Annotated in this window: 50 protein-coding genes (1 of these 50 only partly in view); 19 read left to right on the forward strand and 31 right to left on the reverse strand. The window is 54.0% G+C overall.

Features of this window, described 5'->3' with window-relative positions; translation table 11 throughout:
- Positions 1-212: 212 nt before the first annotated feature.
- Positions 213-1754 carry a sigma-54 interaction domain-containing protein gene (locus X474_RS23195; protein ID WP_197282243.1) on the reverse strand — a complete coding sequence of 514 codons (1542 nt, stop codon included), beginning with the start codon at positions 1752-1754 and terminating at the stop codon, positions 213-215.
- A 458-nt stretch (positions 1755-2212) separates the two neighbouring features.
- Between X474_RS23195 and X474_RS23200 the strand changes: the two genes are divergently transcribed.
- Entirely contained in the window at positions 2213-2665 is a 453-nt protein-coding gene (locus tag X474_RS23200) for a hypothetical protein (RefSeq protein ID WP_044352362.1), read from the forward strand.
- Positions 2666-2746: 81 nt separating this feature from the next.
- Here the strand turns inward: X474_RS23200 and X474_RS23205 are convergent, their stop codons facing one another.
- Genes X474_RS23205 through pspF form a run of 3 tightly spaced genes read right to left on the reverse strand, consistent with a single transcriptional unit; the run spans position 2747 to position 4993 of the window.
- Complete coding sequence (locus X474_RS23205) at positions 2747-3139, reverse strand: protease inhibitor I42 family protein (RefSeq protein ID WP_052515557.1); 393 nt, start codon at positions 3137-3139, stop codon at positions 2747-2749.
- Positions 3127-3921, reverse strand: a complete 795-nt coding sequence (locus X474_RS23210) for an HD domain-containing protein (protein WP_052515558.1) — start codon at positions 3919-3921, stop codon at positions 3127-3129. Before X474_RS23210 ends, X474_RS23205 begins: the two co-directional genes overlap by 13 nt.
- A 25-nt stretch (positions 3922-3946) precedes the next feature.
- A complete protein-coding gene (pspF, locus tag X474_RS23215) occupies positions 3947-4993 on the reverse strand; it encodes a phage shock protein operon transcriptional activator (protein ID WP_044352363.1) in 1047 nt (348 codons plus the stop codon).
- Between the two features lie 257 nt (positions 4994-5250).
- On the opposite strand from pspF, the gene pspA reads away from it, so the two are divergent.
- The 6 genes from pspA (at position 5251) to X474_RS23245 (ending at position 11134) form a co-directional block, all read left to right on the forward strand.
- Positions 5251-5931, forward strand: coding sequence for a phage shock protein PspA (pspA, locus tag X474_RS23220; protein ID WP_044352365.1), 681 nt, complete (start codon positions 5251-5253; stop codon positions 5929-5931).
- Between the two features lie 257 nt (positions 5932-6188).
- Positions 6189-6431, forward strand: coding sequence for a hypothetical protein (locus tag X474_RS23225; RefSeq protein WP_052515559.1), 243 nt, complete (start codon positions 6189-6191; stop codon positions 6429-6431).
- Positions 6428-6820: a PspC domain-containing protein gene (locus X474_RS23230; RefSeq protein ID WP_044352366.1), complete on the forward strand. Its 393-nt coding sequence runs from the start codon at positions 6428-6430 to the stop codon at positions 6818-6820. Before X474_RS23225 ends, X474_RS23230 begins: the two co-directional genes overlap by 4 nt.
- 224 nt (positions 6821-7044) lie before the next feature.
- Positions 7045-8865 carry a DNA helicase RecQ gene (recQ, locus tag X474_RS23235; protein ID WP_044352368.1) on the forward strand — a complete coding sequence of 607 codons (1821 nt, stop codon included), beginning with the start codon at positions 7045-7047 and terminating at the stop codon, positions 8863-8865.
- Between the two features lie 259 nt (positions 8866-9124).
- Positions 9125-10465, forward strand: a complete 1341-nt coding sequence (locus tag X474_RS23240) for a TrkH family potassium uptake protein (RefSeq protein ID WP_197282244.1) — start codon at positions 9125-9127, stop codon at positions 10463-10465.
- A gap of 12 nt (positions 10466-10477) precedes the next feature.
- A complete protein-coding gene (locus tag X474_RS23245) occupies positions 10478-11134 on the forward strand; it encodes a potassium channel family protein (RefSeq protein ID WP_044352369.1) in 657 nt (218 codons plus the stop codon).
- Between the two features lie 254 nt (positions 11135-11388).
- Here the strand turns inward: X474_RS23245 and X474_RS23250 are convergent, their stop codons facing one another.
- From X474_RS23250 to X474_RS23260, 3 genes are read right to left on the reverse strand one after another with little or no spacing between them, the layout of a single operon-like run.
- Positions 11389-11802 carry a ferredoxin family protein gene (locus X474_RS23250; RefSeq protein ID WP_044352371.1) on the reverse strand — a complete coding sequence of 138 codons (414 nt, stop codon included), beginning with the start codon at positions 11800-11802 and terminating at the stop codon, positions 11389-11391.
- Between the two features lie 45 nt (positions 11803-11847).
- Positions 11848-12129: a hypothetical protein gene (locus X474_RS23255; RefSeq protein WP_044352372.1), complete on the reverse strand. Its 282-nt coding sequence runs from the start codon at positions 12127-12129 to the stop codon at positions 11848-11850.
- Between the two features lie 9 nt (positions 12130-12138).
- Positions 12139-12489, reverse strand: a complete 351-nt coding sequence (locus tag X474_RS23260; protein ID WP_044352374.1) for a hypothetical protein — start codon at positions 12487-12489, stop codon at positions 12139-12141.
- A gap of 408 nt (positions 12490-12897) precedes the next feature.
- On the opposite strand from X474_RS23260, the gene X474_RS23265 reads away from it, so the two are divergent.
- Positions 12898-15012: a sigma-54-dependent Fis family transcriptional regulator gene (locus tag X474_RS23265; protein ID WP_197282245.1), complete on the forward strand. Its 2115-nt coding sequence runs from the start codon at positions 12898-12900 to the stop codon at positions 15010-15012.
- On the opposite strand, the gene X474_RS23270 is transcribed toward X474_RS23265, so the two are convergent.
- Positions 14998-15279 (reverse strand): hypothetical protein, encoded by a 282-nt coding sequence (locus X474_RS23270; RefSeq protein WP_044352375.1) that lies wholly within the window; start codon positions 15277-15279, stop codon positions 14998-15000. The two genes, X474_RS23265 and X474_RS23270, sit on opposite strands and share 15 nt — an antisense overlap.
- A 273-nt stretch (positions 15280-15552) precedes the next feature.
- On the opposite strand from X474_RS23270, the gene X474_RS23275 reads away from it, so the two are divergent.
- The 7 genes from X474_RS23275 to X474_RS23305 all read left to right on the forward strand — a co-directional run bounded on the left by X474_RS23275 (position 15553) and on the right by X474_RS23305 (position 23322).
- Positions 15553-16887, forward strand: a complete 1335-nt coding sequence (locus tag X474_RS23275) for a dihydrolipoamide acetyltransferase family protein (protein ID WP_044352377.1) — start codon at positions 15553-15555, stop codon at positions 16885-16887.
- An 18-nt stretch (positions 16888-16905) separates the two neighbouring features.
- Complete coding sequence (gene lpdA / locus X474_RS23280) at positions 16906-18276, forward strand: dihydrolipoyl dehydrogenase (RefSeq protein ID WP_044352378.1); 1371 nt, start codon at positions 16906-16908, stop codon at positions 18274-18276.
- 4 nt (positions 18277-18280) lie between these two features.
- On the forward strand, positions 18281-19816 hold the full coding sequence (gene lipA / locus X474_RS23285; protein ID WP_044352379.1) for a lipoyl synthase: 1536 nt from the start codon (positions 18281-18283) through the stop codon (positions 19814-19816).
- Between the two features lies 1 nt (position 19817).
- Positions 19818-20180, forward strand: coding sequence for a Lin0512 family protein (locus tag X474_RS23290; RefSeq protein WP_044352381.1), 363 nt, complete (start codon positions 19818-19820; stop codon positions 20178-20180).
- Between the two features lie 50 nt (positions 20181-20230).
- Positions 20231-21193, forward strand: coding sequence for a thiamine pyrophosphate-dependent dehydrogenase E1 component subunit alpha (locus X474_RS23295; RefSeq protein ID WP_044352383.1), 963 nt, complete (start codon positions 20231-20233; stop codon positions 21191-21193).
- 58 nt (positions 21194-21251) lie between these two features.
- Entirely contained in the window at positions 21252-22226 is a 975-nt protein-coding gene (locus tag X474_RS23300) for an alpha-ketoacid dehydrogenase subunit beta (protein ID WP_044352384.1), read from the forward strand.
- Positions 22227-22296: 70 nt separating this feature from the next.
- A complete protein-coding gene (locus tag X474_RS23305) occupies positions 22297-23322 on the forward strand; it encodes an ATP-NAD kinase family protein (protein ID WP_044352524.1) in 1026 nt (341 codons plus the stop codon).
- Between the two features lie 86 nt (positions 23323-23408).
- Here the strand turns inward: X474_RS23305 and X474_RS23310 are convergent, their stop codons facing one another.
- The 14 genes from X474_RS23310 to lexA form a co-directional block, all read right to left on the reverse strand.
- Entirely contained in the window at positions 23409-24449 is a 1041-nt protein-coding gene (locus X474_RS23310; RefSeq protein WP_082464600.1) for a methyltransferase, read from the reverse strand.
- 99 nt (positions 24450-24548) lie between these two features.
- Complete coding sequence (locus X474_RS23315; RefSeq protein ID WP_052515562.1) at positions 24549-25121, reverse strand: TetR/AcrR family transcriptional regulator; 573 nt, start codon at positions 25119-25121, stop codon at positions 24549-24551.
- Positions 25122-25335: 214 nt separating this feature from the next.
- Positions 25336-26598 (reverse strand): thiolase family protein, encoded by a 1263-nt coding sequence (locus X474_RS23320; protein ID WP_044352387.1) that lies wholly within the window; start codon positions 26596-26598, stop codon positions 25336-25338.
- Between the two features lie 19 nt (positions 26599-26617).
- Positions 26618-28102, reverse strand: a complete 1485-nt coding sequence (locus X474_RS23325) for a tripartite tricarboxylate transporter permease (protein WP_044352389.1) — start codon at positions 28100-28102, stop codon at positions 26618-26620.
- A gap of 30 nt (positions 28103-28132) precedes the next feature.
- Complete coding sequence (locus tag X474_RS23330; protein WP_052515563.1) at positions 28133-28594, reverse strand: tripartite tricarboxylate transporter TctB family protein; 462 nt, start codon at positions 28592-28594, stop codon at positions 28133-28135.
- Between the two features lie 61 nt (positions 28595-28655).
- The gene (locus X474_RS23335) at positions 28656-29627 is read right to left on the reverse strand and encodes a Bug family tripartite tricarboxylate transporter substrate binding protein (protein ID WP_044352390.1); all 972 of its coding nucleotides are present in this window, start codon (positions 29625-29627) and stop codon (positions 28656-28658) included.
- 315 nt (positions 29628-29942) lie between these two features.
- Positions 29943-30908, reverse strand: coding sequence for a 3-hydroxyacyl-CoA dehydrogenase family protein (locus tag X474_RS23345; RefSeq protein WP_044352393.1), 966 nt, complete (start codon positions 30906-30908; stop codon positions 29943-29945).
- 30 nt (positions 30909-30938) lie between these two features.
- Positions 30939-31799 (reverse strand): beta-keto acid cleavage family enzyme, encoded by an 861-nt coding sequence (locus X474_RS23350; protein ID WP_044352394.1) that lies wholly within the window; start codon positions 31797-31799, stop codon positions 30939-30941.
- Between the two features lie 111 nt (positions 31800-31910).
- Positions 31911-32927, reverse strand: a complete 1017-nt coding sequence (locus X474_RS23355; RefSeq protein WP_044352395.1) for a LacI family DNA-binding transcriptional regulator — start codon at positions 32925-32927, stop codon at positions 31911-31913.
- A gap of 165 nt (positions 32928-33092) precedes the next feature.
- Positions 33093-33971, reverse strand: coding sequence for an amino acid ABC transporter permease (locus X474_RS23360; RefSeq protein WP_197282246.1), 879 nt, complete (start codon positions 33969-33971; stop codon positions 33093-33095).
- Between the two features lie 162 nt (positions 33972-34133).
- On the reverse strand, positions 34134-34967 hold the full coding sequence (locus X474_RS23365) for a transporter substrate-binding domain-containing protein (RefSeq protein ID WP_044352398.1): 834 nt from the start codon (positions 34965-34967) through the stop codon (positions 34134-34136).
- 16 nt (positions 34968-34983) lie between these two features.
- Positions 34984-35736, reverse strand: coding sequence for an amino acid ABC transporter ATP-binding protein (locus tag X474_RS23370; RefSeq protein WP_044352399.1), 753 nt, complete (start codon positions 35734-35736; stop codon positions 34984-34986).
- A 21-nt stretch (positions 35737-35757) separates the two neighbouring features.
- Positions 35758-36558 (reverse strand): amino acid ABC transporter permease, encoded by an 801-nt coding sequence (locus X474_RS23375; RefSeq protein ID WP_044352401.1) that lies wholly within the window; start codon positions 36556-36558, stop codon positions 35758-35760.
- A gap of 922 nt (positions 36559-37480) precedes the next feature.
- Complete coding sequence (gene lexA / locus X474_RS23380; RefSeq protein ID WP_044352527.1) at positions 37481-38080, reverse strand: transcriptional repressor LexA; 600 nt, start codon at positions 38078-38080, stop codon at positions 37481-37483.
- 598 nt (positions 38081-38678) lie between these two features.
- On the opposite strand from lexA, the gene fdhF reads away from it, so the two are divergent.
- Complete coding sequence (gene fdhF, locus X474_RS23385; protein ID WP_044352529.1) at positions 38679-41447, forward strand: formate dehydrogenase subunit alpha; 2769 nt, start codon at positions 38679-38681, stop codon at positions 41445-41447.
- A 129-nt stretch (positions 41448-41576) separates the two neighbouring features.
- Here fdhF and X474_RS23390 read toward each other — a convergent pair whose 3' ends face one another.
- The 5 genes from X474_RS23390 to X474_RS26975 form a co-directional block, all read right to left on the reverse strand.
- On the reverse strand, positions 41577-43400 hold the full coding sequence (locus X474_RS23390; RefSeq protein WP_044352403.1) for an ASKHA domain-containing protein: 1824 nt from the start codon (positions 43398-43400) through the stop codon (positions 41577-41579).
- 13 nt (positions 43401-43413) lie between these two features.
- Positions 43414-44166 carry a DUF1638 domain-containing protein gene (locus X474_RS23395; RefSeq protein ID WP_197282247.1) on the reverse strand — a complete coding sequence of 251 codons (753 nt, stop codon included), beginning with the start codon at positions 44164-44166 and terminating at the stop codon, positions 43414-43416.
- Positions 44167-44286: 120 nt separating this feature from the next.
- On the reverse strand, positions 44287-45540 hold the full coding sequence (locus tag X474_RS23400) for a uroporphyrinogen decarboxylase family protein (RefSeq protein WP_044352406.1): 1254 nt from the start codon (positions 45538-45540) through the stop codon (positions 44287-44289).
- A gap of 55 nt (positions 45541-45595) precedes the next feature.
- On the reverse strand, positions 45596-46879 hold the full coding sequence (locus tag X474_RS23405) for an L-lactate MFS transporter (protein ID WP_044352407.1): 1284 nt from the start codon (positions 46877-46879) through the stop codon (positions 45596-45598).
- Between the two features lie 55 nt (positions 46880-46934).
- Positions 46935-48521 carry a dihydropteroate synthase gene (locus X474_RS26975; RefSeq protein WP_082464602.1) on the reverse strand — a complete coding sequence of 529 codons (1587 nt, stop codon included), beginning with the start codon at positions 48519-48521 and terminating at the stop codon, positions 46935-46937.
- Positions 48522-48811: 290 nt separating this feature from the next.
- Here X474_RS26975 and X474_RS23415 point away from each other — a divergent pair, with 290 nt between their 5' ends.
- Positions 48812-51928 carry a sigma 54-interacting transcriptional regulator gene (locus X474_RS23415; RefSeq protein ID WP_052515565.1) on the forward strand — a complete coding sequence of 1039 codons (3117 nt, stop codon included), beginning with the start codon at positions 48812-48814 and terminating at the stop codon, positions 51926-51928.
- A gap of 115 nt (positions 51929-52043) precedes the next feature.
- Here the strand turns inward: X474_RS23415 and X474_RS23420 are convergent, their stop codons facing one another.
- From X474_RS23420 to X474_RS23435, 4 genes are all read right to left on the reverse strand, one after another.
- Positions 52044-52808, reverse strand: coding sequence for an enoyl-CoA hydratase/isomerase family protein (locus X474_RS23420; protein ID WP_044352408.1), 765 nt, complete (start codon positions 52806-52808; stop codon positions 52044-52046).
- A gap of 90 nt (positions 52809-52898) precedes the next feature.
- A complete protein-coding gene (gene oah / locus X474_RS23425) occupies positions 52899-54038 on the reverse strand; it encodes a 6-oxocyclohex-1-ene-1-carbonyl-CoA hydratase (protein WP_044352410.1) in 1140 nt (379 codons plus the stop codon).
- Between the two features lie 81 nt (positions 54039-54119).
- Complete coding sequence (had, locus tag X474_RS23430) at positions 54120-55208, reverse strand: 6-hydroxycyclohex-1-ene-1-carbonyl-CoA dehydrogenase (protein WP_052515566.1); 1089 nt, start codon at positions 55206-55208, stop codon at positions 54120-54122.
- 65 nt (positions 55209-55273) lie between these two features.
- Positions 55274-56026, reverse strand: a complete 753-nt coding sequence (locus tag X474_RS23435; RefSeq protein WP_044352411.1) for a 3-oxoacyl-ACP reductase family protein — start codon at positions 56024-56026, stop codon at positions 55274-55276.
- Positions 56027-56332: 306 nt separating this feature from the next.
- On the opposite strand from X474_RS23435, the gene X474_RS23440 reads away from it, so the two are divergent.
- Positions 56333-57238, forward strand: a complete 906-nt coding sequence (locus X474_RS23440) for a nitroreductase family protein (RefSeq protein WP_044352413.1) — start codon at positions 56333-56335, stop codon at positions 57236-57238.
- Between the two features lie 316 nt (positions 57239-57554).
- Positions 57555-57671, forward strand: the 5' portion of a protein-coding gene (locus tag X474_RS23445; protein WP_044352414.1) for a LysE family translocator. 501 nt of this gene lie beyond the right edge of the window; 117 of the gene's 618 nt are visible here — the first part of the coding sequence; its start codon is at positions 57555-57557; its stop codon lies beyond the right edge, outside the window.

The raw sequence follows: 57671 nt of genomic DNA on the forward strand, positions 1-57671 counted from the left end.
GCCTGGCCGGATTGCGCCGAGCTGTATTACTGACCATATATCTTGAAAGCCGACCTGCCAAGCCCGAGCCGTTGTGAAAAAGACTTCCGTTACGGGCCGGGGATGATGCGTCAAAACTACATAGGTGAAAAGTTTCCGTAACTGCACCAAGTTAGCAAAAAAACATCTCGGAAAGTCGCGGCTGAAAAAAGAATATGCTTTTTTCTGTAATATTAACGCCTTATACCAAGTTTTTTCATGCGGGAGTCAAAGGTGGAGCGTTTTATCCCGGCGTCATGGGCGGACCGGGTGACGTTCCACTTGTTTTTTTCCAATAGAAAAGAGATATAAGCCCGATCCAGCTCTTCCCAGTTAAAATCCGCAAAGGAAAAAAGCGAAGGATCTTCCAAGCCCACCGGTTCTATGCTCTGGGCTTTCGGGGTCTCCTTTTCATGGCTCAGTCCGAAAATCGGGTTTTTTATATGTTCCGGCAGATCCCTGACATAGATGGTGTTCCCGGTAACCGCGGCCAGGATGTATTTGGCAAAGTTTTCCAGCTCCCTTACATTGCCCCTCCAGGGGTATTCAAGGAGTTTCTGCAGGGCGGTGCTGGAGATCAGCTTGGGGTTAAGCCCCATTTTATGGGCCTCTCGGTAAAGGAAATGCTCCAGCATAAGGGAAATGTCTTCGGTTCGCTCCCTTAAGGGTGGGACATGCAAGGGCAGCACATTCAGGCGATAAAAAAGGTCTTCCCTGAATTTCCCCTGCCCAATCGCTTCTTTAAGGTCCTTGTTGGTGGCGGCTATGAGGCGAACATCAACCTTGCGGCTGGTGGTGGCCCCCAGGGGCTTTACCTCCTGGTTTTGCAGCACCCTCAAGATCCTGGCCTGTAGATTCAGCGGCATATCGCCTATTTCATCCAGGAAAACCGTGCCCTGGTGGGCCGCCTCGAATAGTCCCACCTTGTTGCGGTCCGCCCCGGTAAAGGCCCCTTTTTTGTAGCCGAAAAGTTCACTCTCCAAAAGGGTGTCCGGAATGGCCGAGCAGTTCTGCACTAAAAAGGCCTTTTCCCGGCGGGCGCTTTGCCTGTGCAGTTCCGTGGCTATCAGGTCTTTTCCTGTACCGCTTTCACCGGTGATCAGAACCGGGAAATCCGTACTCGCATAGTTTTTCACCATGGAGATGACCTGCAGAAAGTTGTTGCTTTGGCCTATGATCTTATCCTGGGAGCGCAGGTCCTTGAGGGCTTGTCTGAGACGGATGTTTTCGTTCAGCTTGTCTGTAAAGGAAAGGGCGTTGGAAAGGGCTATGGCGCATATATCCACAATATGCTGTAAAAGGTGCAGGTATTCCCGGTCCAGCTTAAGCTTTTCCTCCTGTTCGGCCGTGTCCATCACTTCAACCGCGCCGTAAACGCTTCCATTGGTCAGGATAAGGGGAAAGCATAGGATACGGCTGCTTTTCCTGGTCATGGTGCTTTCTATTTCCCGGTGGTGCCGGGGGTCCTTGTGGGCCTCGGCCACGGTCATTTCGCCGTTTTCTATGACCCAGCCCACCACGCTGGGGCTGTCAAAAGGCAATACCACTCCCCTTACCTGGTGGCTTTCCTCTCCACTGGCCTCCAGGCAAAGATAACCTTCATCCGCCTTGACCCAGACGGAACCACGGTCCACGTTTTGTATGCCCAAAAGGAGCCCTAAAAAGTTTTTTTGCAGTTTTTCCGGGTCCAGGTCTTCAAAGATGGCCTTGTAAAAGTGTAAAGGCGGCATGCGCATCTAAGGTGCACTCCTCTTCTTTTTCAAACAAGCACAGTATTAAAAGGAATTTCGGGCCGGTCGTTTTTGCAAGGGAGCAGTCTTTTTTGTTCACTCCCTTTAGCCGCATCTCCCCCGATGAGTGAGTAACGATATATCATGAAAATGGGGAACTATGGTAGGCAATAACAACTGAAAAGCGAATAAATTCTTGAAAAATTCCAGCGGGGATAGGCAGAAATCATGAATTTCAAGTTAGTACATTGTATTACCTGTGGCAGTAAAAATAGTATCTGATCTCTTATTGTCAGTTTTTCCGGTGGGTCTTTTCAACAGGGTAAGAGTTTCCTCTCAGTCGGTTCCGGGGGAGATATTTTGCGGTAACCTGTTAAAAATAAATACTTATTTTAAAAGGGGTGCTTGGCTTCCTTTTTGCATTTAATCCCTGGTGAAGCAATTTTGTAAAAGGAGGCACTACCATGACTGTTGAAATGGTGAATGCCAAGACATTTTTGTCCGGTCTTTCTCCGGAGATCAAAAAAGAGGTTCAGCCCGGTTTTGACCAGCTCTTGCAGTCTGTTATGAAAACTCAGGATCTGACGTCCATTGAAGAGTCAGGCAACAACGAGTCCTTGAGTTCTGTGCTGGAACCCGTTCTGGGAACTTTGACCTCGCCGCTTCCTCTGGTGGGCCAAGTCGAACAAGAAGATGCAGAATTTTTGGCGGACACGGATTCCGAAGTTATGGAACAACTCTCTCTTCCCCTGGGGGCGCCCCTGGAAGGTGAGGGGGCTTTGGAAACAGAGCCCGAGGATCTTTTGAGCTTGTTTGAGGAGTTCAGGCAAAGCGGGGAGTTTGACCCGCAAAGGGTCATGGATTATTTGGGGGTCCGCTCTATTTTGACCTGGACCTCAAATAACGATATGGCCTGATCCACCTTTCCCGCATAGGTAGTGAGACCAGTCGGGCCAATACCTTTTAAAGGCCTTGGCCCAAAAACGGCTGAAGGCGGATCAGTCTATAACCACGGTGAAGCTTTTCCTGCGGGCCGGTTCCTGGTCTTTTTCCCAGGGCCTTTGATAGTGAAAGAGCAGATCGGCCTTGCCCGGCCCAAGGGCCTTGAAGGTCCAGACCGTATGGCCGCCTGCGCCCATAAGCTTTTGCTGGGATGGCTTTCTTTCAAAGCGGGAGCCCATCAATTTAAGCAGGTTGGGGTCCAGGGGGGAGACCAATTGCCAGCCATAGCCGGTTGTGGGGTTTGCCTTGAGGGAGATGGTGAATTCTTCTCCGGCCTTGACCTTGATCTGTGATTGATCCCCGTCAAATTGAAGGTTGGTCCCGGCGCAGCCCAAGGGGAGCATCAGCAGAAAAAGCGCCCCCCAGAAAAGTATTTTCAGGTTTCCCATGGCGTTTTTTCTCCTTGAGCCAAAAGGGCCAGGTCGCCTGTAATCTGTTCCCCCAGGCTCAAGAGATCCGGGGTCTGGGGCAACATACTAAATAGTACCCCTAAAAAACCTCTTTTGGCTACCAGCCGCCAGGTGGCCTGGAAATTCATGTCATAGATCCAGCCGCAGATAAAAAGCACGTAATCATTGGACCAGTGGGCCTGGCTTATATGAGGCCTTTTTCTTTGGCGCAGGAGTTCTATCACATGGGGTGAGTATTTTTGCGGGTCTGAGGGCAGGTTAAGATAGGGGATGCCGTGGTTGTTCTCGGCTTTCTTCAACATACCGATCACCACGGGCATGATATCCAGCTTGTCCGCGTCCCTCAACACCCGGGCCAGGTAATCCAGGTCAGGGGGCAGGCCCTGGGGCAACTCCGGCCGGTTGTGCATAAAAACCGCCCTTAAAACCAGGCGTCTGTTTTTGGGGGAAAGGCCTTTCAGCCTTTTGGTCTTACGCAGGGTTTTAAAGCTCAAAAGGGCATGGTTCACGCTTATGGCATCGCTCATGGTCTTATATCGGCTGTACTGGGGAAAACGCCCCAGGTCATGATAAAGCGCTGCCAGCTCGCACAGATAAGTAAGCTCTTTCCCCGGATGAGTGGTGCGGCAGATAAGCCTGGCCTGTTTCAGCACCCTAAGGGTGTGATCGATCTTCATTTGGATTCCCGGAATGTCTTTTTCATCAGCCCGGGTGAGGAATTTTTGACTGTAGGATTTGAACCACTCGATATGTTCGCGCATTATTGATACCGTTTTATGATCTTGATCAGGAAAACATCTTGCCCGGCCCCCCGTGTTTGCGCAGGCAACCTCTGAATTGATCATATGTCAGGCCCAGGAGTTTGGCCGCATCTTTTTGGTTAAATCCTGTTTTCTGTAGGGCTTTTTGCAGGAATTCTTTTTCTTTTTTTTGTAATTCTTCTTTCAAATCAACGGGTAGTGCCGGTTCCGGTTTCGGGTCCGGCGCGCTTTCAGTCCTTGGTTTTTTTCTTGGTTCCTTTGGACTCTCCAGCCCTTTCAGGCCTGCAAAAGGATCAAAAACAAGTGTCTCAATGACATCGCCCGCGCTGCGGTAGACAGCCCGTTCCACCACGTTTTTAAGTTCGCGTACATTGCCCGGCCAGGGATATTCCATAAGCGCTTCCTGGGCCTTCAGGCTGAACTCCGGCACCTGTGGCCAGTCCATGGCATGGCTCATGCGCACGGCAAAATGCCGGGCCAGTAAAAGGATGTCTTCCGCCCTTTGCCGTAAGGGCGGCACCACCAGCACCTCAAAGCTCAGCCTGTCGAGAAGGTCCTCTTTAAAATTTCCGTTCAGGGCCTTTTGCTTGAGGTTTTGATTGGTGGCTCCGATTATGCGGGCGTCCACAGTCACCGGCCTGGATCCGCCGACCCTTTCAAAAACCCCGTACTCCACGGCCCTCAGGATTTTTGCCTGGGCTGTAAGTGGGGTGTTTCCAATTTCATCCAGAAAAAGGGTGCCCTGGTCTGCGGCTTCAAAACGTCCCACCCTTTTGCTTTGGGCTCCGGTAAAGGCTCCTGCTTCGTGCCCAAAGAGCTCGGATTCTATCAGGCTGGGTGAAAGCGCGGCGCAGTTTAAGGTCACCAGGGGACCCTGCCAGCGGGAGGAGAGGAAATGGAGCCTGGTGGCGGCAAGCTCCTTGCCGGTCCCCCTCTCCCCCAGGATCAGCACCGGACGGTCAACCTTGGCTGCCCGGGAAAGATCCTGCATAAATTCCAGAAAGGCGTCGCTTTGCCCCAGGGGCTCCTGGGGCTGGATCGGGGATGTATGATCGGTTGAGTTTCGCTTCATTGGTAAAAAATACCATATTTTAGTTAAAATAACCAAAAAAGAGTTAATTTGGCCCTTGAGAATTCAGATGCAAGCAAAGAATATTTCAGGCTAACTCTTTGAAAAGATGGTGAAATTACATTTCAAGCAAAATTGGCCCGGCTTTTGCTTTGCTCAAGGGAAAAATCACCGCCCCTGTCTGGGGCCCAAGACAAGGGCGGTGCCTTCAAACGGAAACAAATGAACGCCTGTGATGAACCGGAAAGAGAGGCATAGAGATGGGAATTTTTTCCAGGATGCGTGACATCATCAGTTCCAATATAAACGCCATGCTGGATCGGGCCGAGGACCCGGAGAAGCTTATTCGTCTTATGATTCAGGAGATGGAAGACACCCTGGTTGAGATCAAGGCATCTTGCGCAGGGGCCATGGCCGCGGCCAAAAAGGTGGAGCGCGAACTGGATGCGGTGCGCACCAAGTCTGATATGTGGGGAGACAAGGCCGCTTTTGCCGTGGAAAAGGGCAGGGATGACCTGGCCCGTGACGCCTTGCGGGAAAAGAAACGCTATGATGGCCGTATTGATTTTCTGGAAGAAGAGCTGAGACAATGCCATAGTGTAGTAGACAGGTACCAGTCCGATATTCTGCAGCTTGAGGAAAAGCTGGCCTCGGTGCGCGAGAAACAGCGTGTGTTGGTGCAGAGGCACATCCACGCCAAGAATCAGAAGCGCGCCCAGACCGATATGCGCCGGGCGGACTCCTCGGATGTTCTCATCCGTTTTTCCCAGTTTGAGAACCGGGTGGAGCGCATGGAGGCCGAGGCGGAGCTGGTGAACCTGGGCCACAAGCCTGCTGACCTGGACGATGAATTCAGCCGTCTGGAGCAGGACGACGATATTGAAAGAGAGCTTATGGAGCTCAAGACCCGCCGCGGCTCGGACAAGGAAACCGCTGTTTGAGTGGACCGCGCAGGCTTTTGGGGGAAAGTTGTTGTAGATGGTTACCCCTTTTAGAGCCAGGTAAGGGACTTTTGGGGTAATTTATTACAGCGGTATTTGATTTCAGGTTTTTCAGGCGGGGCCCCATTACCGGGATTCTTGAAGGAGTTTAAGGCAAAGGGCCTTGCCCCGCCCCGGGAGCCTTTTACACGCAGGCCCGGCGGATGAGACGGGAATCCTGTAACCCTTGATCAGGACAATCCGACTAAGGAGTTGAAGTGGGACATTTCATGGTAGGCATGCTGGGTTTTTTCTTTTTGGTTCTCTTGCTCCTGGCGGGTTTGGCCCTGGGGATAGTGAAGATAGTGCGCGGAAATACAGAAGGCAAACAAGACGGCATGCTGGATGAGGAAGCTAAAATCATCCAGGAACTTCACCAGGAACTGGGCCGCATGGAACAGAGGATTGAGGCCCTGGAGACCATCCTCTTGGATGAGCAGGGGAGAAAAGAAAGAAAATGAGCTTGTTCGACCGCATTAACATAAAAAGAAGATCAGGGCTTTACCGTTCCCGCAACGGCCTGTTTCTTGGGGTCTGCCGGGGCTTGGCCGAATACTATGATTTTTCTGTGGGCTGGGTCAGATTTTTCACCCTGGTGGCCTTTATCTTCACCGGGCTGTGGCCGGTGGGCATCCTCTATGTGGTCATGGCCCTGGTCATGAAGGCCGAACCGGTGATCAGGCCCATGGATGATACTGAGGAGGAGTTTTACAACTCCTACGCAGGCTCCAGGCGCATGGCTGCCACACGATTGAAAAAGACCCATTCCGGCCTGGAAAGACGCCTGCGTAGGCTGGAAGACGCAGTCACCTCCAGAGACTTTGACTGGGAGCGCAAAGTTCGCAGTTAATCAATTATATAACCCCTCGTTAAAGCAACCTTGACCTCTTGTGGTCTAATTCCTCCCAAAGCCACCGCCTCCCGCCCACACCGGGAGGCGGTGGCTTACTGTTTTTTAAGCCTCGGCCTCTAAAACCAATCCTGGCCCGGAGCCCTCCCGCTTGGTAAATTTTTGCTTGTGTTACCAGCAGATTTTGTTTTTCCATTAGATGGATGCCAGGAGAAGAACCCCATATGGGCCCGCTTGATTCCCGCCTGCCGGAAGAAGTTTTGCAGAATGTCTTTGGTTTCGAGTCCTTCAGGGGACAACAGGCGGAGATTATTGATCATGTGCTGAAGGGAGGCGATGCCCTGGTCTTGATGCCCACCGGTGGGGGCAAATCCCTTTGCTATCAGGTGCCCGCCCTGTGCAGGCCCGGCGTGGGGGTGGTGATTTCGCCATTGATTGCCTTAATGGCCGACCAGGTTCAGGCCCTCAACCAATATGGCGTAAAGGCCGCGGCCTTGAACTCCAGCCTTGAGCGGGATGAAGCCCGGGAGGTCGTACAGGCCATGGCTCAAGGGGAGCTGGATCTGGTTTATCTTTCCCCGGAACGCCTTTCAAGTCAGGGATTTTTGGATTTTTTGGGAACCTGCCCTCTGGCGCTTTTTGCCATTGACGAGGCTCATTGCGTATCCCAATGGGGGCATGACTTCAGGCCCGAGTATCAGAAACTCAATATATTAAGCAGGATGTTTCCTCAGGTTCCGCGTCTGGCTTTAACGGCCACGGCAGACGAACCCACCCGGCTGGATATGGTGCAGGGGCTTGAGTTGATGGAGCCCAGGCTCTTTATCTCCGGATTTGACCGGCCCAATATTCAGTATTCGGTAAAGGCCAAACTTAACCAGCGCAAGCAGCTGGCCGATTTTCTGGCCGGGCGCTCTCCCCGGGATTCGGGCATTGTCTATTGTATCTCCAGGGACAAGGTGGAGCGTACGGCCGAATGGCTGAATCAACTGGGATATAAGGCGCTTCCTTATCACGCGGGCTTGGATAAAGAAGTAAGACGGGCCAACCAGGACAGGTTTTTCAAGGAAGAGGGGATCATCATAACCGCCACAATCGCCTTTGGCATGGGCATAGACAAGCCGGATGTGCGTTTTGTGGCTCATCTGGATCTGCCCAAGAGCCTGGAGGCCTATTACCAGGAGACCGGCCGGGCGGGTAGGGACGGCCTGCCTTCCGAGGCCTGGATGGTTTATGGCCTGGAAGATGTGGTTAAGCAGAAGATGTTCATTGAGAACTCAAACGCCGCTGAAAAGCAAAAGCGCATAGAAAGGCAGAAGCTGGATGCGCTTTTAGGCTTCTGCGAGACTGTGCGTTGCCGCAGGCAGGTGCTCTTGGAGTATTTTGGCGACACCTGCGAGCCTTGCGGCAATTGCGACACCTGCCGGGAGCCGGTGGAGAGTTTTGACGGCACCGAGGCGGCCCAAAAGGCCTTGTCCTGCGTATACCGCACGGGTCAGAGGTTTGGGGCCAACCATGTGGTTGATGTGCTCTTGGGCAGCGACAACCAAAGGGTGCGGGATCTGGGGCACAACAACCTCAGCACCTGGGGCATTGGCAAGGAGCATTCAAGAAACGGCTGGCGTTCCATTTTGCGCCAGCTTACTTCCCTGGGACTTTTGAGCGTGGATGTGGCTGGCCACGGCGGCCTGCGCCTGGGCCCTGAATCCAGGGCTGTGTTAAGGGGCGAAAAAGAGATACGGTTAAGGAAAGAGGTTTTGACGCCTCGAAAATCCCCCAGCAGCGGGGGAAGCCGGGCCAAGGCCTTGTTTGATGATCCATCCGACGAGGAGCTCTTCAGTTCCCTGCGCAGCCTGCGCATGGAACTGGCCAAGGAACAGGGCGTGCCGCCCTATATTATTTTTCATGACTCCACCCTGGTTGAGATCACTCGGGAAAAGCCACGGAATAAAAAGGAATTATCCTTGCTTTCCGGGGTGGGACAGACCAAATTGAAAAGATACGGCAGGGCCTTTTTGCAGGCAGTCAAGGAAAGCCTTTCGTGATAAGGGCTTGCAAAATATACTGTTTGGGGCATATATAGCCTTTTGTTTCAGATGAGGTTGATAGAACTTGGGTTCCATCAACCGGTCCGAATTCCTGGGTTGCCAAATCCTCGAAATTCGGTGGGCCGTTATTCGGCGCTCCCCAAATATCGGTTTCCGGAGTGAGTTCGCGGCCTGTGTTCAGGCTGTTTGTCAACAGCCTGATTCCTTTAAACGAGGTTTGCCTTTGGAAATTTTAAAACGTTTTATGGGCCGCTTCATGACCCCCTTCAGAATGCTGGCCTCTTCTTTTGGCCTGCTGATTATTCTGGGCAGTCTGGGCCTTTATCTGCCTGTGATGCAGGGTGAACAGCCGATTTCCTTTTTGGATTGTCTTTTCACCGCCACCAGCGCGGTCTGTGTGACCGGGCTGATCACAGTCGACACCGCCACTGCCTGGTCACCCTGGGGCCAGGCCCTGATTCTTCTGCTTATCCAGATAGGTGGTCTGGGCATCATGACCTATGGGGTGGCGCTTTTGTACCTCTCCGGTCAGAAACCCAGCCCCAAGACCCACAGGACCCTGTCCAAGGCCTTTGGCAGCGTGCCGGGCCAACAGGTCCACTCCCTGGCCAAGGATGTGGTTATCTACACCCTCTGCCTGGAGTTTTTGGGAACCCTCCTGCTTTGGGTGAGGTTTGGCCAGGATTACGCCTGGCCCAAGGCCCTGGCCCTGGCCGGGTTCCATTGTGTCAGCGCCTTTTGCAACGCCGGTTTTTCCCTGTTCTCGAACAGTCTGGTGGATTATGCCCATGATCCCCTGGTTAACTCGGTGATTTTATTTTTAATTGTCGCCGGGGGAATCGGTTTTTTGGTTATGCGGGAGCTGGTGACAAGGTGGCGTACGCGAAAGAGCGTGCGTCCCAAGCGCCTTTCCCTTAACACCAGGCTGGTGCTGTTCAGCTCCCTGGGGCTCTTTGTGCTGGGGGCTCTGGTGCTGGCTCTTTTCGAGTTTATGGCCAATGGAGGAGAGGCCTGGCAAGAGGGAATCTGGCCGGTTGTCTTCACCTCCCTCACCCCACGTACAGCCGGATTCAACACCATTGAGATGAGTGACTTGAGTAATGCCTCGATTTTAGTTGTAATGTTTTTGATGCTTATCGGCGCATCACCCGGCTCCTGCGGAGGCGGGGTCAAGACCACCACCTTTGCCGTTTTGGTTTTACTGGTTAAAAATCGGGTGCAGGGCAAGAATTGGGCGGGCATGTGCGGTCGCGCGGTCAGTGATTCCCAGTTGGCCAATGCCCTTGCCCTGGTGATGTGTTCTTTGGTGGTGGTCTTTGTGGGCAGTTTGATTCTGGTGAGCCTGGAGCTTAATCAAAGCCCCCTGGCCGAGGCCAGGGGTGAGACCCTGGTATTGGCCTTTGAGGCGGTGAGCGCCTTTGGCACGGTGGGGCTCAGCCTGGGGGCCACCGGCCACCTCAACTGGGCCGGCAAGCTGGTGGTGATCGCGCTTATGTTCATAGGCCGTATTGGGCCCCTCACCTTTGTCTATTCCCTTTCCAAGAGGGTGGCGGTCAGGTCCTTTAGTTTGGCCGAAGAACGCATAATGATCGGTTGACAAGGAGTTGTCATGAATATCGCAGTTATTGGCCTGGGGACTTTTGGCCGCAGCCTGGTTTTGAGCCTGCATAAGGCGGGTCACAACCTGAATGTGGTGGATCTTGATCAGTCCGCCGTGTCGCAGGTAAAGGATTATTGCGATCAGGCCGTGGTCGGGGACGTCACCCAAAAGGAACTCTTGGAAGAGATGGGCATGGGGCTGATGGACGCCGTGGTGGTGGCCTTGGGCCACGACATGGGGGCCAGTGTGATGTCCACCCTTCTGGTCAAGGAAATGGGAGCCAAGACCGTGGTCTGCAAGGCGGTCACCCCGGAGCACGAACGCATTTTAAGGCGGGTGGGGGCGGATTCCGTGGTTTTTCCCGAAAGGGAGGCTGCCGACCGCCTGGCCATGAGCCTTTCCAACCCGGATCTTATGGATTACCTGCCGATCTCAGATGATTTTTCCGTAGTGGAGCTGGCTCCGCCTTCCTGGATGCTGAACAAGACCCTGGTTGAGCTGGATTTAAGGCGCAGGTTCAATATCAACGTGGTGGCCGTGCGGGAGATAATCCCCAAGCGCATCCACCTTGTGGTCTCGCCCGATTATGTGGTGAAGGATTCCGACGTCCTGGTGGTGGTGGGAGCCCGGAAAGACCTGGAAAAACTGGGCGACGAGTCGGCCTGACAATATTTAAAGGCCTGCCGGGTTAACGGCAGGCCTCAGGCTGTTGACAAACAGCCTGAATGCGGGCCATGGACGGCTCGCCGAATTGCGAGAATTTCTTAAGACGAGTAATTCGAGCCACTTGACAAAACCACGTTTTTGCCAAGTGGCCTCTGACAAAGTCCAGGAGGACTTTGTCAGCAAGCGAAGGCCTGCCGGGTTAACCCGGCAGGCCTTTGTCCACTAAAAAAAGCGCCTGGTTATAGAGCCTTGATTCAGCCAAGCAACTCTCTTTCCCGCCTTATGCGTTCAAACATGGTGTTCACATCCTGGGCCGGCTTTTCCTGCCCTCTGGCCTCAAGGCTTATGGCGTCGGTGGGGCAGGGGCCGGTGCAGGCCCCGCAGCCGATGCACCAATCTTGGTCAACCACCGGAAGGTCGTCTTGCTTGGTCACCGCATCCACCGGGTATATATCGCCACAGGCTCCACAGCCTATGCAGGCGTCCATTTCGGTGCGGCGCAGGTAATGGACCGCCATCAGGGTGTCCCTGGGTATTTTTCTGCGCTTTATAAGCTCCAAGTTCCAGCAATAACAGCCACAGCAGTTGCAGGTGTGGTTGATCCCGCCCTGGGCGTTATCCACCATATGCACCAGGCCTTCGGTTTCACCGTTGGCTAAAATGAACATGGCCTCGTCTCGGGAAAGGGGGCGTCCCAGCTTGCGGTCTATGACCTATTCGCCCATCTGATCATACTTCTTTATACATACTTCCAGGCTGTGGTTGCAGTCAGCAAACTCCGCCGCCCTGGCCGAAACTCGGCAGGGACATTGGGACACTGCGATTTTTTCAGTATTTTGCACTATCTGTTCCATGCGTTCATAGGGCATCACCCCCTGGATCGGGGCTTTCACCTCCTGCCCCACCTGTATGTGGCGGTAGCACTTGGTTTTTCCTCCTCCATAGACCTCTTCGGTGATTTTGGGGCGAAAACAGCGGGCCACCAGCCTGGCCACGCGGGCGGCTTATTCATCCTGCCTGCCGTGCCAAAAACTGGTCTGGGGCATGCCGTAGCCCACCTGCAACAGGCCATAACCCGGTTCCGCCTTTTGAGTGGGTGCGGAGAGGATGAGGTTTTTTTGAGCCAGACGCTTTAAAACAGGCTCCACCTCGCTGTTTCCCCGGCCCAGGCGGCCTGCTATTTCTTTTGAGGATGCTGCTTCAAGGGGCATGAGATCATTGGGAATCCCCAAAAGAACCCCCGCCTTCTCGGTATTGAACATCTTCTTTAAAAGGTCCAACAGCGCTTCGGAATAGGGACAGCCCATGACCAGCCCGGCCAGATGAGGGGCCAGCCTGTGATAACCATCGCTCATTTTGTTTGCTTTTTGCGCAGATTCCGGGGGTTGTTTTTGTGTTGTTCTTTCTTAAAACATGTGAACCTGTAATGTCTATGGCTTTAGTAAAAAGCGGCCTTAGAAAAAGATAGCGCACTTAATCATCAGGTGAATCCAACTGGGGCTGAGTAAGTTAACTTGCTGCTTCAGCGGCAATTTTTCATATATTATTTGCTTGGCCCGCTTGAGGATGAGGTTACTCCCCTTGCCGTCTTTAGATAGCCCTAGCCCAAGATAGGAACATTCCCATTGTATGGTTTCTTTTTTAACTTATTTGTCATAGTATATAATCTGCAAATATTGGGAATGACTTGTCCCCGACACAGAAGGCGCTTTTTGTTTTCCGAGGATTTGGCATTTCAGCCCAGGCGCCTAAAAGGTGTGCAGATGTATCAGCTGATCAGAAGGGGCAAAGAACTCAGACTGGTCGCCCGAAAAGGCAAAAAGTCTCCGGATTTATTTGCCGTTGATCGACCTGTCGCGCTGCCTGGCTACGCCCCGTCAACCCGCCCCATTCCGGATAGCCAAACCTGGCGGAACTTTGTAAAGACAGGCAAGATTCGTCCGGGCCTGGCTGCGTCCCACATAATTGCTTCCTGGAGCCGTTGCCATAAGGCCGAGGTGGAGTTTGCCGGAGGGGCCTGCCGGGATATTCTTTCCCCCAGGGAGCTAAGCAAGCGCGAAGGAAGCCTTTTTGAGATCTCGGCCCCGGTTATGGATGCCTTGAATCTTTGGCTCAAAGATCAGCCCTTTATGGTGGTTCTGGTGGATCAGGATGGTTACATCATCAGAAGCGTCGGTGATGCAAGCGCCTTGAGACAGGCCGAGGGCCTTAATTTCGGTCCGGGGGCGAACTGGTCCGAGTTCAGTGTGGGAACCAATGCCATAGGAACCGCCCTGACTATCGGCACCCATGTACAGGTGACCGGCCGCGAGCACTACAACGACGGCCACCATAAATGGACCTGCGCCGCTTCCCCCATCCTGGCTCCGAACGGCTCTCCGGTGGGCTGCCTGGATATTTCGGGCCCCATGGAAAACGCCAACCCCAAAATTTTGGAGATGGCCAAGGCCGCCTCACTGTTTATTGAAGACCGTATAGGCCTGGAGCACGGATGGCATGAGCTTCTAAGGCGCAAAAATAAAATAGACGCAGTCTTGCAGATGGTGAACGAGCCGGTCCTCACCTTAAACCCCCAAGGCGAAATCGTGGAGGCCAACCAGGCGGCTTCCAGGCTTTTGGGGCGCTCTCTGCAAGGGCTTTTGGGCAGACCCTACCAATCTTTCTTCTCGATTGGCGGTGCGCTTAAGACCGCCCTGGAGGCCTCCCAGGGAGTGCAGGGAACCGCTCGGATACACACTGGAAAAGGCACCGTCACAGGCTTTTTCAACTGCCGGGGGTTTCAGGATAGCCAAGGCCATAGAGGAGGATTTCTGCTCACCCTGGCCGAAAACCCCGATACCCGGATTAAGGCTGCGCTCCAACAGGGTGACCCCGTAACCTATGGATTTGCAGATATCATGGGGAAAAGCCGGGAGCTGAAACAAGTGGTTGAACACGCCAAAGCCGCGGCCAAAGGCGACTCAACCGTGCTTTTACTGGGAGAGAGCGGGGTGGGCAAGGAGGTCTTTGCCCAGGCCATACACCAGGCCGGGGCCAGGAGCCGGAAGCCTTTTGTGGCTGTAAACTGCGGCGCTTTTACCAAGGAGCTGGTGCAGAGCGAGCTTTTCGGGTATACGGATGGGGCCTTTACCGGAGCCACAAAAGGCGGCAGGCCGGGCAAGCTGGAGCAGGCGGACCACGGCACCCTGTTCCTGGACGAAGTGGCGGAGATGCCTTTGGAGATTCAGGTCAATCTGTTGCGTTTTTTGGAGAATCGCACCTTCCGCAGGGTTGGCGGCGGGAAGATCCGCACGGCTGACGTGCGCATAATAGCGGCCACAAACCGGGACCTGAATCAAGAGGTGGAAAAGGGCAATTTCCGCAGGGATCTTTTTTACAGGCTCTATGTAGTGGCCATGGAGATTCCCTCCCTCAGAAAGCGCCAGGAAGATATCCCGCTTTTGGCCTTACATTTTCTTTCCCGCCTGGCCTTGAGGCAGGGCAAGGAGATCTCGGGCTTTACCAAGCCCGCCAAGCAAGCCTTGGCTGCCTATTCCTGGCCGGGCAATGTGCGTGAACTGCAAAACGCCCTGGAAAGAGCGGTTAACTTTTGCCGCAAAAAACGCATAGGTTTGGCTGATCTGCCCAAAGAGGTTCAAAGGCTTGGCGCTCCAGACGGTGAGTCGCAAGACCAAGATATATTGCCCTTGGCAGAGTTGGAAAAAAGAGCCATTTTAGAGGCCTTGAGCCTTTACAAGGGAAATGTCAGCCAAACCGCCAGGGCCCTGGGCATAGGCCGTAATACGCTTTATGACAAGATTCGCCGCCACGGTATTGTGCTCTACTCGGCCAGAGGGAGGTCGGGCAAGGATATCTGTTCGAATTCAGTACATCCCTGAAATCTTCCTTTTTAAGCTTTTTTTGTATAACCGCTTTGAATCATAAGCTAAAGCACCTTTGCTGCCAGTTCTTTGCTTTGGGCTGTTTTTAGGAAACCCTCCTGAAACACTTTCCGAAAGAGCTCTCTTGTTCAATTTTCGGGCAGGATGTTTCCTCTTAGAGTTCCTTTCTTGATGGTGTTCGATTTCTGAACAATTGACCGCTTTTTGTTTAACAGGAATTAAGGTTTTTTCAGTCGGGGAAACCATTGGCACGTAACCTGTCATTTTTTATTTGGCTCCTTAAAAAAATAAATTAATCAACCAGTTAACTAGAATGATCATTTAGGGAATGCTTGGTTTCGGCAGGCTTGAGGCCAGGCGATAAGTCTTTCTAATGCCCTGGCATGCGGGTTGCAATTTAGTAGCTTGATGAAACCCGGAGGTTGTTTAGACAGGCAGGGGCATCTGAGTGCCGCCTGGATTCTGAACAGCCCATGGATATGAAACCTGATCCCCGGTTCAAGCCGGAGTGACTTTTTCGATAAGGAGGTCAAAGGCGTGAGCGTTGAAGTAACCATGCCCAAATGGGGCCTGACCATGGAAGAGGGGATTGTAAGCAAGTGGTTCAAACAGCCCGGCGACGCAGTGGAAAAGGGCGAGCCGCTTTTTGAGGTTGAGACCGAAAAGATCACCAACCAGGTGGAGTCGCCCGCCTCCGGCATATTGCATCAGATAGTGGTGGCCGAAGGCTCCAAGGTGCCGGTGGGCACGGTATTGGCTGTACTGGCCGAGCCGGGAGAGACCCCGGCCAAAGTGGAAGCCGGGGCTGCCGCTCCCGCCGAGACCGGAGAGCCCGCTCCCGCACCTGCCGCCCAAAAACCTGCCGCCAAACCCAAATCGGATTTCAAACCTTGCAGTCCGGCCGCCAGGCGGCTGGCCAAGGAACTTGGCGTGGATATCTCCCTGGTTGAGGGCACCGGCCCCAATGGCCGCATAACCGAGAAAGATGTGCAAAAGTTCCACGAGCAAGGCCCGCCCGAACCCAAGGCAACCCCCCTGGCCAAGCAGATTGCCCAGGATAACGGAGTGGATCTTAACCTGGTTTCCGGCACCGGGGAGAACGGGAAAATCACCAAAGAGGATGTGGAGCGCTTTATGGCCGGAGGTTCCGCGCCCGGCGCGGCCGGGTCGGCAGCGCCTTCAGTCCCGGAGAAAATTCCCTTCAGCGGCATGCGCAAGGCAGTGGCCGAAAATATGATGGCCAGCCTTAAGAACGCAGCCCAGCTAACCGCCTTTGTGGAGATAGACGTCACCCGGATGGCGGCCATGCGCGACCAGATTCGCGAGGAGTTCAAACGCGACGAGTCTGTGAAGGTTTCCTATAACGACATTCTCATCTGCATCGTCGCCCGAGCCTTGAAACGGCATCCAATCATGAATTCCACCCTGGTCGGCGAAGAGATCCTTTTGCATCCGGATGTGCATATGGGCATTGCCGTGGCCTTGCCCGAAGGCCTGATTGTGCCGGTGCTTAAGGATGCGGACAAAAAGGGACTTTTGCAGATAGCCAGGGAGGCCAGGGAGCTGGCGACCAAGGCCCGCAAGGGGCGGCTTGAGGTGGACCAGGTGACCGGGGGCACCTTCACCATAAGCAACACTTCCATGTACAAGGTCGATGGATTCACCCCCATTCTGCGCCCCCCTGAAACCGGGATACTAGGTGTGGGACGGGTAAAGGATCGGCTGGCCATGAAAAACGGTGAAGTCACCGAACGTAAATACATGACCATCAGCTTGACTTATGACCACCAGGTGGTGGACGGGGCTCCGGCTCACGCCTTTTTGGAGACCGTGGCCTTGTACCTGGAAAACCCGTCTCTGGCCCTGCTTTGAGTTCGGAAAGGTGGATCCATGTTTGACGTTATGGTGATCGGCGGCGGCCCCGGCGGATATGCCGCGGCCATAAGGGCCTCCCAATTGGGCGGCAAGGTGGCTTTGATTGAGCAGGACAGGCTCGGCGGCACTTGTGTGCACAAGGGTTGCATCCCTTCCAAAGTGTGGTTGCATACAGCCGGGCTCATGAAGCAGATAAAAGAGGCCAAGGCCTTTGGGCTCGACCTTGAGCCGCCCCGGCCGGACCTGGCTGCTGTAAAGGCGCGTAAGGACGGGGTGGGAAACGACATAGCCATGGGCATGGCCGGGCTTTTATCGAACAACCAGGTGGAGTTTATGCAAGGCCGGGCCAAATTCATCGGCGCGGGCCAGGCAGAGGTGGATGGCCGGGAGGTTAAGGCCAAGGCCGTGATTCTGGCCATGGGCAGCTCCCTGGATATTCCTGATCTGCCCGGCTTGGAGGATGTGGTCATTACCAGTGACCAGGTTATGGATATGGATGAGGTGCCGGAATCTGTTTTGATCTTTGGGCAGGTCGGCCCCATAGAGGCTGAGCTGGCCTGCCTGCTGAACGGCTTTGGCTGCAAGGTTACCGTGGCTGCTGAACAGGGACGCATTTTGCCGAACGAAGAGGCGGACACCAGTCAGCGGCTCACCCAGGGCCTGCGGGATCAAGGAGTGGATTTCCTGCCCAGGCACACCCTGGAATCCCTTGAATCCAATAAAGACGGTTGCGTTGCCTGTCTGAAAGGCCCCAAGGAAGAGGTCCGCGTTGAGGTGCAAAGGGTTTTGTCGGCCTTTCGCAGGCCCAACAGTCAGGGTCTGGAAGAGGTGGGCGTTGACCTGGGGCCAGGTAAAGAAGTGCTGGTCGATGAATACCTGCAAACCTCATTGCAGGGGGTTTACGCCATCGGCGATCTCACCGGCGGAACCATGTTGAGCCATGCCTCTTCTTTCATGGCCATTCCGGCGGCGGAAAACGCCATGGGGCGCAAAACCAAATTCAATCCGCGGCTGGTGCCAAGGGTCTTGTGGACCATACCCCAGGTGGCCGCCGTGGGGCTCAGTGAAGATCAGGCCGAGGACCAGGGCTATGATGTGGAAATCGGGGAGTTCCCCTACAGCATAAACGGCCTGGCCATGTCCCTGAATCAGATGGCAGGCAGTGTGCGCATTGTGGCCGACTCCAAATACGGCGAGATCCTGGGCATGCATATCGTGGGCGCAGGCGCCACGGAGAATATCGGTGAAGGGGTTTTGGCCATGCAGCTTGAATGCACGGCCAATGAACTGGCCAGGGGATTGAGGCCCCACCCAACTTTTTCCGAGACCGTGGTCGATGCAGCCAGGGACGTGGGCGGTTGGGCCTTGTACCTGCCCAGAGGGTAGGCCTATGCAAACAAAACAACAAAAACGGGTTCTTCAGGTCCTGGATTGGGGACGCCTGGACTACCAAGAGGCCTTGAAACGTCAGCTTGAACTGGTGAAGGCCAGGCAAGAGGACAGAGCGCCGGACAGCCTGATCCTGGTGGAACATCCGCCGGTGATCACCTTGGGAAGAGGGGGTGGGGGGGGTGATCTGCTCCTTGGCAAGGAGGATCTTTGCGCTAACGGCTTTGGCCTTTTCGAGACAGACCGGGGCGGCAAGGCAACCAGCCATATGCCGGGGCAGATGGTGGCCTATCCGGTGGTCAGGGTTGCTGACCATGATCTGCACAGGTTTTTGAAAAATCTGCTTAAGGCCTGCTCGGAGGTGATAAGGAGCCTGGGCCTCAAACCCGAACGCAACCCGGATCAGCCCGGTTTGTGGGTGAATGGGGCCAAGGCGGCTTCGGTGGGGATCGCGGTGAAGAAATGGGTCACTTATCATGGGCTTGCCTTGAATGTTTGCCCGGATTTAAACGGCTTTAACCTGATCGTGCCCTGCGGCCTGCCCGGCCAGCCGGTGACCAGCCTGGAAAAGGAACTTGGTCGAAAGCCGGATATGGAGCAGGTGAAAAAGGATTTCGCCTGGGCCTTTGCCAAGGCGTTTGACTATACCGAGGTCAATTTTGTCAAGCCGGTGAAGCCAGGCCATCCCAAGTGGTTGGTGCGTCCCGCCCCGCCTGTTGAACCCATAACAAGAATGGAAAACCTTTTAAAGGACCAGGCCCTGGCCACGGTCTGCCAAAGCGCCCATTGCCCCAATTTGGGGGAGTGCTTTAACCGGGGCACCGCGACTTTCATGATTTTGGGAGACCGCTGCACCAGAAACTGCCGTTTCTGCGCTGTGGAGAAAGGCCCTCTGGGACCGCCGGACCCGCAGGAGCCCAAACGTCTGGCTGTGGCGGCCCAAAATCTGAACCTGGATTACGTGGTCATCACATCCGTTACCAGGGATGACCTGCCTGACGGCGGCTCCAGGCAATTTGCCGAATGTATTTATCAGGTCAGGGAAAAATGCCCCGCCGCAAAGGTGGAGGTGCTTACTCCGGACTTCCAAGGTAAGCAAAGCGCCCTTGCCACGGTGTTTCAGGCTGGGCCCAATGTATTCAACCACAACCTGGAGACTGTTCCCAGGCTTTACCGGGCGGTGAGGCCCCAGGCGGTTTACAGGCGTTCCCTTGAGGTGCTTGGAGCTGCGGCCGCAGCCGGACTTTTGGTTAAGTCGGGCCTCATGCTGGGTCTGGGCGAGGAGCTTAAGGAACTGAAACAGGTCTTTAAGGATTTGGTTCGGGCCGGATGCGTCTCCCTTACCCTGGGCCAGTATCTGCCGCCTTCAGCAGATCACGCACCACTTGTAAGGTATGTGTCCCCGGAGGAATTCGCCCGATTGAAAAATCTGGCCTTGAGCATGGGCTTAAGGCAGGTGGCCGCAGGGCCTTTGGTGCGCAGCTCCTACCGGGCGGAAGAATTGTTTTACGCGGACCAACAGGCCAGGGAGGCGTGAAATGGCCAAAAAGAGATTTGTATTGGAGTTTGGCATGGGCATTGACCTGCATGGGGAGGACGCCACCCAAGCGGCCTGCCGGGCGGTGAAAGACGCAGTGAGCCGCTCCTGCCTTTGCGGGCTTTTGGAGATCCACAACGTAGAGGATCTCTCGGAACCCGAGGTTGAGATTTTAGTGGCCTGCCCAAATCCCGAAAGCGTGGACCTGGAGATGGTTAAACAGGAGATTCCCATTGGCCAGAAGAGCGCCCGCGCCGTGCTCGGCGGCCTGGCCACCGATGGGCTCTGCGTGCCCCAGTTCGGACCGGACTGCAGCCAGGTGTTCATGGCCAACGCGGCTGTGACCGTATGGCTCGACGTATAGGAAAAGTAATCGTGCTTTGATCCCAGGGCATTAAAAGGAGGTTTAACGTCATGAGCCTTAGCAACGAACAGATGGTTGAGATTTACACCACCATGGTGAAGATCCGCATGTTCGAGGAGAATGTGTCGGAGCTCTTTGCCGCCGGAAAAATACCGGGTTTTGTGCACCTCTATATCGGGGAGGAGGCAGTGGCCAGCGGGGTCTGCGCCTGCCTCAATAAAGACGACTACATCACCAGCACCCACAGGGGCCATGGTCACCTGATCGCCAAGGGCGGCGACTTGCAGCTCATGATGGCCGAGCTCTTCGGGCGCAGCACCGGTTATTGCAAGGGCAAGGGCGGCTCCATGCACATCGCCGATGTGGAGCTGGGCATCCTTGGCGCCAACGGTATTGTGGGCGGCGGCCCGCCACTGGCCACCGGAGCGGCGATCGCCTGCGAGCATGATCAAAAACAGGCCGTGTCTGTCTGCTTCTTTGGCGACGGAGCTTCCAACCAGGGCACCACCCATGAGGCCATGAACCTGGCCGCCTGCTGGAAACTGCCGGTGGTGTTTGTAAATGAAAACAACCTCTACGGCATCTCCTGCTGCACGGATAAATCCACCTGCGTGGCCGACCTGGCCGACCGCGCCGCTTCTTATGACATCCCCGGCGTGGTGGTGGATGGAAACGATGTGGTCGCGGTTTACGAAGCAGCCACGGAAGCCATTGCCCGGGCGAGAAAGGGCGACGGCCCCTCCTGGATTGAATGCAAGACCTATCGCCATCACGGACACTTTGAGGGCGACCCTTGCACCTATCGCACCGATGATGAGCTACAGGAATGGAAGGCCAAGGACCCGTTGCCCCGCATGGAGGCAAAACTGATCGATAACAAGGTCTTGAGCGCCGATGAAGTGGAAGGAATCAAGGCCAAGGTGAAAGAGGAGCTCGAAAAGGCGATCTCCTTTGCCGAGTCCAGCCCCATGGCTGATCCGGCCGATCTTCTGGAAGACGTCTACACCGTCTAGTCCGGGAAACGGTTGGTTCACGCAAATTGTGATTCTTTGATGAAAAGGAGCAAGATTCATGACTACCATGAATTTCGGACAGGCGATCAATGACGCGCTCCGCCTGGAGATGGAGCGGGATTCAAAAGTATATATCGCGGGCGAGGATGTAGGCGTATTCGGAGGCTGCTTTGGAGTCACCCAGGGGCTGCTGGCCAAGTTCGGGGATAAAAGGGTGCGGGACACCCCCATTACAGAAAGCGCCATCATCGGCACAGCGGTGGGAGCCGCCGCCGCGGGCATGCGCCCGGTGGCTGAGATCATGTTTGTGGACTTTATCGGAGTCTGCATGGATCAACTTTACAATCAGGCCGCCAAGATGAAATACATGTTCGGCGGCAAGGCCCGCATCCCCATGGTGCTTAGGGCGGCCTGCGGCGCGGGCATCGGCGCCGCGGCCCAGCATTCCCAGTGCCTGGAATCCTGGTTCATGCATGTACCAGGCCTCAAGGTGGTGATGCCCAGCACCCCGGCCGACGCCAAGGGGCTTTTGATGGCTTCCATTCGCGATGACAACCCGGTGGTGTTTTTAGAGCACAAGATGCTCTACGGGGTTGAGGGAGAGGTGCCCGAGGGCGAATACCTGCTTCCCATCGGCAAGGCCGACGTGAAAAAAGAGGGCACGGATGTGACGATCCTGGCCACGGCCCGCATGGTGCATTTCGCCCTGGAGGCTGCGGATAAGCTGGCCGCAGACGGGGTGAGCGCAGAGGTGGTCGACCCTCGCACCTTGAGCCCCTTTGACGAGGAAACCGTGCTTGAGTCGGTTAAAAAGACCCATCGCCTGGTGATTGTGACCGAAGACGTGAAGTTCGCGGGCTCCAGCGCGGAAATGGCAGCCATAATGGCGGAAAAGGCCTTTGATTATCTCGACGCCCCCATAACCAGGGTGGCCGCGCCTTTCTGCCCGGTGCCTTTTGCCAAACCGCTGGAAGACGCCTATGTGCCGAGCGTTGCCAAGATAATAGAGGCGGTTAAATCGGTTACCGCCTGATGTGAATTTGCATAACCGGCCTGCGGCGGGCGGTTTTAATATCCTGCCGCGGGCCGACCTTGGGGGAAAAATGCCGCTGATAGGTATCATCGCCAATCCCGCCTCGGGAAAAGACATCCGCCGTTTGGTTGCCCACGGCAGTGTGTTTGACAACCAGGAAAAGGTGCGCATTGTACGAAGGCTTTTTACCGGGTTGGCTGCCACAGGAGTGGATCAGGTCTGTTTTATGCCGGATTACTATGGCATTCTGCCCCGCGCTTTAAGGGAACTGAACCTGGATATGAAGGTGTTTCCCGCCAATTTCAAGCCCTACGGAAACCAGGATGATACGGTCAAGGCGGCTGAGATAATGGCTCAGCGCAAGGCGGCCTGCATCATAACCCTGGGCGGGGACGGAACCAACCGGGCGGTGGTCAAGGGTGCGCGCAATATACCGATTTTGCCCATCTCCACAGGCACCAACAATGTATTCCCCGCCATGGTCGAAGGCACCATCGCCGGATTGGCCGCAGGTCTGGTGGCCACCGGCAAGGTTTCGCTTAACCAGGCGGCATACCACTCAACCCTGCTAGAGGTCCTGGTAAACGGCGAGTTGGCGGATATCGCCCTGGTGGACGCAGTGGTCTGTAATGAGCGTTTTGTGGGCTCCCGGGCGATTTGGGATATGAAAACCATAAGCCAGGTTTTTTTAAATCGGGCCCAGCCGGACAGTATAGGCCTTTCCTCCATAGGCGGCCTTTTGGAGAACCTGGACCCGGATGAAAAAAGGGGCATGCATATCAGGCTCGGCCCCAAGGGAAAACACCTTCTGGCCCCGGTGGCCCCGGGTATAATGACGGACCTTTTTGTGGAGGCCATGGAGTTTTTTGGTCCGGCCGACCAGGTTCAGGTTGAGGAAACCCCTTGCGTAATGGCTTTGGACGGAGAACGCGAACTTGAGATTCCGGCCGGAAAACAGGCCTCGGTCCGGGTCTCTCCAGACGGCCCCTGGGTGATCGAGGTGACCAAAACCATGAAGGCGGCCCAGGAGGCAAGGCTTTTTGGGGGGATAGAAAATTTGGCGGATACGGGGCAAAGCCAGCCTGTTTTGGGGTGAGCCGGAGGGTGCTTAATCCGGGTGCAGCCTTATTATGGTGGTCTTGATCTGGAAAAATGGCCACACCCGGTTAAATCAAAGGTCTATTACGGTTTTCTGCCCACAAAGGCGGTGAGAGGGCCGTGGGGGCTGATAAAACCCGGCAGGGGCCTGGTCTCAAGAGAGACAAAGCCGACCTGTTGCAAGGTCTGCTCGATCTGGCCGGGTTCAAACATCATTTGTTCATTGTTCAGCACACCCGGCAGCCAGGAGAGGAGCTGTTCGGTTGGTTTGGTCTTCTCCTGGGTGAGGGTGCCTGTAATTATCAGCATAAGACCCTGGCTGTTCAGGGCGGTTTTAAATCTGGTCAATACCTCGGCCAGGCGGTCTTTAAAAAATTCCAGGGTCAAGCTGGCCAGGATCAGGTCATATCCTTCACCTATGGGGTCTTGGGAATAATCGCCTGCCATGGTCTGCACCCGGTCCTGCATCTGGTATTGGCTTATGGATTTTTCGGCAAAAGGAACCACCGGAGCTTGGTCAAAGAGCAAGCATTCAAGGCCGGGAAGGGCCTGGGCCAGGGCAATGCCCAAAAGACCTGGTCCGGCTCCCACGTCCAGCATTTTGTTCAATTTTTCGGCCTCGGGCAGGGTCTTTACAAACTCGACCACAGTCTGGGCCTGGCCGGAAGCCTGAATCTGAGCCAGCAGGCGGGCCATGTTGCCCCATTTTTGGGGATCGGCCCGTTTTTCTGGATCTTGCCTGACTTTTTGGGGACCTTCAAGCACCAGCTTACGCAGTCCACCGTTTAGCAGCTGTTTTTGCTTGGCATGCATGGTCAAAAGCACATTCCCCTGATAAGTGGGGCTGGTGCTGACCAGAAAAGAACGGGCCAGGGGGGAGTTAAGATATTGGCCGTCTTTTTTTTCTAAAAAATCCAGAGAAGCCAGGGCATCCATAAAAAAACCCAGGTTCTTGGGGTGGGCCTTGAGTGCAGAGGCCAGGTTTTCAGGGGAAACAGAGAGTTGGGTGTGGTCAAAGAGCTTCAGCTTAAGGCTCGTCTCCAGGATTTCCCAGATCATCTCCCCATTTTGCATATGGTACAGACTATCTTTGGCGCATTCAGGTTTGGGTAGGGGAATTGGCATGTTAACCTCGTAAAATTTAAAAGTTTAGATTGAGCAGTCAGTCAATTGTGAGAATTTGAAAAAGGGCCTGAAAACCGTGAGGCAACCCCAAGCCGGTTACTAAAGTTTGATCAGGTCCCAATACATGGAAAAGGCCAGATCTTTTTGCCTGGCGTCTGCTAAGTTCTCCGGCCTGGTCCTGAAATAGTCCATGGTGCTCCAGAGCAAACCGCCCCACAGGGCGCGTAAAAGTTCGGTGGGAGCTTGCTTGAGGGTCTTGTTGGCCACCCCTTCCTCATAGACCTCCCAGAGTAGATGTTCGTTTTCAACCGGATGATCCATGGGCAGGCTCCGGCCATGGGGTGAAGCCTTCATCTGGACCACAAATGAGACCTTTTCGGGGTTTTTGACGCTCCAGGACAGGGCGTTTTCCCACATACATCGAATGGCGTCTTTGGTGGTTTTTTGTTCTTTTATCCCCTGGGTCATGGCTGTTTTGAAATCCATTTTTATTGCGAGGAACAGCTCGTTAACCAGGTTTTCCTTGTTGTCGAAGTAATGGAAAAGCGTACCTGTTGCCACCTTGGCCATGGACGAGATGCTGGCTGTGGAGGTGCCCTGATAGCCGTTTTTACTGAAAAGGACCAAGGCCGCTTCTAAAATGGCTTCCTTTTTATTGTTTGGTGGTTTCACTTGCGATCCTTGATTGAGTAGTCAGTCAATAATTAAATATACTTTTCAAGTCGCCTGGTCAAGTTAATTAGAAAAGGTCTATTCAGTATCCAAGCGGTTTAGTGATTGTTTTTATAAAAGATTGAAGGAAAACCAGGTGTGATGTGGGAGGTGCATCCGGCTATCAAGCCGGATGCACCTGAACTGAACAGAATGGCGTTATATTTTTAAAGCGTTATCTTTTCACCACCATGGCGATCCCCTGTCCGCCTCCTCCGCAGATGGTGACCAGGCCGTGGGAAGCGTTTCTTCTTTTCATCTCATAGAGCAGCGTCACCAGGCGCATGGCTCCGGTGGCTGCTATGGGGTGCCCCAGGGATATGCCGGAGCCATTGACATTGACTTTTTCCTGCATCTCTTCTTCGCTAAGCCCCATAAGCTTGGTGTCTGCCAGAACCTGGGCGGAAAAGGCCTCCTGAATCTCAATCAAGTCAATATCTTTTATACCGAGCCCCGCCTTGGCCAGGGCCTTTTCCACCGAGGCGGGCACGGCCGGGTAGGTGAGCCTGGGGTCGGCCGCCGCCACGGCAAAAGACACGATCTCTCCCAGGGGCTCAACTCCGCACTCCGACACTTTTTCTACGGGCATCAAGAGCAGGGCCGCGGCCCCGTCGTTTTCCGTGGAGGAGTTGCCCGCAGTGCAGATGCCGTCCGGGTAAACCGTCGCCAGTTTGGCCAGCTTTTCGGTGGTCACCCCTTTTCTGGGGGGCTCGTCATCATTCAGGGTATCCGGGGTGTTTTTGCCCGGCGGCAAGGGAACACGCACGGTTTCTTCCTTGAATTTTCCTTGCTCAATGGCCTTCAGGGCTTTTTGCTGGCTCAGCATGGCCCAGTTGTCGGCCTGCTCACGGGTGATGTTTTCTTCCCTGGCCGCGGCTTCGGCCCAGGTCATCATGGAGTTCAGTTCGCCGAAACGCTCAACCGGCTGGGACATGACCCTGGCCCTTTGAATCCGGTCGAATAAGGGCAGGCCCCACATGCCCAAAGCGCCGTGCCCCCTGGGCATGAACCCCCATTTGGGATCTTTTTTACCGCCCGCCCCCCATTTGATAAATTCGCCCGGAATATAGAATTCGGCCCGGCTCATGCTTTCCACGCCTCCGGCCGCCACAATCTCGGCGCAGTCACTCATGATTTTCATGGCCCCAAAGCAGACTGCGTCCAGGCCTGATAAGCAGCGGCGATCCAGGGTGACACCTGGGATTTCCACGGGCCAGCCCGCGGCCAGGAGCGACATCCGCGCGATGTTTACACTTTCACCGTTTTGATAGGACTGTCCCATCACCACATCGTCGACCTGGGCCGGTTTCACCTGGGCCCTTTCCACCACCTGATTTAAAACCAAAGCCCCCAGCTCATGGGCAGGCACTTCGCGGAGCGCGCCGAGGTATTTTCCAATAGGAGTCCTGACTCCGGCTGTAATGGCTATTTTTTTCATTCAGGTTTCCTCCCCCTTCTCAGTGCTGGTTAAGTTTCCCTTTGACGGTGAGAACAACCCCCACCACAGAAAGAGCCAAGAAAGTCGCTGAGATGGGATGGGTGAAAAAGATCATCGGTGAACCATGGGACATCAAAAGGCTCTGGCGCAGGGAACTTTCCAGGATGGGCTCCAGAATAAAGGCAATCAGCAAAGGGGCCACTGGAAAGCCGTTTTTACGCAGGATATAGCCCAGCACTCCAAAGACCAGGGTCATCCACACATCGAAAATGCTTTGATTGAAGCCATAAGCGCCGACCAGGCAAAAGGCCAGTATCCCCGGGAAAATGAAATGCTTGGGAACCAGGGCCACCTTGCTGGCTATGCGGATATAGAAACGGGCGATGAAGTAGTTGAATACATTGGCCAAAAGCAGGGCCATGAATATGCCGTAGATGATGTCCAAGTTTTCTTTGAACAGTAAAGGTCCGGGATGCAGCCCCTGGATCATGAACGCGCCCAAAAGAAGGGCCGCACCCACGTCTCCGGGAATCCCCAGAGTCAAAAGGGGAATCAGGTTGGCTCCGGCCACGGAGTTATTGCCCGCTTCAGCCGCCGCCACTCCCTCTACGGCGCCTTTGCCGAATTTTTCGGGAGTCTTGGACATTTTTTTGGCCTGGGCGTAACTGGCAAAGGCGGCTATGGAAGGGCCGATCCCGGGAATGGCACCCAGCACCGTCCCAATGCCCGATGCCATGCCCACGATTTTCAGGCATGATTTAAATTCTTTTTTGCTTACGTTCTGGTCTTCGGGGCGGTCGGAGTTCTTGAAAATAGTCTGGTTTTTTTGGGTTATTCCGGACTGGGCGTTCATGAAAAATTCAGATAGGGCAAAAAGGCCTATCAGCATCGGCATCAGAGATATGCCTTCGTCCAATTGGCTTAAGTCAAAACCAAACCGGCGCGAGGCCATGATGGGGTCCAGTCCCACTGTGCCGACCAAAAGCCCGATCACACCTGCTATCAACCCCTTGGTGAGGGATTTTCCCGCCACTGCGGTGATGATCAAAAGCGAGAAAATAATAAGGCCCGTCATCTCCGGAGGCCCCATCTTAAGGGCGATAAGGGCAAGCGGAGGAGCCACCATAATCAGTACGATATCGCTGAATCCATCGGCCAGGACCGAGGAAAAGATAGCTACTTTAAGTGCTTTTATGGACTGACCTTTTTTTGCCATTTCGTGGCCGTCCAGCACTGTGGCCGCCGCGGCCGGGGTGCCGGGCGTGTTGAGGATAATGGCCGGGATAGAGCCTCCGAAGCAACCGCCCTTGTAAGCGCCGACCAGCATGCCTATGGAGGCAATGGGCGACATGGTAAAGGTCATGGGCACGATGAGGGCAATGGCCATGGTCGCAGTGAGCCCCGGTATGGAACCCAATATGACCCCCATCAGCACACCGAAGAAAGTGGACCCTATGACCGGAAGTTGAAAAAACAGATTGAATGCTTGGCTTAAAGTTTCCATAGGTGGGTCCTTTCCTGGCCCTTCACGGCATCAGATGAAAAGGCCTTCAGGCAGAATCACCTTGAGGCCCTTGACAAATAGGAGGTAGATAAAAGGCAGGATCACCAGCAGAAACAAAAACACCGTCTTTATTTCCTTGGCGCCGAAGAAAAACAGGAAAAACAATAACGCCAGCGCCGTGCTGGCGAAATAGCCCAGGAAACTTATGCCCGCCACATAAACCGATGAAACAACAACCGCTATTGCAGCCCTTACCAGGGAATTCCCGGTTTGTTCTTCAGCTTCTTCTGCGCTTCTAAGGGCGCTTGAAGTCAGGTTTATGGAAAGGGCAAGGAGGAGAAAAGCCGTTACATAGCAAAAAAGCCTGGGGGAAAGGGCTATCGGCCCGCCTGCGGCGGGTTCAACTTGATTGGGTATGAGTACGAAGAAAAGTAAAAGGGAAAAAGCCATCAGTATGAGACCTGCGAAAACATCTCTTTTCAAGAAAGCCATCTCACTGGTTTCCTTTATGATCTGGAGGGCTTTGTAAGCCCTCCAGTTACAGGTTCGAGGATTATTTCTTGGCCAGACCCACTTTTTTGACCAGGTCCTTTTTCACTTCATAGTCTTTTTGTAAGAACTCCTTGAGTTCTTTCTGGTTCAGCTGGTAGGAGAGAAGCTCCATTTTTTTCAGGAGTTTTTTAAAGCCTTTTTCCTGGCAGGCCTTGCCAAAGGCCTCGGAAACCTTGTCGATAACCGGTTGGGGCAGGTCTTTGGGACCCACGATTCCCATGCCGCTGATAAGGGCGTAGTCATAGCCGCACTCTTTAAGGGTGCGCGTATCCGGGAAACTGGGGATTCGCTTGATGCCGTAGACAGCCAAGAGGCGCAATTTTCCGGCCTGAACGTAAGGTTTCCATTCCGTGGCCTGGGAAGTGGCGGTTACATGTCCGCCCAGGCAGGCGGTTACGGCCTTGACCCCGCCCTTATAGGGGATATGGGTCCATTTGATCCCTTCCTTGGCCGCCAGATACTCCATTACCAGATGCTGGCCGCTGCCTGTGCCTGCGGTGGAGTAGGTGACTTTGCCGGGGTTGGCCTTGGCATAGGCAATGAATTCTTCCATGGTTTTCCAGGGGCTGTCCGCGGGCACGCAAAGGCCGTGTTGGTAAAGCGCATAAAGCATGATGGGGGTGAAGTCATTCATGGGGTCATATTTGACCTTGCGCAAAAGCGGAATGCGGGTGAGCCCGGCGGTGACCAGAACGCCCAAGGTGTAGCCGTCCGGTTTGGCTTGAGCGATGAGTTCATGCATAAGCGCCGAACCACCGCCGGGTTTGTTGATGCAGACCAATGGGGTGGCGAAATTTTGCTGGGCCATGTTGGCCAGCAAGCGGGCCGTCACGTCGGTTGTACCGCCGCCTGAATAGGGGATATAGAGGTTGACAGGTTTAGAAGGATAGTCTCCAGCCATAACAGGGGCGGCCAGCATTAAGCCGGCTGCTGCCACGGCCAGGATCAAGCCGATGATGCTTCTTCTTTTCATTGTCTTCTCCTTGATCAGGGGGCTTGATTGGGGCCGGTTTTTTTAACCGGATCGCTTAAACCGGGTGAATGGCTTAATCCCCTGGGCATCATGCCTTTTTTCTGGATCAACAAAACTCCCTTCCGCCCGGAGGGCCGGTTTGACGCCTTGCTTTTGCAGTCTCGGTTGCGTTGCTGCCTTCGGGCTGTTTGGGCTCTTTACCTTTAAAGACTTAAACCTTGGGACAGGCCCGGGCTCTTATGCGGTTTTCGGCTTCCAATGGATTCGTGGATATCCGGGAACAGTTGGTGAGCAGGGCGCTTTATGCCCCGGCCCTTAAACCAGTCTCTTTTTTTCAAGGCAGAAACCGACGCCCTTCATTACCTTGAGCAGATAATCGTCCCTGTCGCGGTTGATTTCCGTTATGTCCCTGCCCTGGTAGTCGAAAAAGCCCTGTCCGGTTTTCACCCCCAGATGGCCTTTTTCAATTCTTTCGTGCAGGGCTTTGGGCCGGTTATCCACCGGCGGGTCAAAGAAATCTTTATCTAAAAGGTTCCTGGCGCTTAAATCCAGGCCGGTGAAGTCGTAGCGCTGAATCAGCCCCAGGACCATCATCCTGGGCGCTATGCTTGCCTTGACGGCCAGGTCCAGGTCTTCCATGGAGATATAGCCTTCATCCAAAAGGAAAAATGCCTCCCGCCCCAAGTTGCGCAGAATGCGGTTGATGATAAAACCGGGCAAGTACCTTTGGATAACAATGGGGATTTTGTCGAGTTTCTTCAGCAGCGTGAGACTTGTCTCGACCAGGTCTTGAGGGGTATTGGGCCCCTTTACAACCTCTACGAGAGGAATGATGTGAGGCGGCGCGAAAAAGTGGGCTATAAGGCTTCGTTTTTCCAAGGCGGGAGGCAGAAGGCCGTAAATATCCAAGGTGGAGGTGTTGCTCCACATAAGGGCCTCTTTCCCGGCCCGGGCTGCGACCTGCTCAAAGACCTTGCCCTTTATTTCGCGGTTTTCGCTTACGCATTCCATCACCAGATCCGCATCGGAAAGGGCCGGTTCGATCTCCCGGCTGAGGCCTATAGCATTAAGGGTGTCTTCGGCCTGCTTTGAGGTGAGAAGTTGATGCTCTATGAGGGTTTTTAAGTTGGTTTTTATGATCTCAATTGATTTATCCGCGGCCTTGGGGTCAAGATCAAAACCCGTAACCTCATATCCGGCCTGGGCAAAGGCCTGGACCAGTCCCGGCCCCATGGTGCCCAACCCTATAACGGTTATTTTTTTAATGTCGTCAAGCTCCATCTTTTCTGCTCCTCGAATGCCGGTCCGCTGTCAGTCGAGCTGCTTTAACCCCAGGATGCTCCTGGCTTCCCGGGGGGTTGCCGGTTCCTTTCCCAGCTCGCGGGCAATGCGCACTATCCTGGCCACCAGTTGGGCGTTGTTCTTGGCAAGCTCGCCCTTGGCGTAATAGATGTTGTCCTCCAGACCAACCCGGACCGAACCTCCCATAATCATGCCGATAGTGGCGGTGCTTGTCTGGTCCTTGCCCACACCGGTTGTGTTGAACAGGACCCCTTTGGGCAAGCGGTTCACCAAAGATGCCAGGTTTTGGGGAGTGGCCGCTTCGGCGCCCTGATAGCGCATGCCCAGAACCAGGTTTACACAATAGGGTTCAGTCACCTTTCCCTGGGCAATGAGCCTTTGCACCTCTTCCAGCATGGCGTGGTTGTAGACCTCCATCTCGGGCTTGATGTTCCTTTTGTTCATCTCACCGATAAAAAGGTCGATCTCTTCAGGCATGTTTGACCAGGGCACCCCCTTGTAGGGGCCGCCTATGCGCATCAGGCTGCCCATATTCAGGGAGGCCATCTCCGGCTGTGCCTTGAGGCACTCTATTCTCTGTTCCTGGGTCAGGTTGGGGCCTCCACCGGTGCTGTCCTGGATGATCAGGTCGCACTTTTCCCTTATTTTTTGGTGGATGTCCTTGAATATCGCCTCGTCGGAGGTGTTTTCCCCCTTGGGGTCTCGGGCGTGGATATGGCAGATCGCCGCGCCCTCGTTAAAGCACTCATAAGCGGATTCGGCTATTTCTGCGGGCTGTTCCGGCACATTCGGGTTCAGTTTCTTGTTGGTAATAGCCCCTGTTTGGGCCACTGTGATTATTACCCTGTCCGAAGGTATGGAATAAGACATCCCACCTGCCTTTCTTTATCCTGGTGTCTTTGAGTGCAAAACGGGCCAATTTTGCAAACGTTTGCAAAAATCATCAATAAAAACACCCCTCTTGGTCGGATTTAGCCGGGGTCAGATCCTGCCTTTGTACACCCCGGTGGATTCCCGTATTATCAGGTCCGAGGGGATGATGATTCTTTTCTCTAAGGGGCTGCCCTTTTCCATTATCTGGATAAGGCTTTTGGCCGCGGCCTTTCCAATCTCCACCACTCTTGTCCGCACCGTGGTCAAAGGGGGCTGGTGAAGTTCAAGTACATCAGAGCAGCCAATGGCCACAACCGAAAGGTCCTGGGGTATCTTAAGCCCCCGGCTCCTTATCTGGTGCAAAGCTCCGGGTGTGACGGAATCGTTTATGCAAATAACGCTTGTGGGCGGCTCCTCCATGTCCAGGAGCTTCCCCATGAGGTTGAAACCGTCTGTCTTGCTGAAATCGCTTTCCCTTATGTATTTTGATTTAAAATCAATGCCCTGCTCGGCCAGGGCGGCCTTGTAGGCGGCCAGGCGTTCGGTGGAATAGGCGGAATTCATGCGCCCAAGGATAAAGGCAATTTTGGTGTGCCCCAGGCTGATGAGGTAGGTTACCGCCCTTTTGACGCTTTGATGGTTCTCGGAATTCACCGAGGCCACGTCCGGCCCCTTTTGGTCGCCGAATCCGGGAACCACCACTGTCGGCACCTGCATCTCCACCAGCTCGTCTATATTTTTGTCGTCCGTGCGGTTGGCCACCACAACCACTCCGTCAACCATGCGGCGCTGGTATAGTGAGGCGTAGCCGCTTTTTTCGTTGATGGATAGCATGAGCCGGTAATCGTGTTTGTTGGCCTGCTGACTGAGGCCCAAAAGAATATGCGAGTAAAACGGGTTTTGAAAGGCAAACTCGCTGGCGCGGGGAATGACCACGGCTATCACCCCGACTCTTTTTTGCACCAGGGCCTTGGCCTGGTAATGGGGGAAATAGTTCATCTCCTTGGCCAGCTTCAGGATCTTTTCCCTCACTTGCGGCTTGACGCCCTTTTTATCATTAAGGGCCCTGGAGACCGTGGAGTAGGAGACCCCTGCCTTGAGGGCTATTTCCTTGATAGTCGGCATATTTGAGATATAACCTCGAATAAGTGTGGATTGATCCTACTGCAAACGTTTGCGATAAGTCAATCGGAAATATGGATGAGATGGGAAATATTTTTTATCTGGTTTTGGTGGGGTAATCGGTTTTCAAATCAGGGATTGGCAAGCATCGGGAGCAGCAAGTTTTTATCAGTGATCCGGGCCTGCCATGCGTTTTTCCAGACGGTTGACCGCCAGAGAGCAGGTCAGGGTCAGGCTTAGATACAGTAAAAACACTGTAATCCAGACTTCAAAGGTGAGGTAGGTGGCGCTCATAAGCTCCATGCCTTGGAAGGTGAGTTCCTGGATGGAGATTATGGAGACAATTGCCGAATCCTTTATGGTTGAGATGAACTGCCCGCCCAGGGGAGGCAGGATGCGGCGCATGGCCTGGGGCAGGATTACATGCTGCATGCGCTGCCGGGAGGATAACCCCAGGGCATAGGCGGCTTCCCATTGGCCTTTTTCCACGGACTGGATGCCCGCCCTGATTATCTCCGTGATATAGGCTCCTTCATAAAGGGCCAGGGTAAAAACCGCCGATAAAAAGGCGGGCAGGGCCTGGGGCTTGGCAAACAAAATTGTCACCATCTCCCTGACCCAGCCGGGCGCAGCGTCCATGGCGTTTGAGATGTGCAGAGTGGGCAGGAGCTGTTCACTTAAAAAATAGTAAATGATAAATACCAGCACCAAAGGCGGCAGGTTGCGCACGCTCTCCACATAAGACCAGCCCATCAGGCGATGAAACAACCCCCGGCTCAAACGGGAGAGCCCCATAACAAGTCCCAGGATTGTGGCAAGCAGGGTGGACCATACACTGAGCCTGATGGTGGTTAAAAGCCCGTTCAATAGAAGGTTAGGCACATAACTTTGAGTTTCGTCATCAAAGCGTATGAAATATTGCGGGATAATCGCCCAGTCCCAGTCATAGCCCATGCCCACCGCCACCCTGTGGGCCAGATAGGCCAGGCCTGTGGCCACGGAAGCCAGGATGGCCAGGTCCAGAAATGAGGTTTTGGGGAGTTTCAAAAGAGTTATCCTTATCGATCCGCTTGGCGCGCCTTGGGGACAAAAGCCACGGCCGGGGTAAAACCCGGTTCCGGTCTGCGGATTAATCCTGTTTTTTGGTCAAAAAATAGAGTCTGCTAAATCTTGGGCCCGGCCCGCCTCCATAGGCGGGCCGGGTTGGTTTTACTTAATCAGCTTTTCCCAGTCTTTGGTCCCGAACCAGTAATCTTTGTGTTCCTGAAGCCAGCCCTTGTGTTTCTTCACCAGAATCCAGTTGTTAAAGAAGTTCAAAGTGTCTATATCCCCTTTGCGCAGGGCAAAGCCGATAGGTTCCTTGGTAAAGGTCCCTTTGATCGGCAAGAACAGGCGCTTGGGATATTTGAGGGCGTGGAAGGCGGGCAGCGGGGCGGAAGAGACCACCGCATGGGCCCGACCGGTCATAAGCTCCTGCAAGGCCTGGGACTCGTCGTCAAAAAGCCTTACCTCGGCCTTGGGGAAAAACTTCTTGGCCGCCTGGGCCGCAGTGGTGCCGAGGCGGGCGGCTATGGTGACCCCTTCTTTATTAAAGGCATCCAGGGAATCGAAACCTTCAGCCTTTTTCTTGTTAGCCACAATGGACATGCCGCTATAGTCATAGGGCGTAGTGAAGTTCACCTTCAGGTTTCGGTTAGGCAGAATTCCCATACCGCCTATGATCACATCAAACTTGCCGGTTAAAAGGGCCGGGATGATGCCGGACCATTTGGTCGGTACAAATTCGACCTTCACTCCCATGTCCTTGGCCAGCTCACGGGCAACATCAATCTCAAAGCCGATGAATTTTCCGGTTTTGTCCTTCATGGCCCAGGGGATGAAAGTGGAAAACCCAACCCTGAGAACCCCTCTTTTCAAAACCTGTTCCAGGGTGCTTTCCTGGGTGAGTTTTTGCCTTAGCTCCTGTGCCATGGCCTGACCGACCAGGCAGAAGGCAAGGGTGAATACAATGATCATGCATGCAAAAAGTCGGTGTTTGCGCATTTTCTTGAAGCCTCCATCAAAGTATTTGACTCAGGAAAAGCCTGGTGCGCTCTTCCCGCGGATTACTGAAAAAATCCCGGCTGTCGGCCTGCTCAACTATCAGGCCGTCTTCCATGAAAACGATGTGATCCCCTGCCTCGCGGGCAAAACCCATCTCATGGGTCACCACCACCATGGTCATGCCCTCATTGGCCAGCGCCTTCATAACCTCCAGCACCTCCCCGATCATCTCCGGGTCCAGGGCGCTGGTGGCTTCGTCAAAGAGCATGATTTTGGGCTTCATGGCCAGTGCCCTGGCAATGGCCACGCGTTGCTGTTGGCCGCCGCTCAACTGGCCGGGCTTGGCCTCTATCTTCTCCAGCATGCCCACCTTGCCCAGGAGGTCCTTGGTTGTCTCCTCGGCTTGTTTGCGGTTTTTTTTGCGCACCAGCATCTGGGCTAGGTTTATGTTTTCGCGCACGGTCATATGGGGAAACAGGTTGAATGACTGAAACACCATGCCCACTTCCCTGCGTATGGCCATGCGGTTTTGCTTGCTGTGGTCCAGGGGAATATTGTCTATGACGATGCTGCCCCGGTCTATTTCCTCCAACCCGTTCAGACAGCGCAGAAAGGTGGATTTACCCGAGCCCGAAGGCCCAACGATCACCACAACTTCGCTGGGTTTCACCAGCAGGGAAAAACCTCGTAGGGCCTCCACTCCATTGGGATAGGTCTTTTTGATATCCTTGGCTTGGATTATGTATTCCGAATCCTGCTTTAATGACAAAGGGTTCTCCTGCTAAGCTGCTCAGGCTGTTTCAATCATGCGGTCTTCCAAACGGGAGACCAGAAAAGAAAGGGATGCGGTGAGTAAAAGGTATATACCCGCTACTGTAAACCATATCTCAAAGGTGAGAAAGGTTTCGGATATAACAGCCTGGGCCTGCATGGTCAGATCATATATGGCTATGGTGCTCACCAGGGCCGAGTCTTTGATCAAGGAAACCGCCTGGCCGGTCAACGGCGGCAGCATATGGCGCATGGCCTGGGGCAGTATCACCTTGCGCAGGGTGTCAAATCCGCTCAAGCCCAGGCTGTGGCACGCCTCCCATTGCCCCTTGGGGATGGCCTGGATGCCCGCCCTGATTATTTCTGAAGTGTAGGCCCCTTCAAAAAGGCTTAAGCTCACCACAGCCGAGGTGAACGCGTTTATATCCAATATGGGTGCGATGACAAAGTACATGAAAAAAATCTGGATAAGCAGCGGCGAATTGCGGATCGTTTCCAGATAGAACCTGGCTAATCCCCTGGCTGCCCAGGAGTCTGAAAGCCTGAACAAAGCGGTTGTCAGGCCAAAGAAAAAAGCCAGGAAAAAACTGAAAAAGGTGATTTTCAAGGTGACCCAAAGCCCCTCTAGAAGAGGCCCGGCCACAAAACCGCCTGCGTCAAGGGAATAGAGGTATTGGGGCACTCGATACCACTGCCAGTTATAGCCGAGCCCTTTTGAACCTCTGACGACCAGCCAAACCAAAACCCCGGTCGTAAGGATGAATTTGGTTATCTCCCAGGCGGTGGCGGCAGTGCTTCTTTTAGGTTTGTTAAAAGGCAATTTAACTCGTTTTGGGGCGTTTTTGCCCAGACAAAAAGCCCATTCGATTTAATGGTTTTAGTTTGTTTCTCGGCTTGCTCTTGCCTTTACGGCGCACCATAACCAGCTTTTCATACTATTGGCCGGGACGCGTCTTTTCAATGCCCTGTATCCATAAGGCCCATAATGAAAATATTATTTAAGAAAGATCTGTTTTGGGTTGGAGCACTAAAATAGGCTTAAGGGAACTATTGAGCCTATATTCATTCTAGTGTCGATTCTTCCTAATGTCCAAAATGCCGGGCCCTTAAGTTGATAAAAACGGATTTGATCCGTAATTTTAAAGTATTACAGAGTATAAATAGTTTAGCCAAATTCCGCAAAATATAAACGCCCGCATTTAATCGGGTCGAACAAGGCGGATAATAAAAGGCCGGACCTTGGCCTCAAAAGCGGGCGTGTCAAAAATAAGGTCGCCTAAAGTGTCAATAAGGGCGCCTAAAGTGTCAAGTGGGAACGAAGTTCTCAGGCTGTTGACAAACAGCCTGAACGCGGGCCAAGGACACACCCCTGAAAAATCTTTGATTTTTCGGGGACCCCGAATGACGGCCCGCCGAATTGAGAGGCTTTCATAAGGCCAGTAATTCGAGCCACTTGGCAAGACCGCGTTTTTGCCAAGTGGCCTCTGACAAAGCCCAGGAGGACTTTGTCAGCAAACTATGGGAACGAAGTTTCCTGTTTTTTTTACAGGATGACTTTTATATGAATCGTTTTTGAAAAAACTCATTATTCAAAAAAATACCGCGAGGGATTCGCTAACTATTCCGTTTGATTGTCAGGGTATTTTCAGCTGAGGACAGCAGGCAAGATACTGAAAGGCCGGTAATTTGCCTGAAGGCCGTTGGACAGTCCCTGTAATTGACAGGGCTTGGTTTTGACGGGCCTAGTTTTTACGCAAAAGCCCTACCATGATCCCTAAAATCCGGGGAGGTTCTTCCTCTGAACTGATGATGATGCTTTGCATGGCCTGGTTGGCCGGGCGCAGCTCCAGGCCTTCTTTATGGGGATGGATGTGTTTCAGGGTGACTTCGTCGTCTAAAAGCACTGCCGCAACTTCACCGGGGTTGGCGGTCTCCTGGGCCCTTAAGATAACCAAATCACCCTCGGCAATATGATCCTCGATCATGGAGTCGCCCTTTACCCTTAAGGCAAAGAAACGCCCTGCACCAAAAAAGGAAGGCTCCAGACCAAGTATTTCGTCGGACTCTTCCACCGCCAACAGGGGCTGGCCCGCCGCGATCCTGCCGAGTACAGGTATGCCGTTGACAGGCTTGACCAGGCCCAGGGCCCTGGGCCTGCCCGAGGCCGGGTGGAGGTAGCCTTTTTTTTCAAGAGCCTTGATATGGTCATGAGCCGCCCGGGGGGAGCGAAAACCGAAATTCCTGGCAACCTCGCGCACAGTGGGGGAAAATCCATGCCCGGCCTGGAATTCCTGTATAAATTCCAAAACCTGTTTTTGCCTGTCTGTAAGCCCCTTGGTCATGGTCCCGGCCTCCATGTAAGTATATACTCTTTACTATACATGAGTTGATGTGGAGGTCAATAAAAAAACGAGCCGGAGCTATGAGTTGCATCTTGTTGTTTAAAACGGTGAGAGCTGTTAAGTTATCTGTCCTTGTTCATGGGCGGGTTCTCGTCACATTTGCACCTTTCCATTTGACAAGCCACGAGATTTTGTCTTTAATTACGCTATCCAATCCAAAACTCTAATGGTGTGTATAATGGCTGTTTACTTCGGTTTTACCTGACTTAACCCAGAGGATGCTACCCGGGTTTGGTAGAAGGTTAAACCGAAGCTGTCATTTATCTATCCACGCCAGCTTCACATACATCAAGTAGCCGTCAACTTCCCGGGTTGATCTTGACTTCGAACCGTCGGTTCGAACGGGTTTTTCCGTGGGGAGGGGGCGTGTTCCACTCAGCCAAGGCAAAGAGTCTGATCTCAGCCGCCGCTGACCAATCCCGTCAGGCGGTCCGGCGCCTGACGCCGTCCTTGAATCCCCGAAATGGTTTTCCCAAATCTTCCGGTCAAGCTCGTCGCGGCCGCCCCAGCCCCGGCGGATGAAAGGACATTAAACCAAATGGCGCAAATGACGATCAACGGCATGGAAGCATCCTTTACTCCCGGCCAGACCATACTGGAAGTGGCCAGGTCACAGGGTGTCAGGATCCCCACTCTGTGCCATCTGCCTCAGGCCGAAGCCACCGGAGTCTGCCGAATATGCGTGGTGGAGGTGGCCGGATCAGAAGTTCTTCTCCCCTCATGCAGCACTTCCGCCTGGCACGGCATGGAAGTTTTGACCAACAGCCCCCGGGTGCGTGAGGCGCGTAAGGCTATCTTGGAAATGCTGCTCACCTCCGGCGAGCATAACTGTTTTGCAATGGATCTACCCCCGGAACAATGGACCGATTTTCAGCATAGAGTCATGGCTAAACCGTGGCACCAAAGCATATGTCCGGCCCACGGCGACTGTGAACTGCAGGATTTGGTGGTGGAATACGGCGTGCGGGTCAATGACCTGGAAATTCCTGAAAGAGATTATCCCCTGGACGACAGTCACCCCATGTTTGTGCGGGATTTCAGCCGCTGCATCCAGTGCGGGCGTTGTGTACAGGCCTGCAATGAGGTGCAGGTCAACTTGGCCATTTCAGTTCCCTGGGGTCCGCGCAGGGAACAGGAGCCGAAAAACGCCTGGTTTCCCCTGGCTGATTACGACAAGTGCACCCATTGCGGCGAATGCGTGCAAGCCTGCCCTGTGGGTGCTCTTTTTGAGAAAAAAGCCTTTGGCCTGTCCCATGCCCACGAGGCGGATCTGGTGCGCACCACCTGTCCCTATTGCGGGGTGGGTTGCCAGCTCCGGTTGCATGTGAAAGATGGTCGCATTATAAAGGTGACCGGGGTGGAGAGCGCCCAACCCAACCAGGGGAGGCTATGCGTGAAAGGCCGTTTCGGCTATGACTTCATTCATTCCAGCGAGCGCCTGACCACGCCTTTGATCAAGGAAAACGGTGAATTCCGCGAGGCCTCCTGGGATGAAGCATTGAACCTGGTGGCAGATAAATTCATGGAGATCAAGGAAAAATACGGGGCCGACGCCCTGGCCGGGATTTCCTGCGCCCGCAGCACCAATGAAGACTCCTATAACATGCAAAAGCTTTTTCGGGCCGTGATCGGAACCAACAATATCGACCACTGCGCCCGGGTCTGCCATGCCCCCACCGTAGCCGGCCTGGCCCAATCGTTTGGCTCCGGGGCCATGACCAACAGCTTTGCCGATTTCAGCAAAGCCAAAATGTTTTTCGTGATCGGGTCCAATATGACCGAGGCCCACCCGGTGGCCGCCACATTTGTCAAAAACGCTGTACGCAAGGGTGCTGATCTGATTTTAGTGGATCCCAGGGCCACGGCTTTGAAGGATTTTGCCTCCATACATATGCCCCTCAAGGTGGGCACGGATGTAGCGCTTATAAACGGCCTGATGAACGTGCTGATCACGGAGGGGCTCTATGACAAACAGTACGTGCAAAATTGCACCCGGGGGTTTGAAGGGTTGCAGGCCACGGTCATGGATTATACGCCCGAGCGGGCGGCCGAGATCACCGGACTGGACCCTGATCTGATCCGCCGGGCTGCCCGCCGCCTGGCCTCGGTCAAACCGGCTATGTTGATCTACACCCTGGGCATCACCGAACACACCTGCGGGGTGGATAACGTGATGAGCACCGCCAACCTGCAGATGCTCCTGGGCAACGTGGGCTTTGAGTGCGGAGGAGTGAATCCCTTGCGCGGGCAGAACAACGTACAGGGGGCCTGCGACATGGGGGCTTTACCCAATGTGTATCCCGGCTATCAAAAGGTGGATGATGTAGAGAGCAGGTTTAAATTCCAAGACTTTTGGGACGTTTTGCTTGATGATAAAATCGGCCGCATGATGCCTGAAATGTTCAACGGCTTGAAGGACAAAAGTATTCGCGGCCTTTATATCTTCGGCGAGAACGTGGCCAATACCGAGCCGGACATAAGCCATGTGGAACATTGCCTGGAAATGGCGGAGTTCCTGGTGGTCAACGATATCTTTCCCAATGAAACCACTCGATTCGCCGATGTTATTTTTCCCGCAACTGCCTGGAGCGAGGACGAGGGCACCTTTACCAACAGCGAACGCCGGGTGAGCCTGGTGCGCAAGGCGGTGGAGGCCCCGGGCGAGGCCCGGCCCAACTGGTGGATCTTCAAGGAGATCGCCGGGCGCATGGGACACCAATGGGACTCAAACAGCGGCGCCGAGATCTGGGACAATGAAATTTCATGCCTGGCCCCCCAGATGGCCGGTATCAAATACAGCCGCATCCAAAACGACGGACTGCAGTGGCCAGTGCCCGACCTGAACCACAAGGGCACGCCCTACCTGCATAAGGACGGCTGCTTTACCTGCGGTCTGGGCAACTTCAAGGCGCTTGAATGGGCTCCGCCCGCCGAGGTGGCAGATGAGAAATACCCCCTGGTTCTAAGCACCGGACGTCGGCTGTATCACTACCACACCCGCACCCAAACCGGCCGCTGCCAGGGGCTCAACGATCTTTTGGGCAAGGAAACCGCAGATATCTCCATCGCCGATGCCAGGCATTTGGGTATCAGCGACGGTGATCGCGTCAGGGTGGTTTCTCGCAGGGGAAAGGTGGAGCTGACCGCCAGGGTGACCCCGGAGGTGCAACAAGGCATGGTGTGGATGGCTTTTCATTTCCGCGAGGGGTGCGCCAACTGGCTCACCAACCAGGCTTACGACCCGGTTTCCATGACCGCCGAATACAAAGCCTGCGCGGTCAGGGTGGAGAAGCTGGGCTGCAGTTGATTTGCCTCCGCAGGCTGTAAAATGTATAGGCTCTATACTTCGGAAGGCATCCGGCCGGAAAAAAATATCCGGCCGGATGTAATAAACGGGAGAGGTTTAATCTTCATGGCCTTTATTTGAAAATTGCTTTTAACTGGGGGGAAAACCAATTTCTTCGGCAAAAGTCAGCTGAAAATCAGGATCCCCGGCCAAATTCAGCACCTCTATTTTATTTGCCAAAAGAGCAGCCTCGCGGCGTTTATCCTGGTCCAGCAAGGCTTGGGCCGCTCCAGACCCGGCCGCGTTGACCATGGCCTCAATCTTTCCGGCTTGGCAAGGGATCATGCCTATGGCCCGCGCACTTTGCCAGTCAAAATGAGCCCCAAAAGCGCCGGTGAGGATCAGCCGGGATACCTGCGAAATCCCCGCCCGGGATAATAAAAGCTTAATGCCTGCGGCCAAGGCAGCCTTGGAGAGTTGAATCTGGCGCAAATCCTTTAAGGTGAGGCAGATGTCCCGGCCTGTTCCCGAATCTTCGGACCGGACCAGGGTAAAAGACTGTCCGATCCCTTTTTCATCGATTTCAACCTTTGGTTTACTTTCATCCAGGCGGCCGTTTTGTTTTACCACCCCGGCTTTTAGCAGGGCTGCCACAACGTCGATCACTCCCGAGCCGCAAATTCCGCTGGGAAGGGCCCCTGATTCCCCGCCTATTACCTGGTAGCGAGGTATAAGAGTAGATGGGTCCAGTGAAAATCGGTGTATGGCCCCTTTCACGGCCCGCATGCCGCAGCTTAGATGAGCACCTTCCAAAGTGGGGCCTGTGGCGCAACTGGCGGCCCAGAGCCTGCCTTGACGGCAAAGCACCAACTCTCCATTGGTGCCTATATCTACAAGCAGTGTGGTTTCCTTTTGCTTGTCGAGGTCACAGGCAATCGCCGCTGCCAGGGTGTCTCCCCCTATGAATCCCGAAACCACGGGGAAGATATGTACATTGATGCCCGGAGACAGGTTCAAGCCAACTTCATGGGCGCAGAAGTCCTGAGGCTTTTGGGTAAAGGGAAGATAAGGCGCCTGCCCCAGGCCATAGGGGTCAAGGCCGCAAAAAATTTGCTGCATTGTGCTGTTGCCCACAGCCAACACTTCGTCAATGTTCCCGGGATCTAATTTTGCTTTAAGCAGGCAGGCCTTGGCCAGGTTGTTAATTTCGTCCCGCACCAGCCTGCTAAGGAGTTCAAGCCCCTTTTTGTGTTTACGGGTGTAGGCTATGCGGCTTATTACATCCTGCCCCATCGATGCCTGCGGATTTGCCGAGTTGGAGGCTGCCAGAAGTTTTCCGGTGTCAAAATCCAAAAGATAGGCGGCCAGGGTTGTGGTGCCAAGATCCAGGGCCAGGCCCAGGCTTTGGGGTTGCTTTCCCTTGTGGGCCGCAACTATGCCTTTTTTTTGATGAGTCACTAAAGTGGTGTTTTCCCCGGGCCTCAGGGAGCCGGCCAATTGCCTGGCAGCGCCCAGGTTGGCCAGTTGCTTTTCCCGTTGGTCTGCCCTGTTAATGCCTTGGGCTTCCCAAAGGGAGCCTGCTTGAGCCGTGAGGGGGGTGGGCTCAAGCAGGATGCGCTTGACCAGGGGATTGGTTTGGTAGCTATCGGGCAGATCTGTTTTACCGCAGGCCTCTCTGGTTGTGAGTGTCTGCCGGGGAATTTGTACGGTGAGCGGTTTTATCACCTTGACCTGACAGGCCAGCCGCCAGCCTTGACCCAGTTTTTCCGGGCCAAGGTTTTTGAATTCTGCGGGAGAGGGCGGGGATGCCGCCTCTCTGGAGGATATGCGCACCAGACATTTGCCGCACACCCCCAAGCCGCCGCAATCAAAACGCAGGGTGTATCCCGCTTTGCTCAATAGCTCTATCAGAGGGGCGGCTTGTCCTTGCCCTTTTGGGGGCGCAATCTCAAGACACTGGCAGGAGGAGTCCATGTTGAATTGTCCTTTACTGGTCAAAGGCGGTTTCCGGGCAATCGGATTCGATTTGCAGTTGGACAGCCTGGTCAAATCGAGATGCGGTTCCGCTTGAGCTGGCCTGGGCATAGTGCTCCAGGCTAACGGGGCAGCCCGGTTCCAGGCTCAATGAACCCCTTTTCTTTTGCCTGGTTAAGAGGCTTGTGAGCCAACCCAGGCCTCCTTTTACCTCTTGGTATTCAAGCCCAAACAGCTTGGCCATTCTGCGGGCATAGTTCCGGTGATGATCTTGGATCAGGCCGGGTTCCGTTATCAGGGCCACCTTGGTGTAACTTTTCAGGGTTTCCTTGGCTATCCAGAGCGCTGTTTCAGGGTCATAGCGTTTGCAGGTTTGGTAGTATTCGGTAAGTGGAGTTTTACCGTGGTCAATCCATCCGGCGCTGAGAAAAAAAAGTCCGGAAGTGCTTAGTTTATCCGGCGGGAGACTGGAATCCAAAAGCAGGGGAATGCAATCATGGACCAACGGAGCCCTGAGCCTCACCCTTTTACTTGAAAGCCCCTCCAGCCCGCTGCCGCAGTAACCGTAGAGAAGGACAACTTCCTCTGTAGAGGGGTCCTTTTCCAGGGAGTTAAGTGCAAGGCCCAACTCTTTCCTCAGCTTAAGGGGATGATTGTGCAGGCCCTGCTCGAGGAAGCTGATCTTTTCAGACGGGATATTGAGCATCTTCAGTTCCGGGGCAAATACTTTGCAGGCCAGAACAGCTGTACCGGGTGGCAGTCTCATGGACCTTGGCTCCCTGCGCTTGTCAATAAAGGAGTTTGTGCCGGACCGGAAATCCTTTTGGCCCCGGCCCGGCATTTTTCTGTGCTAAAGGTTATTCCTTGGTTCGCCCTTCCGGTTTACTTAACGATACTTGCCGTATTCCCTGGTGGTCTCCACCCAAGCCTCCACGTTTTCGGTTTTGGCGTGGTCAATCAGGGCCGAGGCGCTCATGATATAGCCGCCTCCGTCCCCGCAATGATCAATCAAGCGTTTGGTCTCTTCTTTCACCTGTTCGACTGTGCCGGTATTCAAAAGGGAGTTCGGCATGTTGCCCATGATGCAAACCGTATCGCCCAGCACCTCCTTGGCCTTGTATATATCCGTGGCTTCAAAATGATATATGCATTTGCCGGGCGGAACGTCCTTGATTACATCCAGCCTGGAGTTGTAAAGCCCTTCCACCAAAAGATAGGGGGTGCAGTCGGCTTCCACCAAATCCAAGATAAGCTTTTGCAGAGAGGGCCAATAATAGTTCTTAAAATGGCGCAAGGACATGAAATTGTCCGTGCCCTTATGCAGGGGGATGAAGACCCTGGGGTTGTTTTTGGTCTTGGCTCCCTTTATCCCCAGTCCGGACATCAAAGGCGCCAACTCCTCCACTGTGCGCATCAGTTTCTCAGGTTGTAGTAGAAGGTCCTGGGCCGCGCCGCTGGTTCCTCTCAGGTTGTCCGCCACCAGGTCATAGGGAGCCAAAACCGTTTGCTCCTTGATGGAGGGATAGCCCATGTCTTTAAGCTCTTGGGCGAATTTTGCGCAGAGCCCGGCCCACTTGGCCTGTTCCTTGGACATCTTTAAAAGTGTTTCCAGGGCCAGGGTCACCTCCGGGTCGGTAAAGGCCGGGAGCACTCCGGGCCAGACATAACCCAGGGAGGCAGTTTCTAAAGGGGGCAACTTGGCCAAGCCCCGCAGGTTGCCTGCCAGACGCGGCAGCATTTTGCGTAAAAAGAATTCAGAACGGTTTTGGAAAAACTCTTCATACTCTTCTTCGAGCATGTATTCGCTTTCCACAAACTGGAAGGACTGATCATCCGGCACCCCGTGGCCCGGCCATTTCATGGCCTTGAAATCCAGCCCGCTTAAAACTTGGTCAGGCGCATAGACAGTGAAATTAACGCTGTAAGTGGCGTCTGGCTGGAAATGTTTTATGGTGCGCCTCCAGGCTTCAAGGGCCATTTCCGGTTCTTCATAGGCCTGGCGCGGGGTGATGCCGGTGAAATAGCAGTTATAAAATGCAAATAAGGGCACCAACGGGACCCGGTCCGGCTCTTTTAAGGCTATGGCGTCCAGGAGGCGCTTTTCCCGCTCCTGATATTTTATTTGGTTTTCCTTGCTCATTGATTCTCCCTAAGCAGTTTTTTAAAAAAAAGAAAGCTCATTAGAGGTCGTAATTTCAATTTTTCAGGGGGGTGGGGTCTTTTATCAGCATTCCAGTCAGAACCCCCACCACAGAAAGCGCGGCCGAGATCATGATGGCCGTGTCATAGCTGTGGGTGGTGGTGTACAGATAGCCTCCCAGAAACGGCCCCACCATAGCCGCGATCAAAAGCGGAGTGGTGGCCAGGCCGTAGTTGATGCCAAAGAATTTATTGCCAAAGCAGGCAGAGATCAGGGAAGAGGCAATGGGGATGCAGCCGCCATAGGCAAGGCCGATCAAAAGCACTGCCAACACCAGGATGGGGAAATGCAGGCTTTTAACTAACAATCCCAAGCACAGAAGGCCGATAAGCATCAGAGCGGCGTTTAGAATCATGGTTTTGTTGCGGCCCATCCGATCCCAGAGGGCTCCTATCAAAAGCCGGCCCAGGCCGTTCATAACCGCAAAAACACCCATGGCAAAGATCGCTGAATCCTTGCTTACTCCGCTTTCCAGGGCAAAGGGCACAATGTGGCCGATAACCATGAGGCCGCCGGTGAGCACCATGAGATGAAAAGTCCACCAAAACCACCAGGTTGCAGTGCCCATCATCTGCTTCCAATCGTAGTCCTGTGCTTTTTGTTTGGTTGCCTCTTTGTTTTGAACTGTTTTTGGTTTTTCCATACCCTTGGGCAAAAAACCCTCGGGCGGGTATTTCATGAACTGGGCTCCAAAAAGGCAAAGCACCAGCGAGGTGCCGCCAAGCACCCTGAATGCCGTGGGCCAGCCCATGGAGGAGATGATTTTGCTGGCCGCGGAGCCCAGCACAAAAGCCGCCAGGCCGAAGCCCATTACCAATATGCCTGAAACCAGGCCGCGCCTGTCCGGAAACCAGCGCATGGCCACGGCTATGGGGGCTATATTGGCATAGCCAATGCCGAATCCGCAGAGCACTCCATAAGAAAGGTAAAGGGTGGTCAGGCTTTCGGTGGTGGCGGCCAGGAAAAAGCCCGCGGTAAGGCAGGCCGAGCCGATAGTCACCACGACTCTAGGGCCTTTTTTGTCGTTATGTTTTCCGCCCATGATCATGCCGATTACGAAAAACACAATGGAGATGGTAAAGGCCATGGATGTTTCGGCCCGGGACCAGCCGAATTGTTTTTCCAAGGGCATGACAAAGATGGACCAGGCATAGAGAAGTCCCAGGGTAAGGGAAATCAAAAAGCCGATGATCACCTGGAGCCAACGGTTTTTTTCGCCCAAAATTCCACTTTTGACGGGAGCCGTTTCCAATGTGGCCGGGTTGGGTTGGCCGCTCATGATTCTCCTCCGTTTTTGTTGGTAAAAAGCTTGTTAAAAGGGAGAGTCGCTTAGATCAGCCCATCCAGCCGTCGCAGAGCTTCACCGCCTCCACTGCATCCAGGCCATAAGCGTCCGCCCCGGTATAGACCCGAACGTTTTCGTCTATCTGGCCTCCGCCTATCATGAATTTGACATCACCCAAACCGGCCTCCCGGATTGCGGCTATACTGTCGCGCATGGGATCATAGGCCAGGGTGAGGAATCCGCTCAAGGCCACCACATCGGGCTTGAAGTCCTTGGCTGCTTCCAGAAATCGCTCGCAGGGCACGTCCACCCCCAGGTCCCTGACCTCGTAACCGTTGATATCCAGCATGGTGCCCACGATATCCTTGCCTATGTCGTGGATGTCCCCGGCCACTGTGCCTAAAAGAACTTTTCCTTTTTTGGGGCCCTGATCGCCCTGGCCTTCCAGATAGGGCTTGGCCGCCTCGCTGACCTCCTTGAGCATGCGTCCTGCCAGGATAAGCTCGGGTACAAAGTACTCATTTGTCTCAAACAGACGTCCCACTTCGGCCATAGCGTCTCTGGAGGCATCCAGGACAGCCAGCGGATCCACCTCGCTTTCCAAAAGATCGCGGGTCAGTTGGGATACCTTGTCCCGGTTCATGTTCACTAATGCGCGGGTCAGTTCGGCCAGATCGTCTTGGGAGTTTTTTTGATCGGCAATCGGGCCGGAATCCGACCCTTGGCTTGCCATAGGCTCAAGGCAGAGGTTTGCCTTGGCTATTCCCGCCTGATCAAGCGCTTTGAGAAAATCGGCAATCGCTTTTTGAATGGTTTGATCAAGATCAGCCTCTTTTTTGGGCTGACCGATAAGCCCTTGGCGGAACGCCTGGTTGAAATTTAGGCAGTCAGGGTCTTTGCCTGTGAGCATTTCCGCGCTGTAGATGCTGGCTTTGAGTTCTTGATTGGTAGGGTCTATGATGGCGCTGTCCAAGCCGGCTTCAATGGCTATGGCGCTGAAGGCCTGGTTTATGATGCTGCGGCCGGGCTGACCAAAAGAGATGTTGCTTAAGCCACAGGTTATATGGGCCTCGGGAAACTCGGCTTTTATTTTACGGATGGTTTCAAAGGCGGTTATGGCGCTTTGATTGTCTGTGGCTATGGTGGTGATTAAGGGGTCAATGAAAAGCAGTTCATCTTGCATGCCTTTTGCCCGGCATTTTTGCACCAAGTCCCGGATGATCTTCATGCGTCCTTCAGCCTTGGCCGGAATGCCATTGTCATCAAGGGCCAGGACCACCAGCGGGGTCTTGTATTCACCAGCCAGGGGCAACACGCCGTTGACCCTGGTTTTTTCTCCGCTTAGGGAGTTCAGCATGGGAAGCTTGTCCGCTGCCTTGATTCCGGCCAAAAGGGCCTTGGGGTTGGCGCTGTCAATGCAAAGGGGCAGGTCGCTGACAGATTGAACATTTTCCACCAACCATATGATGTCTTCAGGTTCGGAGTCCGGATGGGTGCCTGCGTTGATATCAAGGTAGTCAGCCCCCGCCCTGGCCTGGCTCAGGGCTAATTCCTTGATAAAGTCGGCGTCCCGGTCTTTTATGGCTCGGGCCACTTCCGCCCGGGTGCCGTTGATCTTTTCGCCAATGACAATCATTTGTGCCTACCTCCAGTCGAGGGTTTTTTGTTTGGATGCGAGTTTTGGCCCGTCTGTACACTTTTGGCGAACAGGGCCAGGTTTTAGTCGCATATTGCGAAGCAACGCTTCCTGGTGTCTGAAGTAAACTGATTGCAAGGGAAGTGCCTGAGCGGGATTATTGATTTAATATTTTGATATTATTAAATATTTATAAAAATTTCTTTGAACGGTTAGCTTTATTAAATTAGGATATTTCGTAATTTTACGAAAAATGTTATGGTAGGTCTCCCTATAAAGGTGGGAGTGCTATGCAGGAAAAGTCAGACCCGGCAAACAGGGCTGTTGAGCAAAGGCGCATTTTGATATTGTGTTCACTTTTGCCGCCTCCGGTCTCCTTGGACATTCTCATCGAGGTGGGAGGCATCTCGCCGGTCGCGGCCTTGAGCCTGGCTGAAGAGTTGGTAAAAAACGGCATCCTGACTACTTCTCCTGAAAACGGTGTGGGATATTATCAGTTCAAGCGGGCGGAATCGACAGACCGGTTTTTACAAGGGGAAGACCCGGCTCTGATCAGGGATATTGCCTCTTCACTTATAGATCTCATGGCCAAGGGGGCTTTTCCCGAGCCTAATGCCTCGCTGGTCATTGCCAATGCCTATTTCCTCTCCAAATTGCGGGTAAGGGATCCGGAACCTGTTTTAAGGGCTGCTGATTATTGCCTTAAAATAGGGGCCAGGGAGGCGGCTGCCATTTACTACCGCATGACCCTGGAGGCAAAGACTGAAAAAAGGCCCAATGATCGGGAAAAGGCGGATTGGATCAACTCTGCCCTGGGCATGCTGGCGGCAACCGGTCATCTCATCCCTTTGGAAAAACAGGAAAAAATACTTAAAGAGGCCAGGGAAAAGGCTCGCCATATCAACGACTTGAACAGCCTGTGTAAGATTTATCTGCGCCTGGGGCAGATTCGTAAGCTGCATGGCAATTACCAGGAGGCCGGGCAGTTGTTTGAGGAGGCCTGGCGTTTGGCCCTGGCCTTGGAAAAGCCGGAGATAAAAAAAGAGGCCGCTTTTTTCACCACGGATTTTTTGTTCTGGCAGGGAAGGGTGGCCGCGGCAGTGGCCAGGTATGAGGAAGTCATCGGCAATTTGGAGGAGTTTCCCAGTGAGGAGCCGGTTCTGAGAGCCTGTGCCACTTTGGGCTGGTGTTATGGCATCTGCGGCCAGACCGCCAGGGGGTTGGGTTTATTGGAAGCGGTGCGGCAAAAGGCGCGCAGCCTGGGCTTTCCTCAGGCAGAGATGGACGCAAATGTGATGAGTCTTTTGACCATGATCGACGCCGATTATTTTGAAGAGGCCCGGGCCATGGTGAATGAGGTTTTTAAGCATCCTGAAGAAGAGTTGGGCAATTACCGCCTTTGGGCCTCCTATGCCGCCAAGGGGTATCTTTTATTTAAGAAAGGTGATCTTCCCGGTTGTTTTTACTACCAAAAGAAGGCCTATCAAAAATCCAGGGAGATAGGTTGGCCCCACCACAGAGGGCCTTATAACTTTGAGTACATGGAGGCCCTGGAAGAGGCGGGCATGGTGCACCCGGAGATGAATTACGACTCTGAGTTGAAAAGGGTGGTGGACTGGCCTGATATATATATGCAGGGGGTGGGATTTAGGTTCAAGGCCAGGCGCATGCAGAAAAAGGGGCTGGGTAAAAGCCGGGTGATGGAATGCCTTTTGCGCAGCCGTAATCTCCTGGAAAAAGCCGGAGCCGGTCTTGAGCTGGCCCGCACCCAGGTGGAGCTGGCCAAGATTCACCTGGAGCAGGAAGAGGAAAAGACCGCCAAGAGGCTTTTGAAAAAGGCTTGGAAGGTTCTGGCGGCGGTGAACGAGGAGATCTTTCCCTATGAGCTGCGGCCCTATCTGGAGGCTGAACCGGCAGAGGATCGCATTATCCGGGTCATGACTGATTTGGGTGTGGCCGTGGGGACGGTTTTGGACCGGAACAACCTTTTGGAAAGAGTGATAAATCTATTAATGAAGCTTACCCTGGCCGGAAGGGGGGGCTTTTTTGTCTCAGGTAATGAGGGGGAAATTCGCCTGGTTGCCAGTCGCAACCTGGAACAGTCACTGGTTGAGTCGCCGGTGTTCACGCCTGGCCTTGATTTGGTTAGGAAGGCCTTTGTAAGCAGGCAGGAGCCCCTGGAAAAGTTCAACTCCAAAGGCGACGCCCTGTTGGGCTTGACCCCTGGCAGGGGCTGGTCCCTTTGCCGCAGGGTCAGCCTGCAAGGTCAACTTCTGGGAGTGATCTATCTGGACAATACCCTGGTCGGCATGACCCCGCCCGCCAAGGTGCTTACTTTTTTGGATTTGGTTTTGAACCATGTGGCCTTGGCGCTTGATAACGCCCGGGCTTATGAAGAGATTCACGGACTAAAGGAAAAATTGGAAGATGAAACCCGTCTTTACCGCACTGAGTTGCAATTCGCAGATCATGACGGCAGGATGGTTGGCAATTCGGCAGCTTTGGGCGGGGTTTTGGAACAGGTGCGCAAGGTCGCTCCCACTGGGACCACTGTTCTTATTATTGGTGAAACCGGGGTGGGCAAGGAGCTGGTGGCCCGGGCCATCCACAAACTTGGCAAGCAAGCCGATGGACCTTTTATTCCGGTGGATACCGCTTCCCTGGATCCGGGGGTGGTGGCCAGTGAACTCTTTGGGCATGAAAAGGGGGCGTTTACCGGAGCGGCCAGGACCCGGCGGGGACGTTTTGAACTGGCAGACAAAGGCACCCTTTTCCTGGACGATGTGGACAATCTCCCCCTTGATGTGCAGGCCAAGCTACTAAGGGCCTTGCAGGAAAAAGAGTTTCAACGCCTCGGCGGCAACCGTCTGATAAGCTCGGAGTTCAGGCTCATCGCTGCCACTAATCAGGATTTGGAACAGTTGGTGCAAGAGGGCAGGTTCAGGTCGGACCTTTATTTCAGGTTAAAGGTTTTCCCAATAGTGGTCCCGCCTTTGCGCAAACGTCGGGAAGATATTGCGGTTTTGGCTAATTTTTTCTTGAAGAAGTTGTCTTCGAAAATGAGCAGGAATATAAGGGGGATTACCAAAAACGACATGCAGCGCCTCATGAATTATCCCTGGCCGGGAAATGTGCGCGAACTCAAGCATGTTATTGAACGGGCGGTTATTTTAAGCGAGGGGGAAATGCTTTTGCTTCCCGATTTAAGGGGCAGGGCTGAGGTTCAGGCTAAAAACGGGGAATTTTTGTTCCTGGCTGAAATGGAGCGCAAACATATTCTTGCCGCCTTAGCGAGGTGCGGCGGAAAGGTTGCAGGCAAGGGAGGGGCGGCCGAAATTTTGGGTCTGAAACCCACTACTTTGTATTCAAAACTCAATAAGTTGAATATTAATAAGAAATACCTGTAGATACGGGTAAAAGGGGTGTCTTGAATATAGTGGCTGGAGGAAACGGTAAATCATGGAACTTAAAAGAAGACTGGCAAGGCCGGTCAAAGGCCTTGCCAGCCCTGAATGTTTCGGTTCAGCTTTCAGTCCACTCAGGTTTTCTTTTTTCCAAAAAGGCCTTTAACCCCTCTTCCGCATCGCGGGTGGTCATCATTTCCTTGAGGTAGACCTTTTCAATGAACTCAAGGCTCTTGGCCTTGTCATCCAAAAGCCCACCCACGGCGGCCTTTTTGGTGAGCCGCATCACCAACCCGGAGAGCTTCATAAGCTTTTTCAGAAGTTTTTGGGTTGCCTCTTCCAGATCTTCTGGAGGAACCACCTGGTTGACCAGTCCGATTTCCTTGGCCTCGGCCGCGCCTATGATGTCGCCGGTCAGGATCAGTTCCATGGCCTTTTTATAGCCAAGCTGCCTGGGGAAAACCATGGCCGCGATCGGCGGGAAGACTCCAACCTGGATCTCCGGTTGCCCCAGGGTTGCCTTTTCACTGGCCACCACCAGGTCGCAGTAGGCCACCACTTCGCAACCACCGCCCAAAGCCGCGCCCTGAACCTGGGCCACAGTGGGAACGCCCAAGGCCTCCATGCGGCGGAATATGCCGTGGAAAACCTCGATCATCTCGTTAACCTGATCCCCCAGGTGCTCACCCACATCAACGCCCGCGCTAAAGGCCTTGCCGGTTGCCTTGATCAAAAGAACCTTGACCGGCTGTTCGCCGATGGAATCCAAGGCCTGGTTCATCTCTTTCATCATGGCAATGTTCAGGACATTTAAGGGCGCACGGTCCAGGGTGAGGATGGCCAGGCCGTCATTAATCTCAAATTGAATGTGTTCATAGGCCATGGCATGAACTCCTTAGGTTTTTTCGCCTGAAATTTTAAAGGACGCAGACCCCTGTTCCGGGTCTGCGTCCTGGTTTTTTGGGCGTCTTGATTATTTGGGTTTACCCAAAACAGCCTCAAACATGGCGTCATTGGCCTCGGCGCCTTCGGCAATAAGCTGGCGCATCTTGATGAAGTCAATGGTGTCTGTTCCGGTAATCTTCTTGGTGTTAAAGGCGCCAAAGCCCAGATAGGCCTCGTAGTTCATGTTGGCCATCAACCAGTGCCTGTTCGGCAGCTTGGCCTGATCCCAGAAGAATTTCTTTTTGGCGCGGATGCCGTCGATGCTCTTCATCACGCAGCCCGGGAACAGGTTGGCAAAGGTCCAGACGACTTTTCCAACTTCCTTGTCAAGGAGTTCGAAGCTCTTGTTTGCTTCCTTGATCTGGGCCCTGGCCGCCTTGATGGCGTCTCTGTCTTTTAAGTACTCGCCATAGACGACCTCACCGTCTTCGATCCATTTGTCGGTGATGATCATGGGGTTTCTCACCCATTTGTCTCCGTCTTTGATTACCGGAACCACCTTGGAGATGAGGTTTTTGGCCTTCATCTTATAGGCGCTCCACATCTCGCAGGAGACGCAGTTCCACATGGCGTCTTCCATGTTCAGCATCCAGGGCAAGAAGTCCGTGGAACCGCCGTCCGGGGCCGAACCGTGGCGCGCGCCGGCCTGGCCAAAGATAGCCAGGTCACTGGCAAAGGCCAGGTCGCAGGCCATGCCGATTTCCTGACCGCCCGCCACCCTCATACCGTTGACCCGGCAGAGTGTGGGTTTTTTGCACATCAGGATGGCGTCAACCATACCGTTGAAAAGGTCCATGTACTCGCCGTACTCGTTGGGGCGGCGGGAGTAGTACTCGCTGTATTCCTTGGTGTTGCCGCCGGTGCAGAAGGCGTCAAAGCCGGTGGCTGTAAAGACCGCCGCCACCACCGAGCGGTCGCCGCTGGCCGCGCCAAAGCCCGCGATAACCCCCTTGACCATCTCTGTGGTGTAGGAGTTGTATTGCCTGGGGTTGTTGAGGCGGATTTCGGCCACATAAAGGCCGGGCACCTCTTCACCCGACTTGGGGTTGGTCAGGGGTTTTTTGGTGTAGACTACGCAAGGGGCGTCGTCGTCAGAGCCCCAATACTGGTCGCCAAATAATTTGTGATCCCTCAATTCGTGATCGCGGGGAACCCAATCCAAGGACATAGTCTCCTCCTTGCCTTCGAAAAAAGTTTGAACCTAAAAGGGGCCCAAGGCCCTTGCCCGGGCTCCGTTTATTTCCCGGTTTTAAAAGTCAGGCTCCAGAACCTGGCGTTTGTCGAATTTGCCTGCGTGCTGGTCCTCAAATACCTGCTCAATGGTGCTCATGGGTTTGGTTTCCAGGAAGGGTTCGATCTCCACCTTGCCTTCATGAACCATGGCGAGCACGTTGTTGTAATACTTGGGCAGGCAGCCCCAGGTGCCGATGATCTCGGCGTCAAAGGCCATAAGCTTGCTGAGCATGTATTTGTTGGGCTGCAAGCCAAAGCCCACCACCACCATCTTGCTGAGGAAGGAGATCAGGGAAAGGGCTATCTCCTGGCCTCCGCCGCTGCCGGTGCATTCAAAGATTTTCCAACCCACATTTTTGGGCACACCGGCCTGTTTGCAGATGCCCGCAAATTCGCCCTTGACCTCTTTGATGTCTTTGCCTTTGGAATTGATGATAAAGTCGGTGCCGTAGCTTAAGGCCCGGTCCAGTTTGGCCTGGTTTCTGGCAATACCAACCACCACCTTGGCGCCCAGGGCCTTGGCGATCTGGGCCATGTAAACACCCACACCACCGGTTACGCCGGTTACCACCACCAGGTCGTCCTTTTTAAGGTCCGCCCGCATGGCCGCCTGATAGGGTGTGGTCGCGGCGTCGGCTATGACCGCGTAGTGACTCAAGGGGTGTTTAAGTTCGTCTAAGACGCACAGGTCACCGGACGGAACCGGGATATGGCTGCTGAAACCGCCGTAGACCCCTAGTGAGTTGCCGGGCATTTTTTGGGCCAGGCAGCGGTTTCCCCTCTCCTGGTCGCAGATAGGGCAGTTGTTGCAGGGCATAACCGCGGGGATGATCACGTTTTTACCGATATAATCGCTTTTGCCCGCCACAACCGTGCCTGCTATTTCGTGTCCCAGGGTGAGCGGCGGTTTATTGACCGTGGGCACGCCGTCGTAGAAAAATCCCAGGTCGGTGTGGCACACACCACAGCCGGCTATCTCAACCAGAACATCGTCTTCCGCCAGCTCCGGAACCGGTATGGTGGTTTTGGTAAGCTTTCCGGGATTTCCCCCCTTGCCCTGTTCCGTCATCTGCCAGGTGTTTATCACTTCGGGAATTCCAGCCATTTTTGTCCTCCCAGAAAAATTGTTGAGACGTCTTCCACCTTTTGCTCAAGAGGCAGAGCCGTCTGTTAGATCATGCCGTAACCACCGTCCACACAGATGAGTTGGCCGGTGATGTAATTGCCTTCATCCGAGGCCAGGAATTCAAAGGCCGGGGTGATATCCTCCGCCTCTGCAAAGCGTTTCAGTAAAATGCGGTTCATGTAGATTTCTTTTAATTTTTCATCGGTGCGAATTTTTTCGGTCATATCCGTGGCCACAATGCCCAGGCTGATCACATTACAGCAGACGTTAAAGCGGCTCATTTCACGGGCAATGGATTTGGTGAGGCTTATGACCCCGCCCTTGGCCGCTGAATAGTTGACCTGGCCTATGGTTCCAACCACCCCGGCCACGCTGGTGACGTTGATGATCTTGCCGCTTTTCTGTCCCTTGAATATGGGATGGGCGGCTTTACTCATGAGCCAGACGGCCTTGAGATGGATATCCAGGACCGCGTTCCACTGGTCGTTATCCATCTTGTGGAGCATGGCGGGACGGGTGAAGCCCGCGTTGTTGACCACAATGTCCAACCCACCAAGATCGTTGACACTGGCGTCCACCAGGGCCTTGCAGCCTTCGGCCCTGGCCACATCCGCCCTTATGGCCACTGCCTTTTGCCCCATATCCTGGATTTTTTTCACAACATCCATGGCCGGGCCTTCGGAGGAGGTGTAATTCACCACCACATCTGCTCCGGCCTTGCCGTAGGCCAGGGCCACGGCCGCGCCTACTCCCCTGGAAGAACCGGTTACTATGGCCTTTTTCCCTTGAAGGCGCATGCATTACCTCCCCGTGCAATTGGTGACGCCAGAAAAAAATTTGCTTACGAAAAACCCCGCTGTTAGGGGCTTTATTATTTCGGGAGTGATTATTAAGTGACTTTATAACTTTATTATAGCTACGTTGTAACTATTTCGCAGAAACAGCAGGGGAATGTCAAGGTAAAAAGCCATAAGGAACCGCTAGAGTCCATGGTTTATGAGGAGATAAGCTTCTGCATGTAGACTGTATTTTGCAACCACCTGTTTTTCATGACGGGCCTTTGGCGCTTTAACTTTTTTGTGCTTATGCGAGGATTAAGAGAAATGGATTCCGGTTTCACTACACGGATACAAAAGGAGGCCTGCATTGGCTGCGGCCTTTGTACTGAGGTTTGTCCCAGTCGAGTGCTCTTTTTAGAAGCGGGCAAGGCCGAGGTTTTGGAGGCCGATTGCCTGGCCTGTGGTCACTGCGAGGCCGTGTGTCCTGAAAACGCAATCAAGGCGGCAGGGCCCACTCCCTGGCTAAGGGGCTTTGCCGGGTTTGAGATTCCGGAAAGGCCTTTGCCCCCAGGTGAATTCGATGCGGGAAATTTGGTTGGCCTCATGCTTTCGCGAAGGTCTTGCCGCAATTTCCGGGACAAGGAGGTGGGTCAAGAGGTTCTGCAGGATTTGGCCGGTGTGGGGGTGACCGCACCTTCAGGCACCAACAGCCAGGCGCTCTGTTTCACAGTGCTTTCCACCCGACAAGCCGTGGTTGAATGGGCCGAGGGCATAGGGAATTTTTTCAGGCGGCTTAACCGGCTGGCCGGGAGGCCTGTTCTGCGTCTTTTACTTAAGGCCCTGGGTAGGCCTGAACTTCATAACTACTATCTCAACCATTACCAATCCGTACAGGGAGCCTTGGCCGAGTGGGAGCAAAAGGGGGTGGATCGCCTTTTTCACGGGGCTCCGGCGGTTATGATAGTAAGTTCTTCGAATAATGCCTCCTGCCCGGCCGAGGACGCCCTTTTGGCCAGCCAGAACATCCTTTTGGCTGCCCACAGTTTGGGCTTGGGAACCTGTTTGGTTGGTTTTGCCGTGGCTGCCATGAAAAAGGACCCTTCGTTGGCTCGGATGGTGGGAATCCCCACAGATGATACTGCCTACGCGGTGATTGCCCTGGGCTATCCCTCTGTTAAATACCTGCGCTTTACCAGTCGCAAAGAACCGTCGTTGCGCTTTAAAGCCTAGCAGGCTGTTTGTCCCCCATTGATGTTCGGTAAAGGTGCACGGGGAAGCTGCCCGGTCTGGTGGCCGGGCGCATGAGCCGCCGGTACAATGAAAACAAGACGACCTGGATAAGCGATCAATTTTTAAAATATTCGAAAAGCGAGTAGGCTGGATCAGCGGCCTTGGCATATCCAAAGGGTGTGGTTTTGCGTTCCCAAAGGCCTTAAATGGACGGACAAAAGGGCAAAGGCCGCAACTGCCGCATTACTCGGGATTATTGGTGTTATTTCGGGAGGAGACAAGTTGGAGCGCTGTAAGTTGATTTCGGGGCGTGACCATGTTTGAGGCGCTGAGCGCAGGCGCGCTTTTGGGCTTGGCCGCCGGGTTTTCGCCCGGCCCGCTGATGGTGCTGGTAATTAGCAGCACCCTGCGCTATTCCATGGCCGAAGGGCTC

Origin of the sequence: Dethiosulfatarculus sandiegensis (genome assembly GCF_000931935.2) — a bacterium.
Classification (GTDB): Bacteria; Desulfobacterota; Desulfarculia; order Desulfarculales; family Desulfarculaceae; genus Dethiosulfatarculus; species Dethiosulfatarculus sandiegensis.

Excerpts from the sequence above, each read along its gene's own strand:
- X474_RS23325 (WP_044352389.1), bottom strand. The coding sequence starts at position 28,102 with ATGGAAACTTTAAGCCAAGCATTCAATCTGTTTTTTCAACTTCCGGTC.
- X474_RS23435 (WP_044352411.1), bottom strand. The coding sequence starts at position 56,026 with ATGCGCCTTCAAGGGAAAAAGGCCATAGTAACCGGTTCTTCCAGGGGA.
- X474_RS23195 (WP_197282243.1), bottom strand. The coding sequence starts at position 1,754 with ATGCGCATGCCGCCTTTACACTTTTACAAGGCCATCTTTGAAGACCTG.
- had (WP_052515566.1), bottom strand. The coding sequence starts at position 55,208 with ATGGCTGGAATTCCCGAAGTGATAAACACCTGGCAGATGACGGAACAG.
- X474_RS23320 (WP_044352387.1), bottom strand. The coding sequence starts at position 26,598 with ATGAAAAAAATAGCCATTACAGCCGGAGTCAGGACTCCTATTGGAAAA.
- X474_RS23250 (WP_044352371.1), bottom strand. The coding sequence starts at position 11,802 with ATGTTCATTTTAGCCAACGGTGAAACCGAAGGCCTGGTGCATATGGTG.
- X474_RS23240 (WP_197282244.1), top strand. The coding sequence starts at position 9,125 with ATGACCCCCTTCAGAATGCTGGCCTCTTCTTTTGGCCTGCTGATTATT.
- X474_RS23400 (WP_044352406.1), bottom strand. The coding sequence starts at position 45,540 with ATGAGCAAGGAAAACCAAATAAAATATCAGGAGCGGGAAAAGCGCCTC.
- lexA (WP_044352527.1), bottom strand. The coding sequence starts at position 38,080 with ATGACCAAGGGGCTTACAGACAGGCAAAAACAGGTTTTGGAATTTATA.
- fdhF (WP_044352529.1), top strand. The coding sequence starts at position 38,679 with ATGGCGCAAATGACGATCAACGGCATGGAAGCATCCTTTACTCCCGGC.
- X474_RS23305 (WP_044352524.1), top strand. The coding sequence starts at position 22,297 with ATGCCGCTGATAGGTATCATCGCCAATCCCGCCTCGGGAAAAGACATC.
- X474_RS23230 (WP_044352366.1), top strand. The coding sequence starts at position 6,428 with ATGAGCTTGTTCGACCGCATTAACATAAAAAGAAGATCAGGGCTTTAC.
- X474_RS23330 (WP_052515563.1), bottom strand. The coding sequence starts at position 28,594 with ATGGCTTTCTTGAAAAGAGATGTTTTCGCAGGTCTCATACTGATGGCT.
- X474_RS23300 (WP_044352384.1), top strand. The coding sequence starts at position 21,252 with ATGACTACCATGAATTTCGGACAGGCGATCAATGACGCGCTCCGCCTG.
- X474_RS23405 (WP_044352407.1), bottom strand. The coding sequence starts at position 46,879 with ATGAGCGGCCAACCCAACCCGGCCACATTGGAAACGGCTCCCGTCAAA.
- X474_RS23205 (WP_052515557.1), bottom strand. The coding sequence starts at position 3,139 with ATGGGAAACCTGAAAATACTTTTCTGGGGGGCGCTTTTTCTGCTGATG.
- lpdA (WP_044352378.1), top strand. The coding sequence starts at position 16,906 with ATGTTTGACGTTATGGTGATCGGCGGCGGCCCCGGCGGATATGCCGCG.
- X474_RS23260 (WP_044352374.1), bottom strand. The coding sequence starts at position 12,489 with ATGAGCGATGGTTATCACAGGCTGGCCCCTCATCTGGCCGGGCTGGTC.
- X474_RS23270 (WP_044352375.1), bottom strand. The coding sequence starts at position 15,279 with ATGACAGGTTACGTGCCAATGGTTTCCCCGACTGAAAAAACCTTAATT.
- pspA (WP_044352365.1), top strand. The coding sequence starts at position 5,251 with ATGGGAATTTTTTCCAGGATGCGTGACATCATCAGTTCCAATATAAAC.
- X474_RS26975 (WP_082464602.1), bottom strand. The coding sequence starts at position 48,521 with ATGATTGTCATTGGCGAAAAGATCAACGGCACCCGGGCGGAAGTGGCC.
- X474_RS23245 (WP_044352369.1), top strand. The coding sequence starts at position 10,478 with ATGAATATCGCAGTTATTGGCCTGGGGACTTTTGGCCGCAGCCTGGTT.
- X474_RS23200 (WP_044352362.1), top strand. The coding sequence starts at position 2,213 with ATGACTGTTGAAATGGTGAATGCCAAGACATTTTTGTCCGGTCTTTCT.
- X474_RS23395 (WP_197282247.1), bottom strand. The coding sequence starts at position 44,166 with ATGAGACTGCCACCCGGTACAGCTGTTCTGGCCTGCAAAGTATTTGCC.
- X474_RS23415 (WP_052515565.1), top strand. The coding sequence starts at position 48,812 with ATGCAGGAAAAGTCAGACCCGGCAAACAGGGCTGTTGAGCAAAGGCGC.
- X474_RS23420 (WP_044352408.1), bottom strand. The coding sequence starts at position 52,808 with ATGGCCTATGAACACATTCAATTTGAGATTAATGACGGCCTGGCCATC.
- X474_RS23390 (WP_044352403.1), bottom strand. The coding sequence starts at position 43,400 with ATGGACTCCTCCTGCCAGTGTCTTGAGATTGCGCCCCCAAAAGGGCAA.
- X474_RS23290 (WP_044352381.1), top strand. The coding sequence starts at position 19,818 with ATGGCCAAAAAGAGATTTGTATTGGAGTTTGGCATGGGCATTGACCTG.
- recQ (WP_044352368.1), top strand. The coding sequence starts at position 7,045 with ATGGGCCCGCTTGATTCCCGCCTGCCGGAAGAAGTTTTGCAGAATGTC.
- X474_RS23355 (WP_044352395.1), bottom strand. The coding sequence starts at position 32,927 with ATGCCGACTATCAAGGAAATAGCCCTCAAGGCAGGGGTCTCCTACTCC.
- X474_RS23440 (WP_044352413.1), top strand. The coding sequence starts at position 56,333 with ATGGATTCCGGTTTCACTACACGGATACAAAAGGAGGCCTGCATTGGC.
- oah (WP_044352410.1), bottom strand. The coding sequence starts at position 54,038 with ATGTCCTTGGATTGGGTTCCCCGCGATCACGAATTGAGGGATCACAAA.
- X474_RS23295 (WP_044352383.1), top strand. The coding sequence starts at position 20,231 with ATGAGCCTTAGCAACGAACAGATGGTTGAGATTTACACCACCATGGTG.
- X474_RS23350 (WP_044352394.1), bottom strand. The coding sequence starts at position 31,799 with ATGTCTTATTCCATACCTTCGGACAGGGTAATAATCACAGTGGCCCAA.
- X474_RS23310 (WP_082464600.1), bottom strand. The coding sequence starts at position 24,449 with ATGCCAATTCCCCTACCCAAACCTGAATGCGCCAAAGATAGTCTGTAC.
- lipA (WP_044352379.1), top strand. The coding sequence starts at position 18,281 with ATGCAAACAAAACAACAAAAACGGGTTCTTCAGGTCCTGGATTGGGGA.
- X474_RS23265 (WP_197282245.1), top strand. The coding sequence starts at position 12,898 with ATGTATCAGCTGATCAGAAGGGGCAAAGAACTCAGACTGGTCGCCCGA.
- X474_RS23345 (WP_044352393.1), bottom strand. The coding sequence starts at position 30,908 with ATGGAGCTTGACGACATTAAAAAAATAACCGTTATAGGGTTGGGCACC.
- X474_RS23210 (WP_052515558.1), bottom strand. The coding sequence starts at position 3,921 with ATGCGCGAACATATCGAGTGGTTCAAATCCTACAGTCAAAAATTCCTC.
- X474_RS23365 (WP_044352398.1), bottom strand. The coding sequence starts at position 34,967 with ATGCGCAAACACCGACTTTTTGCATGCATGATCATTGTATTCACCCTT.
- X474_RS23335 (WP_044352390.1), bottom strand. The coding sequence starts at position 29,627 with ATGAAAAGAAGAAGCATCATCGGCTTGATCCTGGCCGTGGCAGCAGCC.
- pspF (WP_044352363.1), bottom strand. The coding sequence starts at position 4,993 with ATGAAGCGAAACTCAACCGATCATACATCCCCGATCCAGCCCCAGGAG.